This is a genomic window from Vibrio sp. 779(2023), assembly GCF_033344285.1.
GTDB lineage: Bacteria > Pseudomonadota > Gammaproteobacteria > Enterobacterales > Vibrionaceae > Vibrio > Vibrio alginolyticus.
The window spans coordinates 115,343-173,013 of record NZ_JAWPOM010000001.1; the positions used below are offsets into that span (position 1 = coordinate 115,343).

Sequence of the window (57,671 nt, forward strand, 5' to 3'; positions counted from 1 at the left end):
AAAATGAGGGCTATATTTTTCTTTTAAAAATAAGTTGCAGTGATTTTGAATAAAATACCGCCATTAAGTCTTCGCACGCTTCAGATTTTCGCTAAGTGGTCGTTATATAATGAAGGTAGTCGGCGTTACGTCGGCGCGTAATCATAAGATTTCCCTGAAAGGGAGTTGAATTGGGCCCTGAAACCAAAAGAGGCTATTTATGAGTAGTATGGGCATTGCCATTGCGGCAACTGGCCTTTCACTCGTCCTGATATTTGTGTGGATGATCTCGTTGTCGATGCGGAAACAGAGACTCGAGGCAGAGAGGAAAGCTCGCGAAGCCGCTTATCGAAAGGCGATGCATAAAGCGCGAGAGCAAGAGCGTAAAGAGCGAGAGTTCAAAGCAGAAACCGGGCATATCCCCACCATTTTATTTCTAGCGAAAGAAGCCGAAAAGGACAACATTCGTCAAGCGCTGTATTGGTATGATAAAGCAGCTAAATTGGACAATGTGACGGGGATGTACGGCATTGTTCGCTTAAGTGAACGCATGCGCGAAGATGTGATTTTAAAAGAGCAGGCAAACTTCTGGCGTACCGCAATTGCGGGAATGGAAGGGGATACCGAAGCGAAATTTTCGACGGGCAAGGCCTTGGTCTTTGGTCGAGGAACTGAAAAAAATATCCCAAAAGGTAACCAACTGATTGAAACTGCCGCCGAAGAAGGCTGCATTGATGCCATGATTTATATGGGGGAATGGCAGCTTTCACCAGACAATAGTGCAGGACGCAGTGCAGATGCGCTTTACTGGTTTATGAAAGCGGCGGAAAAAGACAGTGCAGATGGCAAGATCCAAGTCGGCTTATGTTACCTAAATGGCATTGGTACAGAAAAAAGCATGGTTAAAGGTTGCTACTGGCTGGAACGGGCCGCGGAAGGTGGCAGTGCTAAAGCGATGTATCATGCTGGCGAAGCGTGGAAGGATAAAGGTAAAACGGGTAATGCAATTGCTTACGTTTGGCTGTTTCTTTCTGCCAATATGGGCTACCAACCTGCGCGTACGTTGCGTGATGAAGTGGCGACCAATATTGGTGTTGATGTTGTCGTTGGATTGCAGTCCATAGCGAAGCCGTTGCAAAGAAAGCTGGCCTCAGGAATGGTGAGAAAGCACTCTATTATTCGAGCCCTTAACAAAGTGTACAAACGCGAAGCGTATTTTCCTGCGGAAGAGGAGCTCAATGCGGTGTTGAATGATGAGAATAAAGACGCCTCCGAAGCTTGGGAGGATACATCAACACTAGATTTTCAGCCTAACATGACAACGGTAACAGCAGAAGACCAGGCAAGCACATCGCCCAACGAAAAAAAACTTTCTAAAGAGGCGCTCGATTTCACTCAAAACTTCCTTCAACCATAACCTATCTTATCCAGAAGCCTCAAGATTGAGGCTTTTCTTTTGCTCTTTAAAATGTTACGCCAAATCCAAGTCAGCCCAAAGTATTTGAGGCTAGACATCCAATGACGTGAAAACTCATTTTCGACATTTGGAGGACGAAAGATGATAAGTCAACCTGTTAAAATCGGTGACGACACCGCCGTAGTCATTCCAAGCGTAATCCTGGCTCAACTCGGGATAAGGGAAGGAGATACCCTAGAAATCGCACTGAATAAAGACAAAATGGAAATTAAGAAGATGGTGTTGAAAACCAGCGCTCCAACTTACTCTGAAGATATTGAGGAGAATTGAGTTAGAGAATCTTGGTTTGTCGGATACACTACTGGTTTCGCAAAACTGGCGCTTGCCGCTGTCTTTGAACTATCGATAACTACAATAAGAGGTAAGGTACTATGCAAGGTATCCTCTCTATACAATCTCATGTTTCTTTTGGTCATGCTGGTAACAGCAGTGCCGTTTTCCCAATGCAACGTATGGGCTTCGAAGTATGGCCGATTCATACCGTTCAATTTTCTAACCACACGCAGTATCAAGAAGGCTGGACTGGGCGAGCGTTTGCGGCTGAAGACATTAGCGAGTTAGTTAGTGGTCTTAGTAACATCGGTGCATTGGAAAAGTGCCGAGCGGTGTTGACGGGCTACCAAGGTAGCGCAGAGCAGTGCCTTGCTGTTGAAGAAACCGTGACGAAGGTGAAGCAAGCGAACCCGAAGGCACTTTATATTTGCGACCCTGTGATGGGCGCGCCAGACAAAGGCTGTATTGTGGCGCCGGGTATTGCAGAAAACTTGTTAAACCGTCTGATGCCAATGGCAGATGTGATCGTGCCTAACCAGTTCGAGCTAAGCCAATTTGCAGAGATGGAAATCCACTCACTAGACGATGCGATCACGGCATGCCAACGTGCACTAGCGAAAGGTCCAAAAATAGTGCTAGTGAAGCACCTTTACTGCCTAGAGAATGGCAGCTTCAACATGTTACTGGCAACGCAAGAAGGCATTTACTTAGCGAAGCGTCCTCAGTTTGAGTTTGCCAAACAGCCTGTGGGTGTGGGTGATCTTATCTCGGCTATCTTCACCGCGGGACTCTTAAAAGGCTGGTCTCCTAAACAAGCTTTCCAACATTGTCACGACGCGTGTTACGGGGTGTTGAGTGCAACGTACCATGCGGGTGAGTGGGAACTGCAAACTATTGCTGCGCAGCAAGAGTTTGTTGAACCAAGCAAACACTTCCTGATTGAAGAAGTGGCTTTGGTCACCGCGTAATTGAGCGCAATTAAACAAAAAAGGGGAGCCATCATCGGCTCCCCTTTCTATTTGTTCTGTCAGTCTTACTGAGCTTTTTGCTGCTCTGATTTACAAACTGCTGCCGTAAAGACAACGTCTGTTGAGCTGTTTAGCGCAGTTTCTGCAGAGTCTTGAATCACACCGATAATGAAGCCAACCGCTACAACCTGCATTGCTACGTCGTTTGAGATACCAAACAGACCACACGCAAGTGGGATAAGTAGTAGCGAGCCACCTGCAACACCTGATGCGCCACATGCAGAAACCGCAGCCACAATACTGAGCAGTAGCGCAGTCAGTAGATCAACTTCAATACCCATAGTGTGCACAGCTGCAAGCGTTAGCGTTGTGATAGTGATTGCAGCACCAGCCATGTTGATGGTCGCACCTAGAGGGATAGATACTGAGTATGTATCCTCGTCCAGTTTTAGCTTCTCACATAGTGCCATGTTTACTGGAATATTCGCCGCACTTGAACGAGTGAAGAACGCAGTTACACCACTTTCACGTAGACAACGGAATACAAGTGGGTAAGGGTTTTGTTTGGTTTTAACGAACACGATCGCTGGGTTTACAACGAGTGCGATGATCATCATTGCGCCAAGAAGAACCGCCAGAAGGTGTGCGTAGCTTGCTAGTGCGCTAAAGCCCGTTGTCGCAAACGTTGAAGCAACCAAGCCAAAGATACCAAATGGTGCAAGACGAATGATAAAGCGCACAATGTGAGACACGCTGTGGCTTAGATCTTCAAATACGGCCTTCGTTGTTGCCGATGCGTGGTGTAGTGCAAGACCCAGACCCACACCCCAAGCAAGAATGCCGATGTAGTTTGCTTCTACTAGTGCATTTACTGGGTTGTCGACCAGTTTAAACAACAATGTGCGTAGAATTTCAGCAATACCTTGAGGAGGCGTTGCACCTTCAGCGCCGGTGACAAGCGTTAAATTGGTCGGGAAAAGGAAGCTTAGAACCACTGCTGATAGCGCCGCGAAGAATGTACCCATCAGGTACAGTACAACGATTGGGCGCATGTAAGTGTGTTGGTTTTTCTTTTGGTTTGCAATTGAAGCGGCAACCAAAATAAACACAAGAATTGGCGCGATCGCTTTAAGCGCACCGACAAAAAGGCTACCAATTAATCCCGCGCTTTCGGCATGGCTTGGAGAAATTGTCGCGAGCAAAATACCAAAGACGATACCGACAAGGATCTGGACGACGAGGTTACCACGAGCATATCGGGCAACGAGGCTGTTGTGTTGCATACATCATTCCTGCAATTTTATGCCAGAGTGGCAGGGCAATAGTCCATCATTACACGGCGATAATGCCCTTGTATTGCAAGGGGTGAGCATTGCTTCTGGTCACTAAGACACATGATTATCAATTATCCTGTTTTTATAAATTCAGCCATTTTCTTGCTGAATATCACATATCTTAGCTTGGTAATATTTTGTGTCTAGTTTTAGTTTGTTTTTGGATTAAATGTTTGCTCAATGTTATTTAAATAAGATTTTTATGTTGAAAATTATCATTAGTTATGAGTAATGGTTTTTAATAAAGTTGTTAAAAAGGAGACTTTCGTCTCCTTTGATTTTATTGACAACTCAAACGCAACAAATTAATAACTTTGTTGGCGCCTGCGCTTATCATTCATGGCATTGCGAGCAAGTTTACCGAATTGTCGACTTTGTGCTCGTTGCTCTGCCAAAGTCGCGCCGTTAAAGGCTTGTTCTCGCGTTAGTTTTTGATAGTTATTGAAACGACGAACCTCAAGTGTGCCATTTGCAATCGCAGTTTGAACTGCGCAGCCTGGCTCAGTTTGGTGCTTACAATTGCCAAAGCGACAACGCTGAGCGAGCGCCTCAATGTCAGAAAATGCCTCACTGACCCCCGATTCACAATCTGCTAGTTGAAGCTCGCGCATTCCCGGAGTATCAATCAAGATGCCGCCATCAGGTAATAGATGGATAGAGCGCGATGTAGTTGTATGTCGCCCTTTGCTATCGTCTTCACGAATATGCCCAGTTGCCTGTTCTTGTTGCCCGAGTAATGCATTAACAAGAGTTGATTTGCCAACGCCTGAAGAACCGATAAAAGCGAGGGTTTGTCCTTCTTTGCACCAGGTCATGAGTTTAGAAGCACTCTCTATTTCTAAGCCGTTGACTGTCTCTATAGCTAATAGAGGGTCGAGCTTCTGTACTTGGCTTTTTAGTTCATCAGTATTGTCACACAAATCGGCTTTGGAAAGCACGATGACGGGTTCGACTTCGGCTTCATGAGCCAAGGAAAGATAACGTTCAATACGACTTAAATTGAAGTCGTCGTTAAGGGAACAGACGATAAACACTGTATCCACATTGGCTGCGATGAGTTGCTCTGCCACTTTGCTGCCAGCGGCTTTGCGGCTAAAGAGGCTCAAGCGATCCAGTAAGCGAACAAATTGCTGATCTTCATTTAAGATTACCCAGTCTCCGACGGTCATATTGGGTAAAGAATGGTGGGCATTAAGATGAACTTGCCCAGTTTCTGTTGCCAATAAATAACCACTTCGGTGATGCGCAATTACACGAGCAAAGATAGTGTTGTCGTAATCGTCTAATGTCAGTTGTTGCTGAAAAAATGGTTTCCAACCCAATTGTTTTAGAGGGTTTGAAGTTGAAACTAATGTGTCACAAAAAGTATGTGTTTGATTCATTATTGAATTATCCCAGACGCAACAAAGCGCCTTAATACAAATCGCATTAGGGTCTAATTCGGATAGAGTTGACCCCGGTGAAGACCGGGCAGAGAAGGGGAGTTGTGGCTATGCCACGTAATAGGTGCGGTTAGGGTTACCCTTGCGATGCCCAGTTAGTGTTATTCAATACAATCATCATGTGTCCTCTTCGTTGGTTAATAAGTAAGTGAATTAATTAAGCCAAGAGAGTATAGCCGCCCTTTTTCTTAGAGGGTAGCTATACTGCGAAAATATTAGCTTTGTTTGTTGATGCGCTCTTCCATTATCTGCGAATACGTGTTGGCTTTTAAGCCGTATATGATTTGGACATGACGCTCATCCAGTATCACGACGCCATGCGCGCCATGATTTTTGAGTGCATTTTTATCGATGATGGACGTCGTTCTAAGGGTAAGACGCAGCCGAGTCGCGCATGCTCCAGTTTCTAGCAGGTTTTCTATCCCCCCAATGGCGTCAATGATCGTATCGACGTCTTGTTCGACATTGGGGTTGGTTTGAGTTAGGAAACTGAAAAACTGTTTCAGCACTGACTTAACTGTCATTTGAGGAGCCTTCAGTCGTCAGTTTTGAAATGGCTTCAACAATCGGTGCCGGCGAGAGTGTATGCGGTACCTTGGTGATTAACGTGCCATCCGGCTTCAAGAAGTAAAAGTAAGAGCTGTGATCAAGCGTGTATTTGAGCTCCGAGCCTTCCAATTCGGTTTTTCGGAAAATAACACCATAGTTGTGTGCCAAAGGTGTGGTTACATCAAGCGGTGCCGATAGGCCTTCAATCATTGGATGGAAGTAATGGGCATATTTCGCCGAGGCATCGGCCTCATCACGCTCTGGATCTAAAGAAATGAACATTGGGCGCAGTTGCGCTTTTTGCGCTTCATCGATCTGATTTAGGGCTCCTGCTAGCATAGCAAGCGAAGTTGGGCAAACATCTGGGCAGCGAGTAAAGCCAAAATAGACGACTCGAATGCGAGGGTCATTCACATCGAAGATATTGACGGCTTGGTTATTTTCCCCAAACAATACCGTCTGTTGAGAGGTGGAACTATCCACTTGCTCTGGCTTCGTTTTCTGATTATCTAAATAGCTTTTTACGCCAAACCCGAGGGCGAAAGCAACTACGAGAAATAGGGACCAATTGCGGCTCATAACGATTCCTTATCTTTGCATTTTTATAGCAGGGTAAACGGTATTCTCTCCATCACTGAGTTCACCAACCCAGGTCATGGCGTCTTGAGTGCAAACCGGCAGAATGATGTCACCTTGATATCGACCGGAAGCGACTTGCTTCAGTAAAAACTTGGGTTCTCCCATCTCCATTTCTCTTCCTGAAAGGCTTAGGACTAGTTGCTCAGCATCGCTTGTGTGCCACTCAACATTCAGAGTAGTGGGTACCAAGGGTTGAGCAGTATCTGCGTTGAGCGTCATCGTAACATTCTCTTGAACGCACGAGGCAGTAGAGAGAAAGCAATATTCATCTATCGGTTTGATCGGAGTGGATGAAGAAAAGCTTTTTAGTAAAGTTGGGGCATAAAATCCCGCAACCAGTGCGGCTGAAACAGCGGCGATTTGTAACACTTTCATTAAGGTTCAGCATTTATCACTTAACATTACCTGCATCGTAGCACAGAAGCGTCATTCGCCAACTCGTGGCCTAGATAAATTGTGCGTTGTGCCTCGATGACAGAGATCAAAATAACCGCGCGGTGTAGGGGGTGTTGAATCAAACCCATAAAGATTTTCTCTTAGCCAACAAACAAGAACGAAGCCAATTGGCTCCGTTCTTGTTTGTTGATTCCGTATTGATTTGATACCGCAGTTACTTGTCTGAATCTGCAAATTTTTCGAGGCTCAAAACCAGCGCAATGGCAGCAAGCATCATCACAACGGCAAGCACTAACTGAGAAGGTTGTGATGTCACGTGTTCAAATTCAAATGGTGATAGGTTGTGCTGTAGCAAGGGCACTTGCTCACCCTTTGAATTGGTGCGCCAAGTGATGGTTTCTTTCCAAGGCCAAATCTTTGGCAACGTACCAATCATTAATCCAGTCAAAAACATCAGAGTGAAATCGCGGAACTTGCGTAGTAACCACGACAATAGGTGCGAAAAGGACAGCAAACCAATCACACAACCTGACAAAAACAGCGCCAATGTATCGACTTGGAAACCTTTCACGGCGGCTAATACTGGCGCATACATCCCAATCAATAACAAGATAAAGCTGCCAGAGATGCCCGGTAAGATCATCGCGCAAATCGCGATAGCACCAGCGAACAATGTGTTAATGGCCGTTGGTTCCATGTGCAGAGGTTTAAGCACGGTGATGCTGTAAGCAAACCCGACACCAACAAGTAGAGTCACAAAGCGGATAAGATCACGTTGTTCAACCTGACGAATAATGTGATAGACCGATACCAAAATCAGACCAAAGAAAAATGACCAAAGTGGGATGGGGTGTGTGTCAAGAAGCCAAGTGATCAACTTTGCTAGCGTAGCAATGCTGGTGAAAATACCGGCAAACAGAGCGATTAGGAAGAATCCGTTGATGTGATTAAACGCGGCTTTAAACCCTTCTTTTCGCCAGGTAGAGAAAAGTGAGGGGTTAATGCGTCGAATGCTTTCAAGCAGCGTATCGTAAATACCAGTGATAAACGCGATGGTGCCGCCAGATACACCAGGTACCACATCTGCTGCACCCATGGCGATTCCCTTGAAGAAAGTAATTAAGTAGTTCATTGCTCTAATGCTAAGTCGTTTCGATGGCAGAGAGTATACAAACATTGCGATGAAAAAAGTATGAAATAGTGCTGTAACTACTTGGTTTTATATCCAATCTATTGCCTATCTTTATTACCCGCCAAGAGACAATGCCGCCGTAACGAGCTTTTAATGCTTGGTTTACATTTTTGAGATGATTAACTCTACTATCAATTATCAATCTTGGTTGCATTATGCAATTGCAATTTGCATTATAGAATTGCATTTTGATAATTTGCGCGTGAATAAATCCAGCTTATATGAGATCTTGTGCCCAAAAATAAGTCTTTTCATTTTGGCATGATTAATGCATAATACTGCTCGACCCTTCTTAAGCCGAGGGTCACCTAGCCAACTGACGTTGTTAGTGAATACAATTTGTTCACACTAAATATAAGCCAATCGCGATTATTGCGGTTGGCTATTTTTTTATATGAACAACGTTACTTACGTGCTTTGCAAATTGCACTTCTCTTTCTGTCAGTCATAAAAAAGGGCTGACGTGTTACGTCAACCCTTGTGTTTTACTTTACGTTTTAACCCGTTTATCTAGCAGTTCAGTATCCCATTAACTGTAGCAAATTTTCAGCTGTCACAATGGCTTCTTTACGATTAGCAATATTAAGCTTTTGGTACAGGTTGCGAATGTGGGTTTTAATTGTCGTACCTGCCACATCCAGCTCTTGTGCGATTTGCTCGTTACTAAAGCCTGAATAAATCAGCCCCAGAACCTGCCATTCGCGTTGTGTTAATGGGCTGGTACGTACTAGCTCTGGCACATTAGGGTGATTCACCAACTTTTCAATAAAGTCTTCATCAAAGTGAATCGACCGGCTACGTTGATTCGATGAAATGTCCTTCATTAACTGTTGAGCACGGTGACGCTCAAGATCGCCCAGTTCATGGCGGAGGCTCAACTTCTCCAGCAGACCGCCAATGGTTGCACCATCAATCAGGAAGTTTCCGACCATGCCAGTTTGGTTCGTCATTACTAATGCTTCTTTTAACAGAGCCTTGGCTTGCTCCTCATCTTTTTGGCGAGCAGAAAGGACTGCTTCAACCACTAAGTTGCGATTAGTATCTGTGATTAGGTTAGTGCGACGAGCTTCACCTTGGAGAAAATCTAACGCAGCACGAGCGTCGGTATATTGGCCTAAGTTAATGTGGGCGCGAGCAATGTTACGCCATTGCAATTGAGAAAAGTGGTTGCATGCCGATTCAGGACGAACCGCAGTGTTGAGCCACTCTTGCATTGCATCGGTATTCCCACGCGCTTGCCAAAATAGAATCAACGATAGTGAAGCGTTTGCAGTCCAATCTACGTGGTAAGTCGACTGTTTCATCAAGTGTTGGATGTGCTCAATGAATTTACCGGCTTTGTCTAATTCACCGCGTCCAATCGCAATACGCGCCAACATCGAATAGCTATGTAAGTGCTTGCTTGGTGAATGGTTTTCGAGAATTTGCAGACCTTTGTACGCGCATTCTTCCGCTTCATCAAGTCGGTTCCAGCACCAAAGTACTTGCGCGCGAATACGCAGCAAAAATTCATGAAGAGGAACATGCTGAAGCTGCTGATCTTCAATCAGACGGAATGCGGAATCTTGTAGTTCAAAGGCAGCTTGCACGTAACCTTGTGCAATTAAAATCTCGCTTTGCTGCAATATTGCCCATAACGCTTGGTGATATACCTGGTACTGACGAGCTAGCTTTTCAGTTTGTTGCATCATTGGCAAAGCACGGTCTAGTTTACCTAGCACGTGGTTAACTTCACCAACAACCGAAGTCGCCACAATTCGGCTACGGTAAATTGTGTTATCAAGTTGGCTAAGCGCTAACTCCGCTAATTCGAGAGCTTTTTCTGGCTGGTTACTGTTGATAGCCACTTGAGCAAGCAACGCGTTTGCTTGACCTTGATAATGAATATCTAACGCAATGTTACGCTTTTTGTGTTCCTCTTCCGCTTCTTCAAGCAGGTGGCCCACTTGGTTATAACGATGCTGACTTTGAGCCAACCATGCTCGGAGCATCGTAAGTTTTGGGTGGCTGAACAACAGATCATCGTCCAACTTGTTAATTGAGCTTTCCAGTGTGCTGAGTTCGCCTTGGTTAAACATCTTCCAGCCGAATTCGTTTAGGATCTCTACCACTAAGTCCTTATCATTCGATTTTTGTGCATGATGAATCGCTTGGTGTGGTGCTTTTTGTTGTAACCAAGCGATAGCAGCATTGCGGTGGAGATCTTTTTCTTGCTGAGGAATACGAGCTTGGCGCTCATGAGATAAAAACTCGCCAAATAAGTTATGGAACCGGAACCAGTTCTGTTCCCCTTCGAGCGGGTAAATGAATAAGCCGTAACGGTTAAGCGATTCAATCATTCCCAGTGCGTCTTCGCGTTGGGTAAGGGCAAACACTAGCTCATCATTGAAGTGGTCAAGCACGGATACTTGCATTAAAAAGTGACGAGTTTCGTGATCGAGTAAGTCAAACACTTCTTCGACCAAGTAATCCCACAAGTGCGCGTGATTGAACTGCGATACCGACTCTACAGTTTGCGCCAATGTGCGGTTTTGATGTTGGGCTTGTAATGCGATCAACTGCATCGCCGATGGCCAACCTTCAACATAGGTTCTTAGGCTGTTCGCCATGTCTTCATCAATACCATCGGCGATACGCTGGTTAAAGAAGCGAGTGGTTTCTTCGGTATCAAACGCCAACATCTCGTTGCCAATTTCGATCATTAAATCACGAACACGTAAGTTTGCAGTGCCTAGAGGCGGCGCTGCACGACTGGTTACCACAACGGTGAGGTTGTCTGGCATGTGCTTTAAAAAGAAACGCATGGATTCATGGATTTCATCATTCGTGATTAAATGGTAGTCATCAAGCACCACGTAGCACTCTTGATGAAAGTCAGCCATTTCTGCGAATACTTCGCTAAATAGGGAGCGTAAAGACGAGATCTGACGTTTTTCCGCCAGTTTTTGTGCGTTAGCGCAACTGAAGTTGGTGGCTTTGTTTAATGCTTGAAGCAGATAGTTTACAAAGCGAAAGCCGTCGTTATCGCTGTCATCAATGCTGTACCAACCGACGTTTGGCTTATCGGATAGCCACTGCGCTGCCATTGTTGTTTTTCCGTAACCTGCTGGGGAGCGGAATAAAACCAATTTGTAGTAAGGCGCTTGCTGTAGTAAGTCCAACACTCGTGGGCGCACGATGGCATTGTGCAGGCGTCCTGGTCGAGTAAGCTTAGATGGAATCCACATTAGTAGTTATGTCCTTATTTATGTATACCCAAATGACAGCAACGTGATCATTCTAGTAAAGCCCCCTTGAAAGCCGTCTTACTGAATGATGTCATCAGCATCAAAAACACTGTTTGAATGCCGGATAATGTCGCTACTGTTGGGGCTTGCGTCCGTCTGAAAAACCATTCCATACGGTCACTTAGATATAAAAGCTAGCGAAAACTAGAAATAACTCACATCGCCTAATTCTAGTTTGTATAAAAAGCGTACAATCCTGTGAGCTGAGTGGGATGTTACGACATCAGAAATGTTCGTTACTTTGATCCACTTCCTAATTCTCAAGGGTTGATGGATTTACCATCAACTACGCCCTTTATTTGTGATTGTCGTCACTTAAATATCGTTTGTTTCGTTAGCGTTAAGATCGCGTTGCACATAGATTACGAAAAGTTCTTCTACGCTGACCGAGTTAATGTGACCGATATTACAATTTTCACATCATCAGATGAGTGGACTATAAAAAGCGTCATGAACGGGTTTTAACCTTTCTCACATTCCATTGTGATCAAAATCACTAAGAACTGGTGCAAAGTTCACTTTGTTGAGATTTGGATCACTAACCTAGCAATGGTACCCCCTCTACGCCCTCAGCCCTCCTCCTTCAAAGGATGAGAATTAGGAGGATGTTTATTCACAGAGGTAAATGCACGATGTATGGCAGATGAATTACCAAAAGACGTGAGAATTTCGTAATGAAACCTACTCAACAAAAACAATTTGACAAGAAGTCGTTCCAAGAAAGCGTAAAGAAACACCTATCTGTAACTTACGCTCATACGATTGAAAACGCAGACAGCCGCGCATGGTACCTAGCAATGGGGCATGCTCTGGCTGAATTTACTACTCTAGATTTGCTTGCGACAGAAGAAGATCCACGCATTAAAAGTGCGAAGAGCGTTAACTACCTTTCGCTAGAATTCCTTATCGGTCGTTTGACTGGTAACAACCTAATCAGCATGGGTCTGTACGAACAAGTAACAGAAGCAATGGCTGAACTAGGTTACAACCTAACTGATCTGCTAGAAGAAGAGCGCGACCCATCATTGGGTAACGGTGGCCTTGGTCGTCTGGCTGCGTGTTTCATGGATTCATGTGCGGCACAAGAATTCCCAACTGTCGGCTATGGTTTACATTACGAATACGGTCTATTTAAACAGTCATTCAAAGATGGTCGCCAGCAAGAAGCACCTGACGCATGGCGCGGTGTAGAAGGCTACCCTTGGGAAATTGCGCGTCCAGAACTTGCGCAAGAGATCGGTTTTTACGGTCACGTTGAAGTGATTAACGAGAACGGTAAAGAAGTTCGCAAATGGGTACCAGGCATGACAGTAAGAGCAATGCCTTGGGATCTTCCAATTGTGGGTTACGAATCAGACACGGTTTACCCGCTACGTCTTTGGGAATGTCAGGCGATTGCACCATTCTCACTAGCAAGCTTTAACAATGGTGATTACTTCGAAGCTCAGCACGCACTGATCGACGCAGGTAACATCACTAAAGTGCTTTACCCGAACGACAACCACGAGAAAGGTAAAACACTGCGTCTAATGCAGCAGTACTTCCACTCAGCAGCGTCTGTACGTGACATCCTACGTCGCCACGAAGCTGCGGGCTACTCGCTAGCGGATCTACCTAAGCAAGAGACTATCCAGCTTAACGATACGCACCCAACGATTGCGATTCCTGAACTAATGCGCATCCTGATGGATGAAAAAGGTTTAGCTTGGGAAGCTGCTTGGGAAATCAGCTCTAAGACATTTGCGTACACCAACCACACGCTACTTCCAGAAGCACTAGAGACATGGCCAGAGTCGCTAATCCAGCACCTGCTACCACGTCATATGGAGATCATTTACGAGATCAACCACCGCTTCCTACAAGACGTACGTGCAATGTGGCCGGGTGATGTCGCGAAGCAACAGAAGCTTTCTATCATCGAAGAAGGTTTCCACCGCATGGTTCGCATGGCAAACCTATGTGTAATCGGCTCTTACGCAGTAAACGGTGTAGCAGCACTTCACTCTGAATTGGTTAAGAAAGACCTATTCCCAGAGTTCCACGAAATGTACCCGACACGTCTACACAACGTAACGAACGGTATTACGCCACGTCGCTGGTTGAAGTTCTGTAACCCAGGTCTGTCTCAGCTTATCACTGAGAAAGTCGGTCCAGAATGGCCAGCGAAACTAGAGCAACTTGAAGGTATTGCGAAGTACGCTACTGACGCGACATTCCAAAAAGAATTCATGGCAGTGAAGAAAGAGAACAAAGAACGCCTAGCAACTTGGGTGAAAGAGAACATGGGTATCGAGCTCGATACTAATGCAATCTTCGATGTTCAAATCAAGCGTCTGCACGAGTACAAACGTCAGCACTTAGACCTTCTACACGTACTGTCTCTGTACCATCGCATTATTAACGAACCAGGCTTCGAATGTGTGCCTCGCGTTGTGTTCTTCGCTGCGAAAGCAGCACCGGGTTACCACCTAGCGAAAGAAATCATCTTCGCAATCAACAAGATTGCAGACAAGGTGAACAACGACCCTCGCATCGGCAACAAGCTGAAAGTGGTCTTCATTCCTGATTACCGTGTGAGCATGGCTGAAATTATTATTCCTGCGGCGGATGTATCACAACAAATTTCACTTGCGGGTAAAGAAGCATCAGGTACTGGTAACATGAAGATGGCGCTTAACGGTGCCCTAACGATCGGTACTATGGATGGTGCTAACGTTGAGATTCGTGAAGAAGTAGGCGATGAGAACATCTACATCTTCGGTCTAGACGTTGAAGGTGTGAAAGCGCTGAAAGCTCAAGGTTACAACCCATTTGATTACTACAATGCGGATCACCTACTCAAAGCGTCTATGGATCTACTACTGGGTGAAGAATTCACTCCAGGTCAACCAGGCTTACTGCGTGCAACGTATGACAGCCTACTAGACGGCGGTGACCCGTACTTATGTCTTGCGGACTTTGCATCTTACGTGAAAGCGCACGAAGACATGAGCGAACAATATAAAGATCAAGCTGGCTGGGCGAAGAAGGCCATTCTTAATACCGCCCTTGTTGGCAAGTTCACGTCAGACCGCTCAATCCGCGACTACGTGAACAATATCTGGAAACTTGAAGCGGTGAAACGCTAATAGAACCTAGTTAAGACCAAGGTAGCCAAGCGCTACCTTTGGTCATTTTCCAAAAGAAGTTATTGATAACAATAAAACCCTACATGGAAGGTGTTGGTATTACCTTCGGAGAAAGCGATGAAAGAACAAACAGCATTAAAGAAAGTCGCGGAAATGGCGAGATTGGCTGATAGCTATGTCAGTGCTTGGGGAGATGAGGCTAAAGTGTCTGAGGAGACGCTACGCCGCTTGCTCGCTTCGCTTGGCTACGATACTAGCAGTGATGAAAAACTACTGGCTTCTGCTGAAAAGAAACATAAAAAAGACGTACTAGCCCCTGTTCTTGTTTTACGCGACGGCGAACCAGTCGAAGTGGAACTAAACCTAGGTACGAGTGCTCGTGAGAGTGAATTCAGCTGGCGTTTAGAAACAGAACAAGGAGAGGTACTTGAAGGCTATCTTCAGTCCCAAATTGTTCGTGATGAGCGTGCTGAGGGTGGCCCTCTAGTGTTTGCATTGCCAAAGAACTTGGCTTGGGGTTATCACAAACTGATCATCAGTCGTAAGCGTCGTAAAACACCTTACGAGATGTCATTGATCATTACGCCGAAAGCGTGTTTCAAACAAGACGATCTAAACCAACACAAAAAGCTATGGGGTCCTAGTATCCAGCTTTACACACTGCGTACTCAGCATAACTGGGGCATCGGTGATTTTGGTGACCTAAAACAACTGGTGAGTGATATTGCCTCTCGTGGCGGTGACTTCATTGGCTTGAACCCGATTCACTCGCTGTTCCCTGCGAATCCAGAAGGGGCAAGCCCATACAGCCCGTCTTCTCGTCGCTGGCTGAACATCATGTACATCGACGTAAGCTCTGTACCTGAGTTCGCGCTAAGTGCAGAAGCACAACAGCGAGTGGGTAGCGCAGAGTTCCAACAACGTCTACAAAAAGCGCGAGACTCTCATTGGGTGAATTACACCGAAGTTTCACAACTAAAAATGAGCGTTCTTCCGCTGCTATTCAGTGAGTTTAAAGCTCGCCATTTAGACAAGAACACCGATCGCGCTCGTGCCTTCTTGGACTTTGTTGAAAAAGGCGGAGACAGCTTGCTACACCAAGCTGCATTCGATGCACTTCATGCTGATTTACATGCAGAAGATGCAAACATGTGGGGTTGGCCTGTATTCCCTGAGAAATACCGCACATTCGACGCAGCTGGTACTCAGAAGTACATTAAGGACAACCAAGATCGTGTTCACTTGTACATGTACCTGCAATGGATCGCAGACGATCAAATCAAAGAAGCACAAGCGCTAGCCGAAGAAAAAGGCATGGCTGTGGGTTTGTACCGCGACCTTGCGGTTGGTGTTGCAGATTCAGGCAGCGAAACATGGGCAGACGAAGGCGCGCTAGTATTGGATGCAAGCATCGGTGCGCCGCCGGATGTACTTGGTCCACTAGGCCAAAACTGGGGTCTGCCTCCGCTTAACCCTCAGGTTTTAGAAGCGACTGGCTACGACGCTTATATCAAATTGCTACGTGCTAACATGAAGCATTGTGGTGCATTGCGTATCGACCACGTACTTGGCCTGCTTCGCCTTTGGTGGATTCCAAAAGGCGAGAAAGCGACAGAAGGCGCATACCTGTACTACCCAGTTGAAGACATGCTAGCAATCCTAGCGTTGGAATCTCACCGTCATCAGTGTTCTGTAATCGGTGAAGACTTGGGTACTGTACCTGATGAAATCGTTGATATCCTTCGTGATGCGGGTGTGCATTCGTACAAAGTCTTCTTCTTCGAAACATCAAAAGACGACGGTGGTTTTATTTCTCCGAAGCATTACGCAGAGCAGTCTATGGCGGCATTGTGTACGCACGATATGCCAACACTACGCGGTTTCTGGCACTGTGATGACTTGAAGATGGGGCGTGAGATTGGTTTGTACCCTGATGAACAGCAGTTGGAAGGCCTATTCGCTGACCGCTTGAAGTGCAAACAAGGTATTCTAGACAGCGTTCGCTGGCATGGCTATCTGCCAGAAGGCATTGGTCATGATGCTCAGTACGTGCCAATGGATTCATACCTAAGCGAAGCGCTGCAACTGCACGTAGCTGCGGGTGACTCTGCACTGCTTAGCGTTCAGCTTGAAGACTGGCTAGAAATGGATCAACCGGTCAACATTCCTGGCACGGTGGATGAGTATCCAAACTGGCGTCGTAAATTGTCGATGAACCTAGATGAAATCTTCAGCCGTGAAGATGTGAATCGTATTTCTAAACGCCTTACTGAAGTTCGCGCACAGGCGAGTAAGTAAGATGCCTAGAGTGACGTAGATGGACGAGCTGATCACCAATTTTGTTAGCTCAGAGGTACGAAAGTTCCGTCTAGGTCACTCATTCCTAAAACACAATCCGTTAGGATGAAGTACCGTTATTATGCCCGCGACAATAGCGGGCATTTTTGTATTTTGACGCCGTTTACGCAACGAACGTGAGAAGCGGAGTCTTTTTGTGAGTTCACAACGTTGGCTGTGGAGAAACCGATGTTTGATTCAGATCTCTGGTCTTGAAAAGGATGTTGGCTCTAGGGAGAAAGATTTGAAAACCACCAAAACCAAGAAAATAAAGAAACAACACGAACGCGCATACGAACTGCTTGCTGAGGCGGCTTACTCAGATCCATTTGCGGCGCTGGGTCCATTCATTGACGACGAAGCTTCGCTGAGAGTTTGGATGCCGGGCGCAAACAAGATTGAACTACTTGTTAATGGTGAACCTCGCGTGGCGCTTGAGCGTGATGGCGACAGCGGTTTCATCTTAAAAGAGCAACGCGATTTACACCTGACCCACTACCGTTTAGCGGTCGATTGGAATGATGTTGAACAAATTATTGATGACCCGTACCAGTACCACAATATCTACCAAGAGTACGAGCATCTGCATACGCCAAAAGACATGTATCACTACATGGGCGCACACTTTGTCACGCTAGAGCGTGGCGGTGAAAACATCTCTGGTGTGCGTTTCCTTGTTTATGCACCACATGCATCTGCTGTTAGCCTTGTGGGTTGCTTCAACCAATGGGATGGCCGTCGTCATCCAATGCAACGCCTAGACTACGGTATCTGGGGCCTATTTATTCCTGGCTTAGAAGAAGGCGTTCAGTACAAATTTGAGCTCAAAGGGCCAAATGGGGAAGGGCTGCCACACAAACAAGACCCTTGGGGTTTCTACTCTGAGCAATACCCATCGTTCGCATCCATTACTTACGATCACAAGCGTTACCAATGGCAAGATGCGAAATGGCAAAATCGCGCAGTGACGCAAAAGCGTGATGAAGCGTTATCGTTTTACGAGCTGCATGCTGGGTCATGGAAGCGCAACGAGAAAGGTGATTTCCTGAACTACCGCGAACTTGCGGAGCAGTTGGTGCCATACCTTGTGGATATGGGCTACACCCACGTTGAGCTGATGCCTGTGTCTGAGCATCCATTCTATGGTTCATGGGGCTATCAACCTGTTGGCTTGTTTGCACCAACTAGCCGTTTTGGCTCACCTGATGATTTCAAATTCTTCGTGGATGCGTGTCACCAAGCTGGTATCGGTGTAGTGCTGGATTGGGTTCCTGCGCACTTCCCATCGGATGATCATGGTTTAGCGAACTTTGATGGTACGCCTCTATTCCATGATCCAGATCCGCGTCGCGGTTGGCACCAAGACTGGAACTCCTACATTTACGATTTAGGCCGTGAACATGTGCGTCGCTTCCTTGTCTCGAATGCGCTGTACTGGTTTGAACAATTCCATATTGATGGTATTCGCGTGGACGCAGTCGCGTCGATGCTCTATCTCGATTATTCACGTAGCCACGATCAGTGGGTCCCGAACGTTGATGGTGGCAACGAAAACTACGACGCAATCGCAACCTTAAAATGGATGAACGAAGAAGTGTACAAGCACTTCCCGAATGCGATGACGATTGCGGAAGAGTCAACGGCGTTTCCGGGGGTGTCTGCGCCAACCTTTATGGGTGGTTTAGGTTTTGGCTTCAAGTGGAATATGGGGTGGATGCACGACAGTCTTTCATACATCAAAGAAGATCCTGTTCACCGCAAATACCACCACAATACCATCACATTCCCGCTAGTTTATGCGCACAGCGAGAACTACGTCTTGTCTCTCTCTCACGACGAGGTGGTGTACGGCAAAGGCTCTATTCACAACAAGATGCCAGGCGATGAATGGCAGCAAACCGCAAACCTACGAGCATACTACGGTTATATGTATGGTCAACCGGGCAAAAAGCTGAACTTTATGGGCGCGGAAATTGGCCAAACGGCGGAGTGGAACCACGATGATCAGTTGCAATGGTTCTTACTGGAATATGAGCGTCATCAAGGTGTCCAAAAGCTGATGCGCGATTTGAACCACTTGTACCGAAATGAAGCGGCGATGCACGATCAAGATTGTGTTCCTGCTGGTTTTGAGTGGCGTCTACAAGACGAAGCGGATGCGAGCATCCTAGCGCACGAGCGTATTAGTAAAGAAGGTGAGCGTATTCTGATCATCACCAACTTTACGCCCGTACCACACGAGCGCTTTCGTTTAGGCGTTCCAAATGCAGGTCAATACGAACTGCTACTGAATACAGACGACAGCAAATACGGCGGCAGCGATTTTAAAGTGCTGACCAGTGTGAAAACGGAAAAAGTTGAAAGTGAATCACTGCCTCAATCACTTGAGCTTCGTTTGCCTCCACTTTCAACCGTGTTCTACAAGCTGCACAAATAATTTAGTCTAATCAAATTCTAAGCCCGTTTTACATTGTAAATCGGGCTTTTTTTGACCAAGTTTTCACTAACGATAAACAGACTGCATACTCTATACTTGCATCATATTGTTTTATTAAATCAGGCTAGGTCGGACTTTGAGAAAGATTAAATCCCTTCTGTTCAATATCTTATTGGTGCTTTTGCTTTTACCAGTGATGCTCGTTGGCATAGTGAAATACATCGATCCACCAATTTGGGGATGGAAGATCAGCCGCATGATTTCTCCTCCTGAAGGATTTCCTGAAGAGAGTCAAAATGAATGGGTGCCTTTGAGTGATATTTCTAAACACATTCAATTGGCTGTGATTGCGACAGAAGATCAAAAGTTCCCGACCCATTACGGAGTGGATTTTGATTCCTTGTTTAAAGTGATCTCAGAGTCTGGCGAGAACGGTCCCTCTCGCGGTGCGAGCACGATTACTCAGCAAACTGCAAAGAACGTGTTTCTGTTTCCTTCACACTCTTATGTGCGCAAAGCGTATGAGCTTTATTTTGCTCTGCTGATGGAAGCAATGTGGAGTAAAAAACGCATTCTTGAAGTGTATTTGAATGTGGTGGAGTTTGGTCCAGGTATTTATGGCGCGGAAGCCGCTGCGCAAAACTACTTTGGTATTCCTGCTAAACAACTTTCAACACGCCAAGCAGCAAGGCTTGCGGTGGTGCTGCCAAATCCGTATCGCATCAAAGTTTACCCTCAGACTTCTTACACCATCAGCCGCGTCAATTGGGCGATGAGACAAATGCGCAACCTAGGCAGCGTGCAGCTTTAAACTCCCTTTTATCCTGCTCGTAAATAGAACTACGCCCCAATAAAAGCAAAATGTGAAGCGTCACAAGCTTTAGGGCGTAGCCTTTCAGAATGATGTGCTCAGTTTTTCATCCATTTACTATTAGTGTGAATAAAACTACAACACGAATACTGCGCCTATGCGCAACCAATGGACTGAACGATGAAACTGAATCTGATTACGACGACCTTATTGCTTGCATCGGCAAGTGCCATCGCCGAGCCAAACATCACCATTTCTACCACGACCAACAGCCGTGACTTTCCTTTAAGTGCAGAGCAACCTTTGGTTGTGCCCTTAACCAAAGACGGATACACGCTCAAAATCACGGGTGTTGAAGGCGACTGTGTCGCGCCTGATGGTCAGAAGGTCAAATTCAACAAACCTATCGCGCTGAACTGCGGAAAACCAACAGAACTGCCGTTAAAAATCCGTTTTACTGGCGATTACTCTTTTGCTTTTGATGCGGAAGCCAAAACTCTACGCTTCAAGCGTGAACCTAAGAAAGCTGCCAAGACAGAATTCAAACGCCCAATCCCACAAGTGCAATGTGAGGTTTACCAAGGCGGCGAAGTCACCATCGCGCTGGGTGACAGTTTCCCCGATGGCACCAAGTTGCGTGATGCCTATTCTGGTCAAATGGTCGAAGTAAAAGATCAGCAAGTATCGCTGACACCAAGCAAAGATTCCGGCGGTTTGGTGCTACTAGAGCCAGTGAAGAAAACCAAAGAAGCAGTACCGTTTGATTACCGTAATGCCAACATTTACTTCGTGATGGTCGACCGTTTTAACAATGCCGATACCAGCAATGATAACAGCTATGGGCGAAAGAAAGACGGCAAAGAAGAGATTGGTACCTTCCACGGTGGTGACCTAAAAGGCGTGATCGAAAAGCTAGATTACATCAAGAGCCTAGGTACAGATGCAATTTGGCTGTCGCCAATCGTTGAGCAAGTGCATGGTTTTGTGGGCGGCGGCGATAGCGGCTCATTCCCATTTTACGCTTACCACGGTTACTGGACGCGTGATTTCACCAAGATTGATGAGAACTTCGGTAACGAAGATGACCTGAAAAAGCTGGTGGAAGAGGCACACAAACGTGGCCTTAAAGTATTGATGGACGCAGTAATCAACCACACCGGTTACTCAACGTTAGCCGATTTGCAATTTGATGGTATTGAGGTGTTAAAACCAAACGCTGACCTACCTAAGAAGTGGGGGGATTGGCAACCAAAAGCGGGCGAAAACTGGCATAGCTACCACCAGAATATTGATTACCAGAGTCCAAACTGGGCGAAATGGTGGGGCGGTGACTGGGTAAGAACAGGTCTACCGGGATACCCAGCTCCGGGCAGCAGTGATATCACCATGTCATTGGCTGGTTTGCCTGACTTTATCACTGAATCAGACAAAGCCGTGAAGCCAGCTCAATGGCTATTGGATAACCCTGGCACTCGCGTTGAGGCGCGTGATAATTACACCGTCTCGGACTACCTAATTGAGTGGCAAACTGATTGGGTGAAACGCTTTGGTATTGATGGTTACCGTGTCGACACGGTGAAGCATGTTGAAGGCGATGTGTGGAAACGCTTGAAAGAAGAGGCATCAAGCAGCCTTGAGCAGTGGCGTAAAGAGAACGGTAAGTCAGGTCAGCCATTCTGGATGATGGGTGAAGTATGGGGACATACCGCTTATCGCAGCCCTTACTTTGACGATGGCTTTGATGCGTTGATTAACTTCGACATGCAGAAGAAATTAGATAAAGGCGCGGCGTGTTTCAGCCAAATGGCAGACACTTACCAAAGCTATGCGGACACTATCGCCAATGAGAAAGACTTTAACCCTGTGAGCTACATGTCTTCTCACGATACCGAGCTGTTCTTCTCTCGCTTCAAAGATTACGGTATGCAGCGTAACGCCGCGAATGCATTGCTTCTGAGTCCTGGTGCTGTTCAGGTTTATTATGGTGATGAAGTTGGTCGTAACATTGGTCCTTACGCGGACGATTTCCACCAAGGCACTCGTTCTGACATGGTATGGAAGCTATCTGATGAGAAGCAAGCGCTGCTCAAACACTGGCAAACTCTTGGTCAGTTCCGTAAAGCGCACCCAGCGATTGGTGCGGGTCAGCATCAAGTAATTGAACAAGAAGGCGCGTACGTGTTCTCTCGCTCGCTTGGCAATGACAAAGTCGTTGTGGCGTTTGTGGGTCGCGACAAGTAGTTAGAACTTCGTTTTAAGCCTAGATAGAAAAAGCCCTTCCTTGAGTTATCAGGGAAGGGCTTTGTTGTATTAGTTCGCCAGTTCTTGGTCGATGACTTTTTCTAGCTCGTCAAACGGCACATAGCCAGGAATGACTTGATCATTAATGATCAACGCGGGCGTGCCGCGTAAACCAAGTTGCGTGAAATACTGATAGTTTTTATCAAGCAACGCCTTGGTCTCTTTGTCGTCGACAAGCTGTGCTTCTGTCCCCGTTTTTTTCGCGATTTGATTTAAGGAACGTGCGTCATGTGCGCCCGGTTTTTTCACCAATAACTCATGCACTTGTTCGTACTTATCTCGCTGGTTTTGCCAAACATTTAATGCGTAACTTGCCGAGTTGTAGCCGTTTTTCTCGTATTGTTCTTTAAAAGAGACATTGAGGTTAAGCACTTTTACCTGCGGATATTCCTTACCAACTTTGACCAGCTCTCCTTCTAAACGTTTACAAAAAGGGCAGCTGTAGTCTGTTACGTTAATAATGGTTAACTCAGGGTTTTCAGCACCAAAAGAGGAATGTTTGCCATCACTTAGATATTGACGAACCTCCTTCAAGGTGTCGCCAAATGACTGTTGATACGCAATGTACTCTTGAAGGTTTTGGTGCAATGAATCAAGAATTTGAGGGTTTTCTTTTAGTATCTGAGTAACTTCCTCTAGCTTTTGTTCTGCGGTCTTTTCTGATGCGAAAGATACGGCAGGTACGATAGCCATCGTTAACGCCAAAAGTGTACGAGTGAATGTCATAATATTTCCTAAAACTTTTAAATTTCGTTGTTTGTTATGTGAAGTGAATAAAATATGTACAAAAGTCAGGCAGAAAGGTCTCTCGCCTTGCTGGCTTTATTCTCTAAACACGCAAAGTTTTAGGTGAACCCGATACTTTTCCGGTATCGGTTCTGTGTATTCCAGATAGCGAATTGCTGTGGTTGTCATCGGCAGCGCCACAATCAAAGCAAACAGAAAAAATGGAATAAGAATATGATCAAACTGATGTTGGTAAGCTTGAACCAGCTTTTCTGAAAGGTCGCAAGATGGTGATAAATTCACGCTTTCATCTTGCTGACTCTGTATTTGGTGAGCCTTCGGGCAGCTTTTCGAGAAACCAGAATTTTGGCTTAAGCATATCATCACCACCCAAAGCACGAGGGCGAGTGTCCATTTGGCTATTTTATATTGTGAGCGTAACAATGGGTCGTATAGTCCTGTTAATTCTGGTTTATACCGTTTACATATGACCGGGCCATCCTAACCTAAATTTCGTGGCTGAATGTTACTTTCGAGTTAATCGATATTGCCTCAATGCCAAAGTATGAAGTACGTCATGAATGTTGTAGAAAGCAATATTCGTCAGAATCATTTGTTGAGTTGATGAAGAAGTCGTGAGCTATCGACATAGATTAATATACCTAATTGTTAGCACAAATTTTTATTATCTTTCAATTGTGATTGGAATCATAAAACAAAACTTCATAACTGAGTCGCGATAATGTTCGGCAGGCGGATTGATTTTGATCATCTCTCTAGCACATTATTCAGGTGAACATATGTGTTAAGTTCCACATGTGTAGGTAATGTTATGAAAATTCCTGTTCAAACTGAGCGTAAAGTTACACTGGGGTGCTACGTTGCTCTGGCGTTTGCGGTTGTGTTCTTTTCTGGCCTGATGCAATCTAGCGAATGGTACGGTGTATTCGATTTTACAACGCTCAATGGCTCTTTCGGCAAGGTGGCGTATGGTGTCACCGAAACGGCTGACGGTGTGCAAGTTGCAACAACGTCGCTTCGCGGTACTGGTGGTAGCGGTGCTCGCGACGGTTTCATTTTCGCACTTACTTTGATTCCAACTGTTATGTTCGCCTTAGGTATGATCAACGTACTTGAGCACTACGGTGCACTTGAAGCCGCTCGTAAGCTTCTTACTCCTCTTCTACGTCCTCTAATGGGCATCCCTGGTAACTCTGGTCTGGCTTTAATTGCTTCTCTACAAAGTACCGATGCAGGTGCGGCAATGACGCGTCAGCTAAAAGATGAAGGTCACCTAACTAAGCGTGAAACGGACGTATTTACCATGTTCCAGTTCACTGCAGGTGCAACCATCGTGAACTTCTTCTCATCGGGTGCTGTGCTGTTCACACTGACGATGGCTGACGGCTCTCTAGCAGTAACGTCTTCTATTGGTTTAGCAGTTGTGGTGATGTTCGCATTTAAGATCATCGGCGCGAACCTGTTCCGTATCTACCTGAACATGACGGAAGGTAAAGAAGACAAGCAAGACCAAAACAAATCAGAGAACCTAAAAGAGGAGACGGCATAATGGGTGACGTTAAAGCGAAAAAACCAATGGTGACGGATATCTTCGTCGAGGGTGCTAAGAAAGGCTGGGTAATTGCGACTACCTCTACGGTGCCTAACGTATTGATGGCGTTCGTTATCATCAAAGCGCTTCAAATCACTGGCGCGTTGGATCTGATGGGCACGGTGTTTTCTCCAATCATGGCAGTGTTTGGTCTTCCGGGTGAAGCAGCAGCGGTATTGATCGGTGCTTGGATGTCGATGGGCGGTGCGGTTGGCGTAGTGATTACGCTGTTTGACCAAGGTATCCTGAACGGTACGCACATTGCGATTCTTGCGCCTGCTATCTACCTAATGGGCTCTCAAGTTCAGTACATGGGTCGTATCATGGGTCCAATTGGTACTGAAGGTCGTTACATCCCAGTTATGATTGCAATCTCAGTATTGAACGCGTTTGGCGCAATGCTGGTGATGAATCTGTTTGTCTAGGAGTGAGTCATGCAATTCTCTCTAAATGAATATCTAGAAGAGCTACGTCCGCTGATTAATGTGGATTGTGGCACTTACACGACTGATGGTATCGAGTTTATCGCTTCTCAATTTGAAGAGAAGTACCAAGCGATGTCAGGTTGGAGCGTAAAACGCATCGACTGTGGCAGAGCGGGCATCGGTCTTGAAGTTCGAAACAAGCCGGAAGCTGAGCAAATCGACGTAATGCTGATTGGTCACATGGATACCGTGTTCCCTGTGGGTACTGCTGAGCTTCGTCCAATGTCTCAAGATGCAGAGAAAGCCTACGGTCCGGGCGTCTCGGACATGAAATCTGGCTTGCTGAACATCGTATACGCGATGCGCAATCTAGACCAAGCGGTGTTGGATAAGTTGTCTATCGCTATCTGCATGAACCCAGATGAAGAGACGGGCTCTCTGGACTCTGTGGATTGGATTCAATCAGTTGCGAAAAACGCTAAGAATGTGCTGGTTGCAGAAGCAGCACGTGCAGACGGTGGTTTAGTGAAAGCGCGCAAAGGCATGGCTCGCTACAAAATGACCTTTAATGGCGTTGCTGCTCACGCAGGTAACGAGCCAGAAAACGGCCGCAGCGCAATCACTGAGATGGCGAATTGGATTCTGGCTGTCAATGCAATGACCAACTTTGAATCTGGTACTACGCTGAACGTCGGCATTGTTTCTGGCGGCAACGGTGCGAACATCGTCCCTGAGCACGCGGAAGCGATCGTGGATGTGCGTTTCTGGAGCAACGAAGAATACGATGATGTCGATAGCAAGCTAAATGGCATGCTGGAAACACCATTCGTTGGTGGCGTGAGAATTGAGTTGGTTCGTGAAGCTTATAAGCCTTCTATGGTGCCAAGCCCACAAACAGAAAGCCTGATGATGCTAGTTGAAGAAGCCGCAAGTGAACTGGCGATCGACATCAACTGGAAAGAAGTAGGTGGTGGCTCTGATGCAAACAACACGGCGATTCTTGGTGTTCCAACTTTGGATGGTCTAGGACCTATCGGTGCGGGCTTCCACAGCGATCAAGAGTACTTGTTGCTTGAGTCTATTGAACCACGTATCAAAATGTTGATACGTGTACTGGAGAAGATTGTTCAATAAGGCATTCTGCTTCTAAAGCTTGGCTCCCAAAGCTGTTGGTTTCAAAACCATTTGGTTTCCAAAGCAATAATCCCTGGACTTCGGTTTGGGGATTTTTTTATCTAGCCATTTTGTTTCCTTTCTTCATTATCATTACGCGCTATTAATCCTACGTTCAGGTTCATCGCCTTAATATCTATGCCACAGTCATAAATTTAGGAGGCACGATGACCACAAGCATGTCTGTAAATTCGGCGTCCGATGACGTCTTAGACCAAACGATGCAAGCACCAGATGAGAAAACCTTCTGGCGTAAAATGAAAGCGTCGGTTAGGAAAGCGGGTGAAGAAATTGCCGTAATGGGCATAAAATCATGGCTCGCGATGACAGATTCTAACACCTCTGTTCGCCATAAGGCGATTTTAGGTGGAGCATTGGCTTACTTCGTATTACCAACCGATATGGTGCCAGACGTACTCGCTGGCGTCGGTTTTACCGATGACATGGCAGCACTTACCTTAGCCGCGAACTCAGTCGGTAATGCCATCACTAAAGAACACGAAGCACAAGCCAGAGAAAAACTGAATTCGATGGTGGAGTAGGTATGGCCCATCAAACATGTTCTATGTTTGGTTTAGCGCAAACAAGAAATTGTTATTTTTAACATTTACTCAAAGCACACGAGCTCGTAACAATACGTTTTTCCGTAGTAGATTTGCTCGATTTGAAAGGGTACTTTCAGATTCAAGTTTTTATCTAAGAGAAACCTTTCATGTACAGGTATACGCCAGATATTATTGGTATGCTAACTTTGAACGGAAAACCGTTGTCATCTCAATTAGTGGTCCTCCGAGTCGGTGTGCGTGGAACCATTCATGAGTTTCAAACTATTACTGATGCTAACGGATCGTTTGCCTTCCCTGCATTTGAAGAGCATGAGTCTCAAGACTTATTGAACTTAGATCAGAAATACGTGCTCGTTTTCCTGAAGACTCATCTAGCAAATGGAGAAGAGGTGACGATATGGGAGTCTTCAATTGATGGTTATGAGACTTATGAGTTTGCTAGAGAAAATATGGGAAATTTGAATTGTGAAGTAACCAATGAAGTTTACTACTTCGCTTTTTCTTATTTTGGAAATGGTGAAGATGATACTTATGTGTACAGTCAGTGCAAACTAACTGGTTATGTAGAATCAGGAGTATACGAAAGTTAAGTAGTGAATTACTTTAGAGAAATATTCTGCGAATTAGCACTTTGATTGATATGTTTAAACTTGATTGAGGCGTGCAGGTATAGCTTTTTCTTTTAAAGAACTTTGAGTTTAATAATCATCACAATCATAAACTCTATGAAAAATGTCTTTTATATAAAAATCCATTTAAATTGCAGTTGCTAATAACCATTAGATCTCCAGCATTTTCTAGATTGATATTCTTGAAAAAGTATCGAAACTCGGTATCTTCAAGCTCACAGTAAAGATTACTTAAGTTGTCCTTTATAAATATAGGTGGTGAAACGTAGTTTAACTGAGACTCCCAAATATATTTCTTTTCTTCATTTATATAGGTATATATTCCGATATATGAATATGTTTGATTCAAAGCTGATTCTTTGAACCTTTGAGCATGTATGACTGGTTTAAAGTGAAATTCACCTAACTCATTAGTACTTGAACTCCTTTTGTAATTATTTTTTAAAAAATTAGCTTCTAAGTAAACCGTTACATTTTCTAGAGGTCTTTGATCAAGAACTAAAGTACCTTTTACCTCTGGGCTTAATGTATATTTAAATTTCTTAAAAAAATCGAACATACTTTCGTTGAAACCTAATGCAAGTATTGGAAATGAGAAAATGAATAAAAAAGACTATTTTTAAACATGAAATTATGATGTATGTATCTTAGTACCAACTTAATTATCAGACTACTATCTATCGCGATTTGGTTTTGAACTTTAATTTGATAATGGAATTTGTATCTCTATATGATGAAAATGTTCCTTATATCATTTTCAAAGTGATAAACATAGGCGAGTTATCTTAACCCTCTAGATGAACTAATATAGAATCGAACTACTTACCGATTAGTAATTGAAACAACCTCGGGGGACGAGAAATTTATCTAAACCTTTTTGACTTCGGGTTAATTGGAAATAAAAAACCACCTTAGAGTAAGGTGGTTTTTGCTTAGACAGGATAATTTAACTTGGAAGGGTTTAAGCTTCCGCGCGTTTCAGGTGCACTTCTTCTTCGGCTACGCCTGCCATTGGGTCGTTGAAGCGAGCTTCATCCAATGCACCTTCTGATTTCGCAACGATGACGGTCACAGCACTATCACCAGTGATATTTACCGCGGTACGAATCATATCAAGAAGACGGTCAACACCCATGATAAGTGCGATACCTTCAAGCGGCAGACCAACTTGGTTCAATACCATTGCCAACATTACTAGACCCACACCAGGAACACCTGCGGTACCGATAGACGCCAGAGTTGCCGTCATGATAACCATTAGGTAATCGCCCATAGTTAAATCAATATTGAAAGCTTGAGCAATAAACGCAGTTGCTACGCCCTGCATGATCGCCGTACCGTCCATGTTCACGGTTGCACCAAGTGGTACTGTGAACGATGATACACGGTTCTCAACACCCATGCGGTGCTTTGCTGTTTCCATTGTCACTGGAATCGTCGCGTTCGATGATGCTGTAGAAAAAGCAAACATGATCGCGTCTTCCATCTTACGTAGGAACGTAATTGGGTTTAGACCTGTGAAACCTTTTAACATTAAGCTGTAAGTAACTAGACCGTGTAGGACAAGCGTACCAGCCAGTACTAAGAAGTACTCTGCCAGATTGACGATCGCGCCCAGACCAAGACCAGTAAATAGCTTCGCCATTAAGAAGAACACACCATAAGGTGCCAAGTTCATCAAAATCGCGACCAGTTTCATGATCACTTCATTCAGATCAGAGAAGAATGCTGCGATGCGTTCGCCTGGTTTACCCGCTGCACTGATCGCGATACCGAATAGCACGGCGAACACGATAACTTGCAGAGTTTTACCTTCTGCCATTGCGCTGATTGGGTTGGTCGGGAACATATCGATGATCACCTGACCTAAAGATGGCGCTTCGGCTGATTTGAATGAACTTGCTGCCGTTAGATCTGCCCCTGCCCCTGGCTGGAATAGAGTACCCATAGTTAGAGCAAGCGTAATCGCGATAGCCGTTGTCGTAACGTAGAAAGCGAGGGTTTTACCGCCCATGCGACCCAGTGTAGAGAGGTCTTTGAGAGAGCTAGTACCACAAACTAACGAAACAAATACTAGCGGTACAACAAGCATTTTTAAGCTGGCAACGAAGATCTGTCCACCAACTTCGAATAATCCATTAATAATGTATGCGTCGACAAATCCGTTGTCGGCAAAAAGTGTGCGAATTGCAAATCCTGTCAAGATACCCGCAACCATACCTAAAATTACGCGGCTGGTAAGCGACATCGGTTTCTTGGTATTCATGAGAACACTCCTTATAGTTATGCACCTTGAGTTCACTTCAAAGCGGCGAGCAGATTAGCAGCGGAGTGAGAAAATACGAAAGAATAATCCTCTAAATGGTTAATAGATGTGAACTTTATCACTAATAAAAATGGGATTTTAACCAAATATTAACGAATTGGCCGGATGAAAAGTTTGTATTTTAACACTTTTATCGAATATACAACCGATAACAAAGAGGATTTACAATAAATTTTAATAAGAGATAGAGTGCATACTCTCTTTGAGTGGATGCATTTCTGCATAACTATTTAAGTTATATTCAGGCTAGCGGTCGCTTCTTTAGGGATAATTTAGTATTGAGTGTTCATCAGAGCCAACGAACCCGTTATGCTTTCATATTTGTCAACTCAATGATGGTTGGCAAGTGTAGTTAGTTGGAGGTGATCCCAGCTCCAATAACTTTGACTGGTATTTTTAATCCCTCCAACCCAATAGCATTGTTTCGCTCGTATTAAGCCTTCCAAACACTGCTTGCCAGCCTCAGTGATACGGACGCTTTGTTCCCACCAGTGCCTTTCACGTGACTCAATCGTGATCAAAGGTGTTTGACACTGTGCTAGAGGGAGGAGTAACGCGTAAAACATCACGTCTCCTAGGTAAGGAAGAGGTTCTAGTTGTTGATATTGCTCAAACCAATCTTTGATGGGAATTGAACGATTTTGCGAGTTCAAAACCTTTAGTGCGAGGTGTTGTGTCAAGCTCAATCCAGTTTGTGAATTAGGTAACTCTTGCAAATGGCGTTTAAGCACGTTGAGTATATTGGGCAAGCAATCCAGGTTATGCAGCTGAATCAAATTAACTATGGAAATAGGTGTCGGTGATGTAATAGCGTGCCAACACCGTTTAGCCTGACTGAATAATTTTGCTGTCACAGGTTTACGGTATCGCCAACAAGAACGAATAGCTTCTTCAGGCAACTGCCCAAAGCCGATGAATCGTTCAGTGCCCGGGAACTGGTTCAACTCAATGACCTCTATCACTTTATTCTCTACATTCTCTAACTGTGTTAGAGCACGAATTAGCATCAATTGATCATAACTGTCATGTTCGACCCAAAAGACGATTCGTTCAAATACATCACTTTGCAACAGATCGAGGTTTGATTGTTCCAATGTGACTATATCTTGAACCGAGTCTTCACGCTTCATCACAGGCAGCAGAGTCTCTACGACATATTGGGCACGAATGGCAAGGAAGTTCTGTGGTGTTGCTGGTATGGGGCCAATACAAAGCGGATCGATCAGGGCTAAAAATGCCCCTTCAAATCCGCTGGCTTTAAGTTGTTGTTGAATGTCGTGGCCACAACGAACGTGTAGCGTTTTTACTTTTGCATCTAGGGGCGGTTTTTGTTCTTTGATGGCTAGTTTGTGCGCTTCTAGCTCTTCGACATGAACTTTTAGTTTACTCCAACTGGATAAGCCCAGTTCTCTTGCGAGTGCATGTTGAACGTCAGCCAATTGAATTGTATTGGGAGCCAAAGATTCTGGTTTGGAGTGAAATCGCTTAACTAACTCCAACGTGGCGTCATCGTATAGGCGGATAGCTTTGAGCCTTTTTTTAGCAATGGATTTTTGCTGATTGATATTGATCGAGAAGCTATTTGTAGAGTTCATATTTCACCTTTCTTATTTCTTCCACACTCGCCTATATAGAAGCTAAAAAGAAGGTAAAAACAGATTGTGCCTGCTAAACCAAGCAGGTGAGGATATTGCCGTGAACCGAGTTCTTTCCGCGAGTGTTGGGTGCTTTAGGCATGAGCAGAGTGATAGTAGGTGGTCGCTATCCTTCGTGCAACCTTTTGTGAGAGTGTAGCGTCACAAAATGGCCGTTTCTCTATATTTAGGGAGAATCAATAGGCGATAACACTAGCGATTCAACTCAATACCACTGTTGCTAGACTCGAGTTTCTACACTTTTGAGTAAAGTACGATAAAGCGCTTGAGTCGCAGGACCACTTTTGGCTCCTTTGGGTAAAGTGAGGTGCAGCGCAACTTGATATTGATGGGAGTGTTCGATCTCCAATACTTTAATTTTATCGCTCTTGCGGGCTGCGACTAAGTGCGCTGGTAGCCGACAAAATCCAACGCCTTGCTCTACGGCGTGAAAAGCGTGGTCGAAGTTATCGACGGTAATACGCTGACGTGCGCGTAACCAACCCACATCTCTTTTCGTTTTGTCTGAATCACCTAAGTCACGGATGACAATTTGGCTGGTGGTTGCAAAATCGTCGATGGAAACATGCGGCTTTTTAGCGAGTGGATGGTGTGCTGCGATTACAGGCAGCATGGTTGTTACGCCAAATGCTTCGGCAGGGTAGTTGGTTATCGGTAAGTTGATGATTGCGATGTCAGCGAGCTCATTTACGACCATTTCGGTTGTTTTGCTCAGTGACGTTTCAACCACTTGAACGGAGGTCGTGTTGTTGTCCTCCAAAAATTGACTGAGTGGTGCATAAAGCCAACAAGGGTCACAAAGATGATCTATTGCGACCGTGATTTGAGATTCCACCCCACTTTTTAACTGCTCGCTGATGACTTCTAGTTCCCGCGCTTGTTCAAGCATGGATTGTGCACGACGCAGTATGGTTTTGCCGTGCTCAGTCAAACCTGCTTTGCGCCCTCGTACTTCGATAAGTTGAATACCAAGTTGGTCTTCTAACTTCCTCACCGAGTAGATCAATGTGGTATGGCTCTTGTTGAGCAGCAAAGCTGCAGATTGAATGCTACCTTCTTGATCAATCGCTTGTAGCGTTTGCCATTGTTCTAAGGTCGTTTTTAGTCTCATAAGTCAATTTTTTAGACAGTTAATGGCAAAATTATGAACTTTTTTGTCAGTTTTATAAAGATAATAATCTTGTCATCGAAAGCGAGTCAGTAAGAAGAGGAGACTCAAGATGGCGAAATTATTGCAAGTTGATTTTGAATTTCATGGTCCGTTTGGTGAAGAGATGTCGAATGCTCTGATCGATTTAGCGAAATCAATTAACCAAGAACCGGGCATGATTTGGAAAATTTGGACGGAAAGCGAAAAAGACAAACTCGGTGGTGGTATCTATCTTTTTGAAGATGAAGCCACGGCGCAAGCTTATCTCGAAATGCATGCCGCACGCTTACGAAAAATGGGCGTAGTCGAAGTACGAGGTCAAATCTTCGATATCAATGTGCCGTTAACGACGATCAATCAAGGGCCTATTGGAGGATAAGGAGATGATGACCAACCGCACTTTTCTAACCGTTCATGGTGTCATATATACGGTATTCGCTTTTGCGTTGTTTTTTGTACCAACCATGATGTGGCCGATGTATGGCGTACAAATTAACGACCAGTACGCGCTGTTTTTATCGCAGCATACTTCGATCTTTTTAGGTGGAATCGCAGCGGTGAGTTTGATGTTACGTAATGTGGAATCAGGGCATACTGCGAAACAGCTGTTTAAAGCATTATTGATTACTAATGGTTTAGGGGCAGTGATTACTACCTATGCCGGCATTATCGGAGTATTTGCCGGTTTTGGTTGGAGTGACCCAATATTCTTTGTCTTGCTTAGTTTGATTACGTACAAGCAATTAAGAGTGCAATAGAAAAAGCCCTGCTGTTTCTAGCAGGGCTTTGTCATATTTGGTTTAATTAGCGATCTAAATTCAACTTATGATTCGCTTTTGTACGCGTAGTTATAGTAGCCGTATCCATAGCCGTATGAGTTAGATGCCTTTTTCTCAACTGCATTGAGAATCACACCTTTAACTTCAACGCCTGATTGCTCGAAGCGACCACGTGCTACCTCAATTTCTTTCAATGTCGTTTGGTCGAAGCGAGCTACCATCAATGTGGTGCCAGCAAGTGCACCAACGATGCTTGGATCCGTTACTGCAAGTACAGGCGGTGTATCGATGATGATTAGATCGTATTCTTTTGATACTTGTTCTACAAATTCAACAAATCGTGGATGCATCAAAAGCTCTGATGGATTTGGTGGTACTTGACCACGAGTAACCACATCCAAGTTTTCAACTTGACTTGGCTTGATTGCGGTTGCTCGATCAATTTTTCCACTTAGTAAGTCAGATAACCCTTGCTCTGCTGTGAGGCCAAAACATTTCTGTAAATAACCTTTTCGCATGTCAGCATCCACCAAAAGGACTTTTTGACCCGTTTTAGCCGCAACTGCAGCAAAGTTGGTTGATACGAACGTCTTACCAATGGAAGGCGCTGGGCCTGAAATCATTAAGACATTGTTTTTGGCTTCCAACATTGCGAAGTGTAAGCTGGTTCGAAGTCCACGTAGTGCTTCAATTGATAGATCTGCTGGATTGGCATTTGCTAAAAGAAGTAAGTCTTTGTTGTTTTTACGTTTTAGCTTGTTCGCAACTTCCAATTGTTGTGCCGATTTTGGAACACTTGCATATACAGATATTCCAGTTTGCTCAATTACATCAGGAGAAGTCACTCCACGATGAAACGCGGTTTTTACCAGAACAAATGCGACAGCTACCATGCCTCCTAGAAGAGTAGCCAAAACTACAATCAAAGGTTTTTTCGGTTTAATAGGAATTGCGTAAGATTGTGCGTTGTCAATAATACGCACATTACCTACGGTGCCAGCTTTTATGATATTTAGCTCTTGAACTTTATTCAAAAGTTGGATGTAGATTTGCTGGTTTACTTCGACATCACGAGTCATACGCAAGACTTCGCGCTGTGTTTTTGGCAGTTTTTGAACTTGTTTGTTAAGACGCTCTTTCTCTTGTAGTAATGTCTGACGTTTGTCTAACAGCGATTTATAAGCTGGGTGGTCTTGGGTGAATTTTTGACTGATTTCACTTTCTTTAAATGTTAGCTCATTAAGTTGGGCTTCAAGTGCCACCATCACTTTTAGAGTAGATTGTGCTTCGAGATTTAAATCGATAGATTCGTTTTCTTGTCTAAAACTGTTCAATGTATCTTCTGAAATAGTTAGCTTGTCCTTAATCTCGGGTAAATGACCTTTAAGGAAGTTGAGGCTCTGCTCAGCTTCAGCAGAGTTTCTTCTAACATTCTGCAAAAAATAGTTTTGAACAACGTCATTTAAAACAAGCTGATTGTGGTCTGGGTATTCACCTTCAATACTTAGAGATACAATACCTGTTTGGCTACCTCTCTCTGAAATAGAAAGTTGTGAGGCTAACTTGTTGATAGCATCTAACTTGCTTATTTTACTTATTGTAAAAGTATCTTCATTTTGAGCATTGAGCTGGTTCACTTTTACACGATAGCCATTCATCTCAATTAGTTGACCAACTGAACCAGAAAGTACCATTTGGTCTTCAAGCATCAAGCTGAATTGACCTTTCTCGATGTCTGTAGCAATCAGTTGATGAGATAATCCTTTAGCCGTTCGAGGTACTTCAAACGTGGTCAAAGAAATGTAGTTTTGAGTACCGTTGATTCGTGCTAGACCTTTACCAACAAAAGGTAAGTAATCAGGAGTGGCAATGGTTGTTAAGTTAAACCTATCAACGGTATCGCCAAGAATCATTCTCGATTTAATTATTTCAATTTCTGTAGTTGCAGATGATTCGGCAGAAAAGAGTTCTCCCATGTCACCGACCATCGCCGAAATACCACCTGAACTTTTCTTTTCGATTTGTATTAACGAGTCGGCTTTGTAAATCGGAGTTGATAGCAACGCGACCGCGATACCTAATGTTGCAAAAAAGAGCGTAATGCTGATGATAAACCATTTCGCGTCTATCAATATGCCGAAGAGCTTGCCTAGGTCGATCTCATCATCAGCAAGAGCAGATGGTTGTATTGTTTGGTTAGCCATTATTTTTTATTTCGCCAAGTGATCTGAATTTATATTTTTTTTGCCCATGCATGAGCAGCATTTTCAATCAGAGATAATGCATGCTCAAAGGCTTCTCTACTCTGTCTGTATGGATCTGGAATATCCACGGAACCTATCCAGTGACCAAATAACATTGCTTTACCTCTAGCCTCCGGTACCAGCTCCGTCAAAGCATCGATATGACCTTGTTCCATCACCAATATTAGGTCTTGCTTTGCGCACAACTTAGCGGTTAGCTGCTGCGCTTTGTGGTCTAGCAGGTAGATACCACGTTCTGACGCGACAAGTCTGGCGGTTTCATCTGCTGGCTTTCCGGTTAGGCGACTTTTTTCTACGGCAATACCCGCCGAAGAAATCTGTTTATTTGGGAGTAGTTGCTGTAGTAACCGCTCTCCTGTGGGGGAACGACAAATATTACCTACACACACGACAAGAATGTTCGAAAACATGTTTTGCTCCTTATAGACAACGTTTGAATGACTTGTTTATGTTCAAACAAGCCCTTCAGAATGCTTTTTCTATGGCCAAGTCCTGACTCGAAGGACGCCTTCTGTAAGTTCATTGAAGCCTGAGATGGTAGGTACTAGTTGTGCAATAACGCGATTCCAACGACTGATAGGCGCCGCAGTGACATAAACGATGTCATACGGTTTCAGAGCAAATTCAGTACCAATAACGAGCGCTGCCGCATCGGAGACATCAAGTTGATATATGTCGCCCAGTGAACCTGCGTCTTGTGACCTCCTAATTACGAATACACCTGTCGCATCCGCTGATATCTGATTAATACCGCCAACGTTGCTCAGAGCTTCCGTAAGGCTCATGCCAGCGCGATCTATTTTCAGTAGTTTAGGATCGTTAACTTCACCCATAACGAAAACCTTTTGTGAATCATTTCTTGGCACATGGATGATATCACCTGGTTGAAGTAGCCTATTTTCAGTGAGGTCGCCTTCTTGCATCAGCGCATAAAGAGATATGTTTTCAACTATGCCGTTTCTTGTCAGTGTTACATTTTTCCAGTCGGCGTTTTCGGCTAATCCACCTGCACGGTTAATTGCATCTAACAAGGTGAGTGGGATGTTGGTGATTGGTTGTTGTCCAGGATTACTTACTTCACCAGTAATGTAGGATTTTTTCGAACGAAAAGCTGCTACGCTGACATCCACTTGAGGACTTTCTATGTACTTTGCTAATCGGCGAGAAATATCAGCACGAATTTGACGAACGTTTTTACCCGCAACTTCAACAATACCTATATATGGATAGAAGATAGTACCATCAGCATGTACCCAGTTCCCCGCTTCAGCAGAGCTGCGATAAGAACCAGCAGGAATAGTTAGTTCTGGGTGATCCCAAATAGTAATGTTTAGTATATCTCCAGGGCCAACCTCATACTCATAAGCGTTAAGTTGGCGATCTAGTTCAGGGTTGGATTTGGCTTCTATCCCCAAACTTTTAAGTTGAGATACTTTATCAAGTGTAAGTGGAAAAACATTGAAATCAGAAGTGCGACTAACATTGCTGTCTTCGACGAAGTTTTTTCCATCTGTGGAAAGGTGACTACCGGGTACAGTACATCCAGAAAGAAGTACTGAGGAAAGCACTAAACTAGCTAGCTTTTTATGTTTGAAATTCATGTTTTTTCATTCATCTGACGTAAAGAGCGAGTTGCTGGTAGCAACATTCTTTTCCAGAAAAGACTTCACAACATAACCTTATAAGCACCACCTTCTTCTATTTATAAAGTGCTCAATAAGGGATTGATTGCATCTGGAGGCATGAACTCTAATGAATTTCAATGATTAGAGCAATAGACAATAATGCAGCAAGTGTCCAGATAAATATCGTATTTTTATGTTTTCACTTACAAGATTTCATATTTCGGATAAAAAACTTGTTCAATTAGCTCAAATTTTGTTTATTAGCTCTATATGTAGTGTTTTCTTTCTAAAATACAACCAAGAAAATCTACCGACTAATTATCTCGTTGTATTAAATAGGATTATCAAAAGTGTGACTCAGATCTCTTTTTTGTTGTCTTTCGACATGGTCACTTTTTCGCTAGCCCCTTCCCATTCAAATACGGCAGGATGTGCGGACGTGATTCGCCAGCCAGTTTACTGGTGACTTCTTGTGACCAAGTACTCTGTTTTTGATTGCTCGAACGGTTTGCATAGTAGTTTTGCATAGTTTGGTCATACGTCTGAATGTCATCCAAGTTTAGGTCTTGATACTGATTTTCATGCACCACGACATGCTTAGGTAGGCGAGGTTTTACTTCAGGGGCTTGATCTGGATGACCAAGACACATACCAAATAAAATGGCGGTATTTTTAGGTAAACCTAATAATTCGTCTACTTTTTGGGCATTGTTTCGTAAACCACCAATATACACACCTCCTAGTCCCATCGACTCCGCCGCAAGCAAGCAATTTTGTGCCATGATGCCCGAGTCTACAGCGCCTATTAGCGTTAACTCGGTAAAGTCAGCTTGAACATCTGGGTTGATACTGGCGTGGCGTTGGTAATCAATGCAAAACACCAAAAACTCAGCCGCGCTTTCAACGTACCCTTGATTTCCGGCATATTGAGCTAATAGTGTACGTTTTTCTATGTCGGTCACGCGGATAATTGAAACGACTTGCAACATGCTTGATGAGGACGCCGCAAGGCCGGCTTGAAGAATAGCATCTAATTGTTCGCTCTCAATCGGTTGTGAGGTGAATTTTCGAATTGAGCGGTGATTGAGAATTGTTTGAATCGTGCTGTTCATGGTGACTTAACATCCCCTGTTATGTGTAAAGGCTGAAGACTCACCTTAGCGACATTTGATGAGTCGGTAAACTATCTCAAAAGAAAAACAATGCTTGGTGCATAAGTGTGAAGACGAATCGAGAATACACCACTCGTTCTGTTTGAGAGCGTATATACTGTTTTTAGAATCAATAATTTAAATGCAGTGGAAAATATGAAAGAACTCATTGTTCATACAGTTACGGTGTTTATGGGCTTCTTTGCCATCATGAACCCTATCGCCAATATCCCCATCTTTTTGAGTTTAACTGCTGATGAAGATAAAGAAACCATCCGTTCCATTGCGCTCCGCTCGGTTTTTATTGCATTTATTATCATCGCGATATTTTCTATTGCCGGTAAGTTAATTTTTGATTTGTTTGGTATCACGCTTTATGCATTGCGAATAACAGGCGGCATTTTGGTGTTTTTGATAGGTTTTAACATGCTTCAAGGTGATTCGACGCATCAGAAAACCAAAGAGAAGGCGTATTCACCAGCTCAGCAACGGGCGGCATTGAGTATTGCAGTGTCTCCACTGGCGATGCCAATATTAGCTGGGCCTGGAACGATTGCTACCGCGATGAACTTTGCGACAGCGGGTGGTTTCGATCAAACCATTATTACTATCGTTTCTTTCGCTGTCCTGTGTGTGATCACCTATGTACTGTTTTTGTTTGGAGACAAATTGGTCAAAGCGGTTGGACCAAGTGCTCTAAATGTTGTGACTAAAATGATGGGCTTAATTCTAGCGGTTATTGGTACTCAAATGTTCATTGATGGCGCGGGCGAAGCCTATAAAACGGTTTTCTCCTAGATTTCTCTTAGACCTTGCCACCTTGGTTAAGCCCGCAATTACATTCCTAACGGGTACGGATTTTTTGAACTTTAGTTTTCATTTTCTAAGAGAGAAATAAATAGACTTCACCTATTTCAATAATAAGAATATTCAATTGTTGTGATTGCACGAACTTCATTACTCTTTTGGCAAGGAGAATGGGGGAAATATGGTAACAAAAGCAATTGTAGTAGAAGGTGGCGCGATGCGAGGCGTCTTCGCAAGCGGAGTGTTAGATGCGTTTTTAGAGCAGAGTTATAAACCGTTTGATTTTGCAATCGGTGTATCTGCTGGTGCATCAAATTTGATTGGGTATTTGACCGACTACCCGCATCGCAGTATTAACGTCATTACTAAGCTGGCCACAAGCAAACGCTTTTTTGACCCGACTCGCTTCGTTAAAGGTGGGGACCTCATCGATGTGAAGTGGTTGTTTGAAGAATCTAATCGCTTGTATCCCGTCGATGAAAATAAACTGTTTAATGGCGTTCCTTTTCTCGCAGCGACAACAAATGTAGATACAGGGCAGGCAGATTACTATCGCGTGACACGTGATAATTTTCACCATGCGATTGAAGCGACAACAGCATTACCGATTGCCTACAAGCATACCCCTTGTTTTTCTGGCGGTTGTTATACCGATGGTGGGGTCGCTGATTCTATCCCAGTGCGTGAGGCTTATCGTCGAGGGGCTCGCGACATAACTGTAGTACTCTCTCACCCGCTGAATTATGCCAAAAAGCCAGTTAAGACCACATGGCTGATGAAGAAACTGTTTGCGGAGCACCCCAAAATGGCGGATGCGATGTTAAGACGTGCAGATAACTATAATCAATCATTAGAGTTTATTCGTAACCCTCCACCAGGAACACATGTTAGGGTGATTGCCCCACCAGATAATTTTCATGTTCAGCGCTTATCAATGCGACAATCCGTTTTACTAGAAGGTTATGAAATGGGGCTGATTGAGGGGCGAGCGCATCTCACTAGTTTATCTGGTGTTCATGGTTTAGACCGGGAAAGCTGTCATTTTTGCGTTTGATTATAAAAGAGCCTCATAGTGAGGCTCTTTTTACTTAACGTTCAAAGGGTGATTTAGTTGACTTTATCCCAAGCCATCTCCCAGTGTGAACCTATTCCAGGCTCGTAATGGTTTGCGCTTTCTTTCCACTGCATACAGTAACCAGAGTATGGGAAAGGTTTACATTGATAAATGCCCCCGTCGCTGGCAAGCACTTTTGTGCCCGCAGTGTAGCTAGATAGTCCTTCAGGGAAGACAAAATCGTACTCACCAGATGGTGGTGGAGTAACTGACTCTTCTTTTAAGTGAAAGTCGAGTGTTTGCTGATCCACCAAGTTGCTATCTTTGTCCTTAATACGTGTCACGAGCATATGGTGACCCGGCTCTGATTTACTTAAAGCGAGCGATATCGCCTCTACAGAGCCGTCTTTCATTTCGTTTGTCCAACTTGCAAGTGGTTCGCGATGGTGATTGTAAACGGTGAGTTCTGCATTTAAATCGCCTTCAGCAGTTAGTGTCAGATCCAACGTTGTCGGTGTTGACTCAATGATATACTCGTCTGCTAAGCCATCTACTGTGAGTGAGTATTCTGGGACAGGAGTTTCAATGTTATAGCCGATCTCTACTCGCTTAAGGCCACTATTTGCTTGCAGATACACCGGATTAGTACCATAAACAGGAGTGAATTTATCCTCTGCATACTGCCCGGCTTGCAGTTTTGCTTGTTCTTGGTTTAGCTTAGTCGCGAGTGTGTAAGACCAGTTTTTCGCTTGGCCCATTGCTGCATCGGTAATTTCTAGTTCAGTTCTATACGCCACGTTTTCACCTGCTTGATCAAATACGCGTGTATAAACCGAATCCCCAATATTTAAATCCATTGTAGGAATAATTTGACCGCCTTGCTTCCAATCTGGAATAACGGGACTGTCACCATCAAATTTCACATCGATCACGTTATAAAATGAGGCTGCAGTGTCGCCAACATCCCATACTGCCAGGATGACATGGTATCCCTCGCGAGTAGGCACATTACATTGATGGCTTACCTGTTTCGGGGGTTGAACCATATTGCCGTCGACGACACAGAAAGGAGTTAGATCAAAAGAGTCTCGTGATAGTGAAGCGTTTGGGTTCCAATCAGGCTTGGTGATGTAATATTTCCAGTCGCGCGTCACGTGGTTAGCGGTAAATGTCCATTCAAAAGTTTGTGTACCTGCTTGAATAGGGCGTTTTACCCAACGGTCGGCAGTTTGCTCATCAAGGGCAGCTGCTAAAGCGGTTTCGGCACTCGCTATTTTACCATCGCGAGGCCCTGTTTCGGGAAAGCCATCAGGGCCTTCAACGCTTTGCGGTTCATATTGAATCGCACCGCAGTTATTATTTTTTTCGTTAGTATCTGGCGTTGGATACTTACATAGTGCCGAGCGACTTGCAGCGACACCACCATTGGTTTCTGATACATAACCGTGAGCCGCAGCACCTGAGCTAATGCTTGCAAGTGCTAACGCGAGTACGGATTTGGTTGGAAATGATTTCATCACATGTCCTCTGTTATGACTGACAAACTAATGTCACACCCCGGCGCATGCTGAGCATAAAGCAACGCTACAGAAATTGGACTTCTGTAACACTGAGTCATGGTAACCCCGCTATTATGAGCATTCTTTTAGATTTTTAAATGCTGACAGACCGGAAGCTTTGCGTCCCACCCTTTCGAATGGTTTGCCGAAATGTGATTGAGCAGCCAAAATTTAGCTTAAGAATTTACATGTGGAAAAGTAAACGTCACTGACATGGAATCCTGTTCTCAAATTGAAAGATAACGATATCTTAACCTCGTCAATATTATGCAGTATCGTATTGCAAGATATTGATTTTAATTTTGTTTTTATCTCATTAATAATCATGGAGAATGAGTGGAGGTTTGTTGGGGATAAATGGAGAGGAATCGTGCTAAGGGTGGAAGAAGTTCTGTCTAAAGGGCGGAGTGTACCGCCCTCTGGATGGTGTTATTTCGGCATAATGACAGTATCAATCACGTGAATGACACCGTTTTTAGCTTTCACATCGGTTGCGATGACATTTGCATCGTTAACCATGACTTTATCGCCCATGGTTTTAATCATCACATCTTGCCCCTGAACCGTAGCCGCTTTGTCTAGCTTAACAACATCGGCAGCCATCACTTTCCCTGGGACGACGTGATAAGTCAAAACAGATACTAACTTGTCTTTGTTTTCCGGCATTAAGAGCATGTCGACTGTGCCGTCTGGCAGTTTTGCAAAAGCGTCATCCGTTGGTGCAAAAACAGTAAATGGGCCTTCCCCTTTGAGAGTGTCAACCAGGCCCGCTGCTTTCACCGCAGCAACAAGCGTATTGAAAGAGCCGTTTTCAGCGGCAACGTCGACAATATCGGCTTTCATCATGCCATGCTCATGAGCCTTGACGGGCAGCATAAAAGATAATGTCGCCATCAGTGTCGCCGCGATAACTAAGATACGTTTGAACATAGTGTGTTCCTTACTAGTTTAGGGTACAACGGGTTCCCTGGAGTGTGTTTGCATTTGTACGCATTGTGATTGAAAGATGATCATCGCGTCCTACTTTCTTTTGAGGGTCTAACATGTCGCGCAAGAATTCGTCTGCCTTCTTGTTTCACATCAGCTCGTTTCCGCCACGTCCATAAGCGCTCTCTTGCTGCCTTAGCCGCTTTGTCTGGTGCGATAATAGGTGCAAGGTAACGGCTATCTGGCTGCAATTGATACATGACAGCTTCCATCTGGGTCATTGTCCAGGGCTCGAATAAAAGAGGGGGAGGAACCATTTGTAACTCAGGTACCCACTTGTAGATGAACGTACCGTTAGGATCATGTTCTTGGGCTTGCTTGATCGGATTATAAATACGGATTGTGTTAGTCCCGGTTACTCCTGCTTGCATTTGGAATTGTGGGTAATGAATTCCAGGCTCAAAGTCGAGAAACAGTTGCGCTAAATGCGTTACACCTACTCGCCAATCCATGTTCATGTGGTGAGTAAGAAAGCTAACCAGCATGGCACGCATGCGAAAGTTAATGTAACCAGTGTGGTGCAAACAGCGCATGCAGGCATCAATCAAAGGTACGCCAGTATGCCCGGATTTCCATGCTGCTAACTTTTCTTCATCGAAAGTACTACTTTGTCTAATCAATGGTTCGTAAGCCCGATTAACGCAGTAAAACTCCATGTCGTATTCCGATTCGAATTTTTGGATGAAGTGACAGTGCCAATGAAGCCGTGAAGACAATGCAATTAAGCTGCGACGAAACCCAGCCACTTGCCAGTGTTTCAAAAGGTATTGATAAACTTCACGCAAGGATATGTTACCCCAAGCGAGGTATGGAGAAAGGCGAGTACAGGCTGTACGTGAGGCAGTGAGACTAGAAATGCTTCGATAGTAATCACGACCTCGACGATGAAAAAAATCCTCTAGTGTTTTCCAAGCGAGCCGGCTTCCTCCCGTTTGCATTCCTTTGCATTTTGATAGCCAGGATGATGGTGGCGAAAACGAACAGCCGAGAGCTTCTGCATCCAATGAATGCAATAAGTCGGTTTGGAGCTCAATAGGGCTTATTGAGGCTCTCATGACAGAGTCCCAATGTTTGTCCCAACCTTGCCGGTTTATTGCACCTCTGATTACAGCACCGTGTTCGAATTCAAACCAGTCGATGTTCTGCTCATACAGCCAAGCGGCAACTTGTCGGTCTCGTTCAAAGGTGCAGTTGAGTCCTATTTCTTGGTGAGAAAAAACAGCGTTGATTTGATATTGCGCTTGAATTGATTGGAAACATGCTAAGGCATCGTCAAACAGCACCGTGATTCGATGCCCATACGCTTTGAGCGTTTCATCCATGTCTTGCAGTGATTGCCAAACAAATCGCCAGTGGCGCTCAGAATAGTGTGGGTTGTTCAATAGCAATGGTTCAACAATATACAAAAGCACAGTTGGGTGCTTTGTTGATAATGCTTGAGTTAGTGGTTGATGGTCAGTCAGCCTTAAATCTCGCTTTAACCACACGACATTGATTGTTTGCATCGGAATCCTCTTTGTTTCCGATGTTGTACGCAAGTAAACCGAAGAAATCTCATCCAATGATCGGTTTTATTCTACAAAACGTAGAGGTAACTTTCAGGGAGGTGACACATGGCAATACCATTGAGTAAGTTACAAAAATACTTCTATGTAGACAAATTGGTCATTCATTCGCTTGATCTCGCATTGTACCAGGCATCTGTCGTGATTGATGGAGAAGCGCAATTTATCACTGATGACAACGGTATCTTTTTGAGGGCTCATTCCCTTATCGAGATGCAAAAGAAGTGCAGGAATATCAAAGCAAATAAGCAGGTTTTAGTACATCAAAGTGCTTATGATGAAATGGTGGGGCTACCCGAAGGCAAAAGAAACAATCAACTAGAGGTATTGGTGAGGGATACAAAATTGTACTGAAAGAGTATTGGTGCGCAGTAAAAGCGAGCCACCATACGGCAGCTCGCTAAATATAAGGAGAGTTGGGCTTAGTCTTGTTTACGCTGCGCTTCTTTTTGCGCGTACTTAGCGGCACGTCGGGCTTCTCTTTGCTTGGCACTTTCACCACCAACATGCTGCTCGCCTCGCTGCTCTGCAAGAACAATTTGTTTTTCACGCTCGCGGAATCGAGCAATTTGTTCTTCTGAGTGTGTGCCGTGACATTTTGGACAGCTCACGCCTTGCTCGAACAATTCTGACTGTTTGTCTTCTTCAGTGATCGGTAGACGACAAGCGTTACATAAATCGTAATCTGCTTTTTCTAGCTGGTGGTTCACGGCAACACGACCGTCAAATACGTAACAATCGCCTTCCCACATGCTCTCTTCTTGAGGAACTTCTTCAAGATATTTAAGAATGCCGCCTTCTAGGTGGTAGACCTCATCAAAGCCCTGTTCTTTCATGTAAGCAGTTGATTTTTCGCAGCGGATACCACCGGTACAGAACATCGCAACTTTCTTGTGTTTTGCCGGGTCCATGTTTTCTTTTACATAGTCTGGGAATTCACGAAAGGTTTCAGTATTTGGGTTTACAGCGCCTTTGAATGTCCCGATCTCGATTTCGTAATCATTACGTGTATCGACAACAAACACTTCAGGATCAGCAATAAGATCGTTCCACTCTTGAGGTTTCACGTAAGTCCCCACTACGTGGCGAGGGTCTATACCTTCAACACCTAATGTTACGATCTCTTTTTTCAATTTCACTTTGGTGCGATTGAATGGCTGGGTCTCAGAATACGACTCTTTGTATACGGTGCCAGTCAAACGAGGTTCGTTGTTTAGCCACTCCAGTAGCGTATCAATACCTGCACGATCAGATGCAACAGTACCGTTGATACCTTCACTTGCCAGTAGTAATGTTCCGCGAATATGGTGTTTTTCCATCAACGCAAGTAATGGCTCGCGTAGCTCTTGATAGTTATTCAGCTCAACAAACTTGTACAGCGCACAAACTACATACTGACTCATGAGGTTTCCTTTAAAAATACAGGTGGTCAACGACCTTAAAATTTTAGCGGCACGAAGTATACCTGACTAAACTAGTCGGAAATACGGACAAATTATACGGATATTATGAGTAGGCGGGGCCTGGCGGTCTTTGATAGGGGGTGCATGTCCGCAGGTGAAGCCGCTATGTGTTCAAATTATAAGCATTAATTATAGTGAGTCAGGTAGGTTGGGGCCGATACTTTTGGTTTAAATTTATGTTGTTATTCTGTTTTAGGCCCTTCAAAAAAGTTAGGCGCAAGAAGCACCAAATAATCACCGGAGTCATTGACAAGGAAAGGACATGTCGCAGTTTTATACATGAGGTGGTGAGGGATAAAGGTTTAGGGACAAAGAGTGAATGACTGATCGCCATTGTTCATAAGCCGCTATAAACGCCTTTTCACCAAATACTGAAAAGGCGTTTTTCTAACGTCTGTCCTGCTTATTTCAACGTAGCTGCGGTCTGTTTTCCCATGGCAATGAGCCTGTCGAGAATACGTTCACCGTCGGCACGCAAACCGTTGTGCTCGTACTCGTTGGTGATCCACGCTTTTGAATTTGGGATTAACGCGAGTGTCTCTCGGCTGATATCCATTTCAACAAACATATCATCGGCGTAAACGGCGCAACTGACAGGAACTTTATTTTGAGCCAATTGTGTTTGATCGTACAGCGCAGCCCAATCGTCTTTCGCGGCCAATATTTCTGCGGCGTCTTTTAGTGGTTTGAGGTTGACGTATTGGTCGAACATCCACGGGAAGACCATTTCCCCCGTAAAGTAAAATGGCTGGCCAGGTTCATAATTAAACTCTGGTCGGGTTTGGCGAACACGGTGCGCACTCCAATTCGACGCAAAGCCTTGGCAGTAAATCGATTCATGCAAAATGGCGTAGATCGGGTTGGTTTGGAAGTTTTGCTGCGCCAACATATCGTTCAAGAACTCATAACGAAGTTGTGGTTTGCCGTTCACTTCAATCAACGCGCTTTCTAGCCAATAGTAAGTTGGCAAGAAAGTATCACTCACACCAAAGTTGATGCCGATTTGTTGAAATTGCTCCACCGTGAAGCGTTGACCATTTGGTAGGTACTCTTCGTTTTCCAGCAAGTGATTCGCAATGTTTTGGCAAAGTTGTTGCGCACTTGGAAATTGTTGGAAGAACGCTTGGTTTTTCTCCATGGTGCGTTTGAAGGTGGCTTCATACACATCGTCGGCATGACGCGAGACTGATGGCACGCCACCTGTGATGTAGCTTTGTAGCAAGCTGTCTGGGAACAAAGACAAATAGGTGAGGGAGCAAAAACCACCAAAGCTTTGACCTAAGATCGCCCATTTTTCGACGCCAAATTGCTCACGAATGTATTCCGCGTCGCGCACGATGTTATCCGCTCGGAAGTGGCTCAAGTAGTCTGCTTGTTGCTCTGGCGTGAGGTGAGCAAGCGTCTGGTGATTAATTACGCTGCTATTGCCCGTACCGCGCTGGTCGAGGAGCAAAACTCGGTACTCTTGCAGCGCGCGCTTTACCCAGCCGCTATTGCCGTTTTGACGCGGAGAGGGAAAGCCAGGCCCGCCCTGAAAGTAAACCAACCAAGGTTTGGTCGATTCTTCATCGCCAACTAGGCAAACCGCACGGGCGAAGACTTCAATGGTGCCTTTGCTTGCGTCTTGGTAATCCAGAGGAACGGTAAAACTGTGGGGAGTGTAATGCAATCCTGCGTCGATAAATGATTGAGCGTTCATTGTTATCTTTATTTCCTTATTGAGGGGTAGCGCTACTTTACTGCGAATGGCATGAAGAACCAATGCTATTTCCCAATTGCCTCTTCAGTTCTATACCTTGATCAAATCAATGTAAGTTCAAGAAAATGAAACGATTAGCGACTGGTGCAACTGGTTGAGTGAGCTATGCTCAATAGAGTTGCGACAAAGTAAGAGCATGGAGGAAGTCGGATGAAAGTGTCACTGGCTCGATGGACAATTGTGACTTGTTTAATAAGCGTACCTACTTTTGCCGTTGTTACGCCCAACCCACCTCAGTTACAGGCTAAAGGCTACGTATTAATGGACTTTCAATCCGGTGCCATTATTGCCGAGCATAACGGGCGAGCAGGCCTTGCTCCGGCGAGTTTAACCAAGTTGATGACCGCTTATGTAGTTGGACAAGAAATCAAAGCGGGGCGTTTGAAATGGGATGATGTTGTCACCGTGAGTGAAAACGCGTGGTCGGCCAAGTTTCCCGGTTCTTCTAAAATGTTCATCAAACCGAAAGATGAAATTAGTGTTGCGAACTTAATGCGCGGCGTGATCATCCAATCAGGAAATGACGCGTGCGTTGCACTGGCTGAGCATGTTGCAGGCAGTGAACGCGGCTTTGTCGCCTTGATGAATGGTTGGGCGGAGAAATTAGGACTGCAAGACACCTATTTTGTGAACTCCCATGGTCTTGATAGTGATGGCATCCAAACCTCACCAACCGATATGGCAAGACTCATGCAGTCGATCATCAGCGATGTTCCTGATGTGTACGCGCTATACAGTGAGAAAGTCTTCAAGTGGAACGACATTACGCAGTACAACCGCAATAAGTTGTTGTGGGACAATTCCATTGATGTCGACGGGGGAAAAACCGGCTACACCAGCAATGCCGGATACAGCTTGGTGAGCTCGGCCAAAGAAGGAAGAATGCGCCTTATCTCGGTGGTGATGGGTACGCCAAGTAAACAGGCTCGGATCAGCCAATCGAAGAATCTACTCAGCTATGGTTTTCGTTTTTATGACACCAAGCAAGTTGCTAAGCAGGGCCAAGTTGAGTCTAAAGTTCGCGTTTGGAAGGGTAATGCCAATCAAGTTGAGGCGATCTTCGCTAAAGATGCCTATCTCACTCTGCCTCGTTCAATGACGGCTGGGCTTGATAAGAGTGTGGTGTTAAATGAACCGTTGATTGCGCCGATCGCGCAAGGGGATGAGATTGGTAAGGTCGTTTGGAAAAGCGATGACAGTACCGTGGCGAGTTATCCCTTGGTCAGCAGCCAAGCGGTAGAAGAGGGCTCGTGGTTCGGTCAGCTTTGGGACAGTCTGGTGCTGTGGGTGAAATCGTTCTTTAACTAGAATAAAAACGAGCAGAAGTGTCTTTCTGCATTTTTTTGTTGATGGCCGCCCAGCTAAACGCTGGGCGGTGTTTTATTTAACGGTTTATTCCGACAAGGTGATGATTGGTAAATCGTCCCAAATCTTACTTTCATCCGATGCGCCACCGGAGAAGTTCCAAGGGCCTTTGTCTTGTTCTAGCGGACGGTAAGTTGCCGAAAGGCCGTCTAAGTCCCAAGTCGTGACATAGAAGCGGATACCATCGAGCGAATCTGGGCGGCCTAGTGCATCGCTAGTAAAGTCCATCGAAATGGTGTTGTTGGCTTTGTCTACCGTGACCATTGGTGCTGGTGTTACGGCTTCTCCCCATGTCGTCGCATTTGCTCCTTTGGTGTTGTAAATCGAGCTTTGCCAGCCAAAAACAACCGCATTGCGACTCCAGGTTCCGTTTGGCATAGAAGCGTTGATCTTCGGTAGCTCAGACAAGTTGGTTGCGGCTTCTTCCGGTAAATCAATAAAGATGGTGAAACCCACGTGGTCGAAGCCGTTTGGTGGCAACCAAGTGTCGGTGATTTTGTCCATAGTGAAGGTCAAACGTACGTTACTGCCAACGGTAAACACTTCTGCTTTGTTGATCGCGAGTTGGCTGTTGTCTTTGTCGAACGTTGGATCGGTTGGTAATGAGTAGTTGCCGTTTGGGCCGCCCACGCCGTCTTGTGCATCGCCCGCATCATCAATGGTGTCGTCCGGCGTGTTTGACCAGCTTAGGTTGGAGACAAAATTCACGTCCTCGATGCCTGCTTTTTTCTCGGTGGAATAAATCGCGAAGCGGTGCTGTTGCTCGCCAATCGCAAAATGACGAGTCGACAGCGTGACACTAAACTGACCATCAGCACCTACAGTAATGGTTTGCGCTGTTTCCAAGTTACCATCGACGACAAGGTTCAACTCCTCGTTGGCGTTCGCACTACCCGCGATAACAATATCACCAGTGATGGTTTGTCCTTCCCAATCTTGAGCAAGTCGGATATTGAGGTCTGGGGTATCTACAGATTGATTGCTGCTTGTTTTTGAGTAAATCACTGCAGACTTGGCTGGCAACTCAAGGGTTACGTGACCATTTTCATCTGCGACTAACTGCTCTGGAGCTTCTGCCCAGTTCGACATGATTTGTTGTTGGAAGACGGTGCCGCCAACTTGTTCTACATCGAGTTGGTTCATCAACATTGGCGAGTTGGATGTATTCATCACAACCAAGACTTCGTCGTTATCCAAAGTACGGGTAAAGGCGAACACACCTGCGCCGGCTTTATCGCTGCCAATCACTTTCATTTCGCCACGTGTCATGACTTTGTTTTCGGTACGTAACTTAGCAAGCTCTTGGATGAACAAGTACATCTCGCTGTTTTGGTCGAATGAGTCTACGTAGTCGCCATCTTCACGGTACCCTCCGGCGAACATCGCATCACGCGCCGCTGACATCGCCTGTTCTGTACCTTGGTAAATCACAGGAATACCAGGTACGCTCATCATGGTGATCAGTGCTTGTTTCATGTCATTCACGCTACCTTGCGACAGAAAGCGCGGCATGTCGTGATTATCAATGAAGTTCGGCATGATGTATGGATTTGGGAACATCTCCATCATTTTCTCAAGACGGAAGCGTAGGTAATCGGTCGGTTGTCCTGCTGCAAACACGCGAGTCATGGTTGCTTGCAATGGGAAGTTCAACACCGAGGTTAACTGCTCCGGCGAGCCGCTTTCGCCGATGTAAGTCAGCATCTTCTCTTCGCCTTCTGTGTTGTAAGGCGTAGATGTTTCGAAGACTTCACCAAAGGTCAGGAAGTTATCGCGACCAGTATCAACCGCTTGAGTCATCACACCATCGTCGGCGTGCAGGAAGTCGTTCCAGAAATCGTGCTCAACAAACTTCACGGTATCGATACGGAAACCGTCAACGCCCACTTCGCGGATCCATTTTCGGTAGCTCTCTTTTAAATAAGCGCGAACTTCAGGATCGGACGTATTTAGATCATCCAGATCCGACAGTTGCCAGGTTTTTTCTTGGACGGGATCGTTGTGGTCGGTGATGCTTGGCGTCCAGTGGTAAATGCCAGTACCGTCTTCTTTACACTCATTCATGTTGAGCGGATAAGGCAGTTCTTGCCCGGCGTGTAGCGCATTTTCAATCAAACGGAAGCCTTGGCAAGGTAGGCTTGGATCATAACTGTAAGGATCATCGTAGGTGAAGAAGTTGCCTACATGGTTGGTCACGATGTCCTGAATTAAGAACATGTTACGCGCATGCACTTCGCGCGCTAACGCTTGGTAGCTTTCCATGTCACCAAAGTGCTCATCCACTTTTTGGAAATCACGCGCCCAGTAGCCGTGGTAGCCGCCGTAGTTTTGCTCGGCATCCCACCATTGGTTTGCCACTGGCGGTGTAATCCAGATAGAGGTAGCGCCTAGGTCTTCGATGTAGCCCAGTTTGTCACTGACACCAACCAGGTCTCCACCACTGAATTTCTTGTCTGAGGTAGGATCGTATTCATTCTGACCTTGATCGTTAAGCGTGTTGTCGCCGTCGTTAAAACGGTCGATCATCAAGAAGTAAATGATCTGGTCTTGCCAATCAGGAGATGCCACGTGGCTTCCTGTATCGGTTGGCGTAGTTTCATCGCTACCACAGCCAGAAAGAGCTAGGGCGATCGCTATAGGGAGTATTTTTATTTTATTCATAGGGTTAGGTAAGGTTTCAAACACGGTTTTTGTCTCCGTTGTGCAGCAATGCGGAAACGATAAATCAAAGGTTTGAAATTGAGAGTGTCATTTCACGCCAAAAGAGACGTGAAATGATGTCACGAAGTGCTGAATTTGAACTGTGCTACATATTTAACTGAGTGGTTGCACAATTGGGTATTGAATCGGGTAATGGTCTTTGGCTAACTCATTACCAGAATGATCATAGAGTCGGAATCGACACTGTTTAGCCGTTTGGGTGAGGGGAAGTTGTAGCGCCCAGCATGTGTAATCTTCTGCATTCTGAGTTTGGCTCATTGCGTGCAGAGCTGGCGCGTCACCCACGTAGCAATCGATCTTCGCTACGTCTTTTAATCTACACGCGAGTTCCACAAACAAGGTGTACTGAGTGCCGAGTTGGATAAGTTGTCTTGTCGGGACAATGTATTCCGTTGCGCCAATTAAAAGCCCCTTGGAGACCACATAGTCACGCTGGTGGTTATTCTCAATGTAACGTTCCCCATCGACTTCATAACAAAGGCGAAAGGTAAGGGGGTGCGCTACCGGAAGTTCGGTCGTTGCCCATAGTTCGGTGCCATGACTTAAAAAACGCTCGAAGAAAGCGGGGTAGCGCCGCCATGCGCCATCACGGTCACGGCATTCTACCGAGACCACTTTCTCAAACGCAATATTATCCACTTCCATCCAGATTTTACCGACGGGTTGGTCAATGTCGTTATCGGCTAAAGTATTCGCTTTGGCGTAGTACAAGCGGATGGGTTGGTTGTTGAGATGAGTGCGGTTATCTAAGCACTGCTGGCGATATTGCATGGGTGAAAACGGATACCAACGACGAAAAGTGCGGTGAAAGTTCGAAGGTTCTTCATAACCAAGTTGATAGGCGATTTGCTGCGTTGTGAGTTGGGTGTCGGCAAGCAAAGTGAGTGCTTGCTTTCTTTTAGCGAAATCAACGCATTGAGAGTAGCTCATTTGCTTCTCTTGCAGTCGACGTTGCAAGGTGCGTTTGGAGACGCCCAGCTGCCTTGCCGCTTGCTCTAACTTGAGCGCGTAATTGCTGTTTTTGATGAACAAGGCGTTCAAAACACTCAGCAATTCGGGTTGTTCAATTGGCTGGTGAGAAAGTAGCAAATAAACATGTTTCACCAGTTCAAACACGCTTGAACTCGTTTTAGAATCTCGCGTTTCCTTTAGAAAAATATCGGCCGTGAGTGGATTGTTGGCGTGAACTTGTACTTGTATTGATTCGCTTAGCTCAAGCGTCTCCAACTGCATTTTGAGCAAGCCAAACACCGACTCCGCCCAATTTGGCATATCGGCTGTTCTGCATTCTACTTGCAGATGGATTTGGGCATCACCATGTTGCAATGTGACGTACAAACGGCGGTCGAATAATGAGACACTTTTGCTCCACCAAAGCAGCCCTTCTTGGAGGTTAGGCGCTTCTTTCAACATCATGCATTGCAAGGCCACCAACTTCTCAATGTGCCAATATTCGCCGGCAATTCGAAGGTGATTGTGACCGAGCTTTTTGCACAGAAAGGATGTAATAACGTTATCTTGAGGCAGCATGAGTTGAGTTTGGTTGCGAGCAAACATGCATTATTGCTGAAAAGATGAAGAAGTTCAGTGAGAACGCTCAAAGCCTTTCTTATCGTTTTATTTTCAAATTTATTTTGAAAATGTTTTTAATCGAAATCGGTTTTTCCCTTTATCTCATGAGGTTATGCTGTTACACAGCTTAAATTCATTAATTGGAGAACCTCATGGATATCGTACAAGCTGCAAAATCTCGTTACTCAACGAAAGTGTTTGACCCAACGCGCAAGCTACCTCAAGAAAAAATCGACGCAGTTAAAGAGCTGATTCGTTTTAGTCCATCGAGTGTGAACTCCCAGCCTTGGCATTTCATTCTGGCAAGCACAGAAGAAGGCAAGCAGCGCATCGCTAAAGCGGCGCAAGAGAATTACGCGTTTAACGCGGCGAAGATTCTCAACGCTTCTCACGTATTGGTGTTTTGTGCAAAAACAGGCATTGATAACGACTACATTGAAGCGCTAATGGTGCAAGAAGAAAAAGATGGTCGATTCCCAACTGAAGAAGCGAAAGCGGCTGTGCGCGGTGGTCGTAGCTACTTTGTGAACATGCACCGTTTTGATTTGAAAGATGCAAACCATTGGATGGAGAAACAAGTTTACCTCAACGTGGGTACGTTGCTGTTGGGTGCTTCGACGTTAGAAATCGATGCAGTACCAATTGAAGGGTTTGATCCAAAAGTGCTGGATGAAGAATTTGGCTTGCGTGAAAAAGGTTATACCAGTGTTGTGATCGTGCCGCTTGGCTACCACGCGGAAGATGACTTCAACGCGAAAACGCCAAAGTCTCGCTGGGACGCAGAAACCGTATTCACCGAGATCTAATTCGAGCTTACTTACAGGTGACGTAGAACCCCGTAATCAATATATAAATCGCAAAAGAGTGATAAAACGATGATCCACTTAGTCGCAGAAGTGAAAGCCTATCCAGATAGTAAGGATCAGGTGGTGAATTTGCTTGCTGGTTTACTAGAGCCAACTCGTAAAGAAGAAGGCTGTTGCCAATACGAGTTGTATCTCGACGAAAAAGTTGATGGCCTATTTATGTTCCAAGAAATCTGGGCATCGCAAGAGGCCTTGGATAAGCATTTGCAAAGCCCGCATATGGCGACGTTTCTTGAAACATTGGAAGAGAACGATTGGGTTGAATATACCCAGATTCGTCCTCTTCGATTTATCGCCTAATGACAGAAGGTTGCCAGCACGTTGGCGCGTTGCTGGCAGCATTTTTGTTGGATAAAGTCGCGGAAAGTCCGAATCGTTGGCGTTAGTAACCGACGATCGGCGCACACCATGTAGAGCGGCACTGGGCCGCAATCCCACTCTGGTAACACTCGCACCAATCTTCCCTCGATTAAGTCTCGGCTAATGTCCATCAATGATTTATTCGCAATGCCTTTGCCTTTGATCGCTAACCGGTGTGGCAAGTCACTATCGTTGCTCAACAAGTTACCGCTGACCACGATTTGTTCTTTCTCGCTGCCACGCGTGAGCGTCCATTTGTTGTAGACCGAATCCGCGACCATGTAGCACAAGCAGTTGTGTTGCGTTAAATCGGCAGGAGAGGCGAGTTCTGGATGTGTAGCTACGTACTCTGGCGATGCACATAATATCCGTTCGTTTGACCCACATAATGCCAATACGACCAGATTGGAGTCGGCCGGCTCGCCGTAGCGAATCGCAATATCGACAGGCTTTGTGTACATATCCGTCAAGCTATCGGACAGCTCTAGTTTGATGGAAACATTTGGGTAGAGATCGATGAACTCATCCACCCAATCGAGCAACATATTGCGACCAAAATCGGAGGGTGCAGTAATGTGCAGCTGACCAGACAACTCCCCGCGCGCACTTGAGATCTGATCCAACCCCTCTTGCAATGTTGCCAACGCTTGCGTGGTTTTGTCTAAAAACAGTTCGCCCTCTGAGGTTAAACGCAGGCTTCGGGTGGAACGCACAAACAACGGGAAACCGATTTGCCCTTCAAGACGCTTAATCGATGCGCTAATGGCGGCAGGTGTCATGTCCATGCTGTTAGCGGCTTTTGAAAAGCTGCCTTGGCGCGCGGTTTCGACAAAAATATTGAGGTCGTTGAGGGCTTTCATAATGAAAAAGGCTTTTAAGAAGTTTGGGCTACTATAGGGGAGAGTCGTAGGCCAATTCAAGGTTAAAACATTAGGTTGCACGGCGAGTTTGAGTTAGATTAGCGCGCAACTTCACTTTACCGGATCAATAGCATGAGCCAACAGCAGCCGAATAACCCACTTCACGGGTTGAGTTTAGAGAAAATCGTCACCCGACTAGTTGAACACTTTGGTTGGAATGGCATGTATGAGCGCGTTCGTGTGAACTGTTTCAAGAAAGATCCTTCAATCAAATCGTCGCTGAAGTTCCTGCGCAAAACGCAATGGGCCAGAGATAAGGTGGAAGCGCTGTACATCGAGACATTCTGCTAACCGCTCTATGGTCTGCAGCAAGCGGTAAGTAGATTCTTAGTCTCGCTTTGGCTCGCTAGAATGACGCCACTTTTCTTATCGCGTAGGCTAGAAGAGTCGCTCTGCTGTTATGTTTAAAGCGTGATTCAGAATCTACCCTCAGATTGTATTGAGTTTATTCATAGCTCTATGGCCTGCAGAAGCGGTAAGTAGATTCTTAGTCTCGCTATGGCTCGCTAGAATGACGAAGTTTTTCTTATCGCGTAGGCTGGAAGAGTCGCTCTACTGATACGTCTAAAGCGAGATTCCGGATGGTCACATAGGCTTATCTGGAATCGCTTTTTTAGATGGTTTTGTAGGGGTCAGAGCCAAACTCGAACCGTCATTCTGAACCGCGAGGAACGAGCGTGAATCAGAATCTACCTTCAGGTTGTATTGAGTTTATTTATGGCTTTATGGTCTGCAGCAAGCGGTAAGTAGATTCTTAGTCTCGCTATGGCTCGCTAGAATGACGCAGCTTTTCTTATCGCGTCGGCTGGAAGAGTCGCTCTGCTGATACGTCTAAAGCGAGATTCCGAGTGACTCACTTAGGTTCTTCTGGAATCGCTTTTTTGGATGGTTTTGTAGAGATCAGAGCCAATCTCGAACTGTTATTCTGAACCGCGAGGAACAAGCGTGATTCAAAATCTACCCTCAGATTGTATTGAGTTTATTCATAGCTCTATGGTCTGCAGCAAGCGGCAAGTAGATTCTTAGTCTCGCTTTGGCTCGTTAGAATGACGTAGCTTTTCTTATCGCGTAGGCTGGAAGAGTCGCTCTACTGATACGTCTAAAGCGAGATTCCGAGTGACTCACTTAGGTTCTTCTGGAATCGCTTTTTTAGATGGTTTTGTAGAGGTCAGAGCCAAACTCGAACCGTCATTCTGAACCGCGAGGAACGAGCGTGATTCAGAATCTACCCTCAGATTGTATTGAGTTTATTTATATCTCTATAGGCCTGCAGCAAGCGGTAAGTAGATTCTTAGTCTCGCCTTGGCTCGCTAGAATGACGCTAGTTCTCTTATCGCGTAGGTTGGAAGATTAGCCATACGTTATTCCCGACAGCGATGAAGAATCGCTGTCGGGAACCTCGCCTTTAATCTCTCATTTCTTGCTACTCTAAATGATGCGTGCTACCCACAGTTCCTTCCAAATCTAAAATCGACTGGCGAACGTGGTCTGGAATCGCCGCTTTTACGTTGTTCTTAAAATCAAACATCACACCAGTGGCGGTCGCGATGGTCGCAATCTTACCCCACTTCTTACTCAGCACTTGGTACTCCATTGTGATGCGATCTTCTTGCATGTCGATTACGCGAGAACCGACTAATAGCGTGTCTGGGTAAGTAACAGGCAATTTGTAGCGGCATTGAGTCTCACTCAGTACTGGTCCAATTTGCGAGGTCTGCAGGTCGACCAGCAGGTTAATTTTGTTGAAGTAATCTAAACGTGCGGTCTCGAAGTAGCGAAAATAGACCACGTTATTAACGTGTTGCAGAGCATCCATTTCACCCCATGCGACTTTTATCTCTGTGATAACGGGAAAGTCCTTTAACAGTGTGTCCATTTTTATTGCTCCTTTTTCATCTGCTTTGCCACAAATTGCGACGCGACTTATCACTTTGAGCATTTATTCTAGATGTAATCATTTAGTATGTAATAAAATTGTTTTTAAAATGTGAAATGAAATAGTGGTTTGATTATGTAAACTAGAAACTTTACATAATCGAGTT

48 protein-coding genes and 1 riboswitch are annotated in these 57,671 nt (G+C 45.0%); of the genes, 22 read left to right on the forward strand and 26 right to left on the reverse strand.

Annotation, left to right across the window (positions count from 1 at the left end; all coding sequences use genetic code 11):
• Positions 1–199 precede the first annotated feature (199 nt).
• From R8O70_RS00480 to pdxY, 3 genes are all read left to right on the forward strand, one after another.
• A complete protein-coding gene (locus tag R8O70_RS00480) occupies positions 200–1,396 on the forward strand; it encodes a tetratricopeptide repeat protein (RefSeq protein ID WP_258625388.1) in 1,197 nt (398 codons plus the stop codon).
• 141 nt (positions 1,397–1,537) lie between these two features.
• Positions 1,538–1,726, forward strand: a complete 189-nt coding sequence (locus R8O70_RS00485; RefSeq protein ID WP_017634469.1) for an AbrB/MazE/SpoVT family DNA-binding domain-containing protein — start codon at positions 1,538–1,540, stop codon at positions 1,724–1,726.
• Between the two features lie 101 nt (positions 1,727–1,827).
• Entirely contained in the window at positions 1,828–2,697 is an 870-nt protein-coding gene (pdxY, locus tag R8O70_RS00490; RefSeq protein ID WP_258625389.1) for a pyridoxal kinase PdxY, read from the forward strand.
• Positions 2,698–2,762: 65 nt separating this feature from the next.
• Here pdxY and sstT read toward each other — a convergent pair whose 3' ends face one another.
• The 7 genes from sstT to malT all read right to left on the reverse strand — a co-directional run bounded on the left by sstT (position 2,763) and on the right by malT (position 11,476).
• Positions 2,763–3,980: a serine/threonine transporter SstT gene (sstT, locus tag R8O70_RS00495; RefSeq protein WP_005374821.1), complete on the reverse strand. Its 1,218-nt coding sequence runs from the start codon at positions 3,978–3,980 to the stop codon at positions 2,763–2,765.
• Between the two features lie 356 nt (positions 3,981–4,336).
• Positions 4,337–5,413 (reverse strand): ribosome small subunit-dependent GTPase A, encoded by a 1,077-nt coding sequence (rsgA, locus tag R8O70_RS00500; protein ID WP_005374823.1) that lies wholly within the window; start codon positions 5,411–5,413, stop codon positions 4,337–4,339.
• 275 nt (positions 5,414–5,688) lie between these two features.
• Entirely contained in the window at positions 5,689–5,997 is a 309-nt protein-coding gene (locus R8O70_RS00505) for a PTS transporter subunit EIIB (RefSeq protein WP_046875700.1), read from the reverse strand.
• Positions 5,987–6,601 carry an SCO family protein gene (locus tag R8O70_RS00510; protein WP_006740812.1) on the reverse strand — a complete coding sequence of 205 codons (615 nt, stop codon included), beginning with the start codon at positions 6,599–6,601 and terminating at the stop codon, positions 5,987–5,989. Before R8O70_RS00510 ends, R8O70_RS00505 begins: the two co-directional genes overlap by 11 nt.
• Before the next feature lie 9 nt (positions 6,602–6,610).
• Positions 6,611–7,036, reverse strand: coding sequence for a hypothetical protein (locus R8O70_RS00515; RefSeq protein ID WP_065646150.1), 426 nt, complete (start codon positions 7,034–7,036; stop codon positions 6,611–6,613).
• Positions 7,037–7,271: 235 nt separating this feature from the next.
• Positions 7,272–8,189 carry a DUF368 domain-containing protein gene (locus R8O70_RS00520; RefSeq protein WP_206953128.1) on the reverse strand — a complete coding sequence of 306 codons (918 nt, stop codon included), beginning with the start codon at positions 8,187–8,189 and terminating at the stop codon, positions 7,272–7,274.
• A 578-nt stretch (positions 8,190–8,767) separates the two neighbouring features.
• A complete protein-coding gene (gene malT, locus R8O70_RS00525) occupies positions 8,768–11,476 on the reverse strand; it encodes an HTH-type transcriptional regulator MalT (protein ID WP_005374834.1) in 2,709 nt (902 codons plus the stop codon).
• Between the two features lie 734 nt (positions 11,477–12,210).
• Between malT and R8O70_RS00530 the strand changes: the two genes are divergently transcribed.
• The 5 genes from R8O70_RS00530 to R8O70_RS00550 all read left to right on the forward strand — a co-directional run bounded on the left by R8O70_RS00530 (position 12,211) and on the right by R8O70_RS00550 (position 22,490).
• The gene (locus tag R8O70_RS00530; RefSeq protein WP_170897371.1) at positions 12,211–14,664 is read left to right on the forward strand and encodes a glycogen/starch/alpha-glucan phosphorylase; all 2,454 of its coding nucleotides are present in this window, start codon (positions 12,211–12,213) and stop codon (positions 14,662–14,664) included.
• 117 nt (positions 14,665–14,781) lie between these two features.
• Positions 14,782–16,962, forward strand: coding sequence for a 4-alpha-glucanotransferase (malQ, locus tag R8O70_RS00535; protein WP_005374838.1), 2,181 nt, complete (start codon positions 14,782–14,784; stop codon positions 16,960–16,962).
• Between the two features lie 232 nt (positions 16,963–17,194).
• Entirely contained in the window at positions 17,195–19,438 is a 2,244-nt protein-coding gene (gene glgB, locus R8O70_RS00540) for a 1,4-alpha-glucan branching protein GlgB (RefSeq protein ID WP_206953174.1), read from the forward strand.
• A 136-nt stretch (positions 19,439–19,574) separates the two neighbouring features.
• Entirely contained in the window at positions 19,575–20,249 is a 675-nt protein-coding gene (gene mtgA / locus R8O70_RS00545; protein ID WP_054865800.1) for a monofunctional biosynthetic peptidoglycan transglycosylase, read from the forward strand.
• A 180-nt stretch (positions 20,250–20,429) separates the two neighbouring features.
• Positions 20,430–22,490, forward strand: coding sequence for an alpha-amylase (locus tag R8O70_RS00550; protein WP_258625393.1), 2,061 nt, complete (start codon positions 20,430–20,432; stop codon positions 22,488–22,490).
• Positions 22,491–22,559: 69 nt separating this feature from the next.
• On the opposite strand, the gene R8O70_RS00555 is transcribed toward R8O70_RS00550, so the two are convergent.
• Positions 22,560–23,276 carry a DsbA family protein gene (locus tag R8O70_RS00555; protein WP_005374842.1) on the reverse strand — a complete coding sequence of 239 codons (717 nt, stop codon included), beginning with the start codon at positions 23,274–23,276 and terminating at the stop codon, positions 22,560–22,562.
• 96 nt (positions 23,277–23,372) lie between these two features.
• Complete coding sequence (locus R8O70_RS00560; RefSeq protein ID WP_049872671.1) at positions 23,373–23,660, reverse strand: hypothetical protein; 288 nt, start codon at positions 23,658–23,660, stop codon at positions 23,373–23,375.
• A gap of 448 nt (positions 23,661–24,108) precedes the next feature.
• On the opposite strand from R8O70_RS00560, the gene R8O70_RS00565 reads away from it, so the two are divergent.
• The 5 genes from R8O70_RS00565 (at position 24,109) to R8O70_RS00585 (ending at position 27,642) form a co-directional block, all read left to right on the forward strand.
• Positions 24,109–24,846 carry a nucleoside recognition domain-containing protein gene (locus R8O70_RS00565; RefSeq protein WP_005374846.1) on the forward strand — a complete coding sequence of 246 codons (738 nt, stop codon included), beginning with the start codon at positions 24,109–24,111 and terminating at the stop codon, positions 24,844–24,846.
• Entirely contained in the window at positions 24,846–25,313 is a 468-nt protein-coding gene (locus R8O70_RS00570; protein WP_005374849.1) for a YjiG family protein, read from the forward strand. Before R8O70_RS00565 ends, R8O70_RS00570 begins: the two co-directional genes overlap by 1 nt.
• 9 nt (positions 25,314–25,322) lie before the next feature.
• On the forward strand, positions 25,323–26,447 hold the full coding sequence (locus tag R8O70_RS00575; RefSeq protein ID WP_064376876.1) for a M20 family metallopeptidase: 1,125 nt from the start codon (positions 25,323–25,325) through the stop codon (positions 26,445–26,447).
• A 206-nt stretch (positions 26,448–26,653) separates the two neighbouring features.
• A complete protein-coding gene (locus tag R8O70_RS00580; RefSeq protein WP_033906664.1) occupies positions 26,654–27,028 on the forward strand; it encodes a YkvA family protein in 375 nt (124 codons plus the stop codon).
• A 170-nt stretch (positions 27,029–27,198) separates the two neighbouring features.
• Positions 27,199–27,642, forward strand: coding sequence for a DUF6795 domain-containing protein (locus tag R8O70_RS00585; RefSeq protein ID WP_054576577.1), 444 nt, complete (start codon positions 27,199–27,201; stop codon positions 27,640–27,642).
• A gap of 133 nt (positions 27,643–27,775) precedes the next feature.
• On the opposite strand, the gene R8O70_RS00590 is transcribed toward R8O70_RS00585, so the two are convergent.
• From R8O70_RS00590 to R8O70_RS00605, 4 genes are all read right to left on the reverse strand, one after another.
• Positions 27,776–28,240 carry a DUF6795 domain-containing protein gene (locus R8O70_RS00590; protein WP_233272549.1) on the reverse strand — a complete coding sequence of 155 codons (465 nt, stop codon included), beginning with the start codon at positions 28,238–28,240 and terminating at the stop codon, positions 27,776–27,778.
• A gap of 402 nt (positions 28,241–28,642) precedes the next feature.
• Positions 28,643–29,947 carry a dicarboxylate/amino acid:cation symporter gene (locus R8O70_RS00595; protein WP_206953134.1) on the reverse strand — a complete coding sequence of 435 codons (1,305 nt, stop codon included), beginning with the start codon at positions 29,945–29,947 and terminating at the stop codon, positions 28,643–28,645.
• A 389-nt stretch (positions 29,948–30,336) separates the two neighbouring features.
• Positions 30,337–31,602, reverse strand: a complete 1,266-nt coding sequence (locus R8O70_RS00600) for a DUF1835 domain-containing protein (protein WP_158155521.1) — start codon at positions 31,600–31,602, stop codon at positions 30,337–30,339.
• 280 nt (positions 31,603–31,882) lie between these two features.
• Entirely contained in the window at positions 31,883–32,773 is an 891-nt protein-coding gene (locus R8O70_RS00605; protein ID WP_206953136.1) for a LysR family transcriptional regulator, read from the reverse strand.
• A 109-nt stretch (positions 32,774–32,882) separates the two neighbouring features.
• On the opposite strand from R8O70_RS00605, the gene R8O70_RS00610 reads away from it, so the two are divergent.
• Positions 32,883–33,191, forward strand: a complete 309-nt coding sequence (locus tag R8O70_RS00610) for a monooxygenase (protein ID WP_021452923.1) — start codon at positions 32,883–32,885, stop codon at positions 33,189–33,191.
• A gap of 7 nt (positions 33,192–33,198) precedes the next feature.
• Positions 33,199–33,570: a hypothetical protein gene (locus tag R8O70_RS00615; RefSeq protein ID WP_206953175.1), complete on the forward strand. Its 372-nt coding sequence runs from the start codon at positions 33,199–33,201 to the stop codon at positions 33,568–33,570.
• A gap of 65 nt (positions 33,571–33,635) precedes the next feature.
• On the opposite strand, the gene R8O70_RS00620 is transcribed toward R8O70_RS00615, so the two are convergent.
• The 4 genes from R8O70_RS00620 to nfsA form a co-directional block, all read right to left on the reverse strand.
• Positions 33,636–35,795, reverse strand: coding sequence for a polysaccharide biosynthesis tyrosine autokinase (locus R8O70_RS00620; protein WP_206953139.1), 2,160 nt, complete (start codon positions 35,793–35,795; stop codon positions 33,636–33,638).
• Between the two features lie 29 nt (positions 35,796–35,824).
• On the reverse strand, positions 35,825–36,265 hold the full coding sequence (locus R8O70_RS00625; RefSeq protein ID WP_206953141.1) for a low molecular weight protein-tyrosine-phosphatase: 441 nt from the start codon (positions 36,263–36,265) through the stop codon (positions 35,825–35,827).
• Between the two features lie 69 nt (positions 36,266–36,334).
• Positions 36,335–37,456, reverse strand: a complete 1,122-nt coding sequence (locus R8O70_RS00630) for a polysaccharide export protein (protein WP_053350000.1) — start codon at positions 37,454–37,456, stop codon at positions 36,335–36,337.
• A gap of 413 nt (positions 37,457–37,869) precedes the next feature.
• Positions 37,870–38,592 (reverse strand): oxygen-insensitive NADPH nitroreductase, encoded by a 723-nt coding sequence (nfsA, locus tag R8O70_RS00635; RefSeq protein ID WP_206953142.1) that lies wholly within the window; start codon positions 38,590–38,592, stop codon positions 37,870–37,872.
• Positions 38,593–38,787: 195 nt separating this feature from the next.
• Between nfsA and R8O70_RS00640 the strand changes: the two genes are divergently transcribed.
• On the forward strand, positions 38,788–39,429 hold the full coding sequence (locus tag R8O70_RS00640; protein ID WP_005374889.1) for a MarC family protein: 642 nt from the start codon (positions 38,788–38,790) through the stop codon (positions 39,427–39,429).
• 190 nt (positions 39,430–39,619) lie between these two features.
• Entirely contained in the window at positions 39,620–40,492 is an 873-nt protein-coding gene (locus R8O70_RS00645) for a patatin family protein (protein WP_258484041.1), read from the forward strand.
• Between the two features lie 53 nt (positions 40,493–40,545).
• On the opposite strand, the gene gbpA is transcribed toward R8O70_RS00645, so the two are convergent.
• From gbpA to R8O70_RS00660, 3 genes are all read right to left on the reverse strand, one after another.
• Positions 40,546–42,009, reverse strand: coding sequence for an N-acetylglucosamine-binding protein GbpA (gene gbpA, locus R8O70_RS00650; protein WP_318183988.1), 1,464 nt, complete (start codon positions 42,007–42,009; stop codon positions 40,546–40,548).
• A 98-nt stretch (positions 42,010–42,107) separates the two neighbouring features.
• Positions 42,108–42,208: riboswitch (cyclic di-GMP riboswitch) on the reverse strand.
• A gap of 272 nt (positions 42,209–42,480) precedes the next feature.
• Entirely contained in the window at positions 42,481–42,981 is a 501-nt protein-coding gene (locus tag R8O70_RS00655; RefSeq protein ID WP_213910504.1) for a fasciclin domain-containing protein, read from the reverse strand.
• An 80-nt stretch (positions 42,982–43,061) separates the two neighbouring features.
• Positions 43,062–44,543: a cryptochrome/deoxyribodipyrimidine photo-lyase family protein gene (locus R8O70_RS00660; RefSeq protein WP_258625398.1), complete on the reverse strand. Its 1,482-nt coding sequence runs from the start codon at positions 44,541–44,543 to the stop codon at positions 43,062–43,064.
• 108 nt (positions 44,544–44,651) lie between these two features.
• On the opposite strand from R8O70_RS00660, the gene R8O70_RS00665 reads away from it, so the two are divergent.
• Positions 44,652–44,957 (forward strand): DUF6482 family protein, encoded by a 306-nt coding sequence (locus tag R8O70_RS00665; protein WP_136976810.1) that lies wholly within the window; start codon positions 44,652–44,654, stop codon positions 44,955–44,957.
• A 68-nt stretch (positions 44,958–45,025) separates the two neighbouring features.
• On the opposite strand, the gene R8O70_RS00670 is transcribed toward R8O70_RS00665, so the two are convergent.
• Positions 45,026–46,006, reverse strand: a complete 981-nt coding sequence (locus R8O70_RS00670; RefSeq protein ID WP_017634441.1) for a rhodanese-related sulfurtransferase — start codon at positions 46,004–46,006, stop codon at positions 45,026–45,028.
• Positions 46,007–46,469: 463 nt separating this feature from the next.
• Positions 46,470–47,765 carry an alpha/beta fold hydrolase gene (locus tag R8O70_RS00675; RefSeq protein WP_140267471.1) on the reverse strand — a complete coding sequence of 432 codons (1,296 nt, stop codon included), beginning with the start codon at positions 47,763–47,765 and terminating at the stop codon, positions 46,470–46,472.
• 210 nt (positions 47,766–47,975) lie between these two features.
• Here R8O70_RS00675 and R8O70_RS00680 point away from each other — a divergent pair, with 210 nt between their 5' ends.
• On the forward strand, positions 47,976–49,133 hold the full coding sequence (locus R8O70_RS00680) for a D-alanyl-D-alanine carboxypeptidase family protein (RefSeq protein WP_258625400.1): 1,158 nt from the start codon (positions 47,976–47,978) through the stop codon (positions 49,131–49,133).
• Between the two features lie 84 nt (positions 49,134–49,217).
• Here R8O70_RS00680 and R8O70_RS00685 read toward each other — a convergent pair whose 3' ends face one another.
• Both R8O70_RS00685 and R8O70_RS00690 read right to left on the reverse strand, forming a co-directional pair.
• The gene (locus R8O70_RS00685; RefSeq protein WP_258625401.1) at positions 49,218–51,875 is read right to left on the reverse strand and encodes an alpha-amylase family glycosyl hydrolase; all 2,658 of its coding nucleotides are present in this window, start codon (positions 51,873–51,875) and stop codon (positions 49,218–49,220) included.
• A 129-nt stretch (positions 51,876–52,004) separates the two neighbouring features.
• On the reverse strand, positions 52,005–53,468 hold the full coding sequence (locus tag R8O70_RS00690) for a helix-turn-helix domain-containing protein (protein ID WP_186585076.1): 1,464 nt from the start codon (positions 53,466–53,468) through the stop codon (positions 52,005–52,007).
• Between the two features lie 167 nt (positions 53,469–53,635).
• Here R8O70_RS00690 and R8O70_RS00695 point away from each other — a divergent pair, with 167 nt between their 5' ends.
• Together R8O70_RS00695 and R8O70_RS00700 are read left to right on the forward strand one after the other, a co-directional pair.
• The gene (locus R8O70_RS00695; protein ID WP_005374924.1) at positions 53,636–54,289 is read left to right on the forward strand and encodes an oxygen-insensitive NAD(P)H-dependent nitroreductase NfsB; all 654 of its coding nucleotides are present in this window, start codon (positions 53,636–53,638) and stop codon (positions 54,287–54,289) included.
• Between the two features lie 69 nt (positions 54,290–54,358).
• Positions 54,359–54,649, forward strand: a complete 291-nt coding sequence (locus R8O70_RS00700; protein ID WP_005374925.1) for a putative quinol monooxygenase — start codon at positions 54,359–54,361, stop codon at positions 54,647–54,649.
• On the opposite strand, the gene R8O70_RS00705 is transcribed toward R8O70_RS00700, so the two are convergent.
• Positions 54,646–55,569, reverse strand: coding sequence for a LysR family transcriptional regulator (locus tag R8O70_RS00705; RefSeq protein WP_005374928.1), 924 nt, complete (start codon positions 55,567–55,569; stop codon positions 54,646–54,648). The genes R8O70_RS00700 and R8O70_RS00705 overlap by 4 nt on opposite strands.
• Positions 55,570–55,701: 132 nt before the next feature.
• Between R8O70_RS00705 and R8O70_RS00710 the strand changes: the two genes are divergently transcribed.
• Positions 55,702–55,920, forward strand: coding sequence for a VF530 family DNA-binding protein (locus tag R8O70_RS00710; RefSeq protein WP_005374929.1), 219 nt, complete (start codon positions 55,702–55,704; stop codon positions 55,918–55,920).
• A gap of 1,132 nt (positions 55,921–57,052) precedes the next feature.
• Here the strand turns inward: R8O70_RS00710 and R8O70_RS00715 are convergent.
• Positions 57,053–57,505: an acyl-CoA thioesterase gene (locus tag R8O70_RS00715; protein ID WP_005374933.1), complete on the reverse strand. Its 453-nt coding sequence runs from the start codon at positions 57,503–57,505 to the stop codon at positions 57,053–57,055.
• Between the last annotated feature and the right edge of the window lie 166 nt (positions 57,506–57,671).

What these genes read in the sequence shown, in the direction of transcription:
- R8O70_RS00530 (WP_170897371.1), top strand. Translation starts at nt 12,211, where the DNA reads ATGAAACCTACTCAACAAAAACAATTTGACAAGAAGTCGTTCCAAGAA.
- R8O70_RS00610 (WP_021452923.1), top strand. Translation starts at nt 32,883, where the DNA reads ATGGCGAAATTATTGCAAGTTGATTTTGAATTTCATGGTCCGTTTGGT.
- R8O70_RS00640 (WP_005374889.1), top strand. Translation starts at nt 38,788, where the DNA reads ATGAAAGAACTCATTGTTCATACAGTTACGGTGTTTATGGGCTTCTTT.
- R8O70_RS00645 (WP_258484041.1), top strand. Translation starts at nt 39,620, where the DNA reads ATGGTAACAAAAGCAATTGTAGTAGAAGGTGGCGCGATGCGAGGCGTC.
- R8O70_RS00570 (WP_005374849.1), top strand. Translation starts at nt 24,846, where the DNA reads ATGGGTGACGTTAAAGCGAAAAAACCAATGGTGACGGATATCTTCGTC.
- R8O70_RS00625 (WP_206953141.1), bottom strand. Translation starts at nt 36,265, where the DNA reads ATGTTTTCGAACATTCTTGTCGTGTGTGTAGGTAATATTTGTCGTTCC.
- R8O70_RS00590 (WP_233272549.1), bottom strand. Translation starts at nt 28,240, where the DNA reads ATGTTCGATTTTTTTAAGAAATTTAAATATACATTAAGCCCAGAGGTA.
- rsgA (WP_005374823.1), bottom strand. Translation starts at nt 5,413, where the DNA reads ATGAATCAAACACATACTTTTTGTGACACATTAGTTTCAACTTCAAAC.
- R8O70_RS00695 (WP_005374924.1), top strand. Translation starts at nt 53,636, where the DNA reads ATGGATATCGTACAAGCTGCAAAATCTCGTTACTCAACGAAAGTGTTT.
- R8O70_RS00620 (WP_206953139.1), bottom strand. Translation starts at nt 35,795, where the DNA reads ATGGCTAACCAAACAATACAACCATCTGCTCTTGCTGATGATGAGATC.
- R8O70_RS00700 (WP_005374925.1), top strand. Translation starts at nt 54,359, where the DNA reads ATGATCCACTTAGTCGCAGAAGTGAAAGCCTATCCAGATAGTAAGGAT.
- pdxY (WP_258625389.1), top strand. Translation starts at nt 1,828, where the DNA reads ATGCAAGGTATCCTCTCTATACAATCTCATGTTTCTTTTGGTCATGCT.
- R8O70_RS00655 (WP_213910504.1), bottom strand. Translation starts at nt 42,981, where the DNA reads ATGTTCAAACGTATCTTAGTTATCGCGGCGACACTGATGGCGACATTA.
- sstT (WP_005374821.1), bottom strand. Translation starts at nt 3,980, where the DNA reads ATGCAACACAACAGCCTCGTTGCCCGATATGCTCGTGGTAACCTCGTC.
- gbpA (WP_318183988.1), bottom strand. Translation starts at nt 42,009, where the DNA reads ATGAAATCATTTCCAACCAAATCCGTACTCGCGTTAGCACTTGCAAGC.
- R8O70_RS00675 (WP_140267471.1), bottom strand. Translation starts at nt 47,765, where the DNA reads ATGAACGCTCAATCATTTATCGACGCAGGATTGCATTACACTCCCCAC.
- R8O70_RS00480 (WP_258625388.1), top strand. Translation starts at nt 200, where the DNA reads ATGAGTAGTATGGGCATTGCCATTGCGGCAACTGGCCTTTCACTCGTC.
- R8O70_RS00670 (WP_017634441.1), bottom strand. Translation starts at nt 46,006, where the DNA reads ATGAGTCAGTATGTAGTTTGTGCGCTGTACAAGTTTGTTGAGCTGAAT.
- R8O70_RS00715 (WP_005374933.1), bottom strand. Translation starts at nt 57,505, where the DNA reads ATGGACACACTGTTAAAGGACTTTCCCGTTATCACAGAGATAAAAGTC.
- R8O70_RS00595 (WP_206953134.1), bottom strand. Translation starts at nt 29,947, where the DNA reads ATGAATACCAAGAAACCGATGTCGCTTACCAGCCGCGTAATTTTAGGT.
- R8O70_RS00565 (WP_005374846.1), top strand. Translation starts at nt 24,109, where the DNA reads ATGAAAATTCCTGTTCAAACTGAGCGTAAAGTTACACTGGGGTGCTAC.
- R8O70_RS00575 (WP_064376876.1), top strand. Translation starts at nt 25,323, where the DNA reads ATGCAATTCTCTCTAAATGAATATCTAGAAGAGCTACGTCCGCTGATT.
- R8O70_RS00505 (WP_046875700.1), bottom strand. Translation starts at nt 5,997, where the DNA reads ATGACAGTTAAGTCAGTGCTGAAACAGTTTTTCAGTTTCCTAACTCAA.
- R8O70_RS00515 (WP_065646150.1), bottom strand. Translation starts at nt 7,036, where the DNA reads ATGAAAGTGTTACAAATCGCCGCTGTTTCAGCCGCACTGGTTGCGGGA.
- R8O70_RS00710 (WP_005374929.1), top strand. Translation starts at nt 55,702, where the DNA reads ATGAGCCAACAGCAGCCGAATAACCCACTTCACGGGTTGAGTTTAGAG.
- R8O70_RS00555 (WP_005374842.1), bottom strand. Translation starts at nt 23,276, where the DNA reads ATGACATTCACTCGTACACTTTTGGCGTTAACGATGGCTATCGTACCT.
- R8O70_RS00510 (WP_006740812.1), bottom strand. Translation starts at nt 6,601, where the DNA reads ATGAGCCGCAATTGGTCCCTATTTCTCGTAGTTGCTTTCGCCCTCGGG.
- R8O70_RS00630 (WP_053350000.1), bottom strand. Translation starts at nt 37,456, where the DNA reads ATGAATTTCAAACATAAAAAGCTAGCTAGTTTAGTGCTTTCCTCAGTA.
- R8O70_RS00550 (WP_258625393.1), top strand. Translation starts at nt 20,430, where the DNA reads ATGAAACTGAATCTGATTACGACGACCTTATTGCTTGCATCGGCAAGT.
- R8O70_RS00485 (WP_017634469.1), top strand. Translation starts at nt 1,538, where the DNA reads ATGATAAGTCAACCTGTTAAAATCGGTGACGACACCGCCGTAGTCATT.
- R8O70_RS00705 (WP_005374928.1), bottom strand. Translation starts at nt 55,569, where the DNA reads ATGAAAGCCCTCAACGACCTCAATATTTTTGTCGAAACCGCGCGCCAA.
- malQ (WP_005374838.1), top strand. Translation starts at nt 14,782, where the DNA reads ATGAAAGAACAAACAGCATTAAAGAAAGTCGCGGAAATGGCGAGATTG.
- R8O70_RS00615 (WP_206953175.1), top strand. Translation starts at nt 33,199, where the DNA reads ATGACCAACCGCACTTTTCTAACCGTTCATGGTGTCATATATACGGTA.
- R8O70_RS00600 (WP_158155521.1), bottom strand. Translation starts at nt 31,602, where the DNA reads ATGAACTCTACAAATAGCTTCTCGATCAATATCAATCAGCAAAAATCC.
- R8O70_RS00690 (WP_186585076.1), bottom strand. Translation starts at nt 53,468, where the DNA reads ATGTTTGCTCGCAACCAAACTCAACTCATGCTGCCTCAAGATAACGTT.
- nfsA (WP_206953142.1), bottom strand. Translation starts at nt 38,592, where the DNA reads ATGAACAGCACGATTCAAACAATTCTCAATCACCGCTCAATTCGAAAA.
- R8O70_RS00665 (WP_136976810.1), top strand. Translation starts at nt 44,652, where the DNA reads ATGGCAATACCATTGAGTAAGTTACAAAAATACTTCTATGTAGACAAA.
- R8O70_RS00560 (WP_049872671.1), bottom strand. Translation starts at nt 23,660, where the DNA reads ATGATATGCTTAAGCCAAAATTCTGGTTTCTCGAAAAGCTGCCCGAAG.
- R8O70_RS00680 (WP_258625400.1), top strand. Translation starts at nt 47,976, where the DNA reads ATGAAAGTGTCACTGGCTCGATGGACAATTGTGACTTGTTTAATAAGC.
- malT (WP_005374834.1), bottom strand. Translation starts at nt 11,476, where the DNA reads ATGTGGATTCCATCTAAGCTTACTCGACCAGGACGCCTGCACAATGCC.
- R8O70_RS00660 (WP_258625398.1), bottom strand. Translation starts at nt 44,543, where the DNA reads ATGCAAACAATCAATGTCGTGTGGTTAAAGCGAGATTTAAGGCTGACT.
- R8O70_RS00605 (WP_206953136.1), bottom strand. Translation starts at nt 32,773, where the DNA reads ATGAGACTAAAAACGACCTTAGAACAATGGCAAACGCTACAAGCGATT.
- R8O70_RS00585 (WP_054576577.1), top strand. Translation starts at nt 27,199, where the DNA reads ATGTACAGGTATACGCCAGATATTATTGGTATGCTAACTTTGAACGGA.
- R8O70_RS00520 (WP_206953128.1), bottom strand. Translation starts at nt 8,189, where the DNA reads ATGAACTACTTAATTACTTTCTTCAAGGGAATCGCCATGGGTGCAGCA.
- R8O70_RS00580 (WP_033906664.1), top strand. Translation starts at nt 26,654, where the DNA reads ATGACCACAAGCATGTCTGTAAATTCGGCGTCCGATGACGTCTTAGAC.